The following is a 57,671-nucleotide window of genomic DNA, read 5'->3' on the forward strand; positions in this document are numbered from 1 at the left end:
ATATCCGGTGGCCCCCGGCAACGGATAGCTGTTGATGGTGTGGCCGTTGCGGGGATCGAAGGCCAGCAACGACATGCCAGGTGCGCCTGCTGCGCGCGGACTGCTGACCACCGTGTAGTCGACGCTGACGCCGGCCAGGCTCGACGTTGATAATGGGGTGAGGTCGTCACGGCGCCAGACCTGCTCGGCGTGGTCGCCGGCGTCCTTGAACGCCGCCAGGTGGGTATCGGGGCCGCCGCCGGACACGATCAGTCCCTGCGGGGTGACCGCGGGTGGCGTCTGTGCCAGAAATTCCAGTGGCACCGACCATTTAGGTTTTCCGTTGGTAGCGTGTAGTGCCCACAGGCGTTGGTCGCGGCCATTGACGTAGACAGTTGATCCGTCGGCGGATAACACCGGGCTGGCGAGTACACCGGCGCTAACGACGTCGCTAGTCCACTCACGAGCAAGCAGCGGCGTCTGCCCGGAGTGGTACTTAAGCCCGACCAGTCCCGCGGCTGGTGCGCCTGGCTGCCAGATGCCGAGCACCACCGTCTGGCTGGTTGCCGAATAGGCAGGGGCTGCCGCGACTGGGCAGCCCTGTTGGGCTAGTGCGCAATCGGCTAGCCCGCGTGTCGGATCGGTCGGGTTGATGCCGTCCACTAGGTCCAGCGGGCTACCCACCACCATGCCGCGATGTGCGTCGAAAATCAGCACCTGCCCCAGGTGTGTGGTGACGAGCAGTTGGCCGTTGCCGAGAAAGCGGGGAGTGGACGGCATCCCGATCACCGGCTGCCGCCAGCGTGTCCACTGCGTCACCGGGAACGAGAAGATCGTCCCGGGCTGGCCAACATACAGATTGTCGAAGCCGTCGAACAACGGACCGCCGAAGCCGCCACCTTGGACCAGCCGAACACACCAACGTTGCCGGCCGTTGTCGTTGTTTTCCCACTCCATCAGCGAACATCCGGTCTGAGTCTGTGCGTTCATCGCGAGGTATCCGTGTGCGCTGAACGCCGGACCAGCTGCCAAATTCCCTTTAACCGACCGTATCCACTGCAGCGCCAACTTGGTGGCGCCGCTGGTTGCCGTGTAGCTGCTGTTGGACGCATCGCCGTATTGCGCTGGCCAGCCTTGCGCAGCCGATGCGTCAACCCAGGAGTCGGTGTTGCCGCAACCACCGATTCCAACGACGAACATGGCCGTTAACATCACGGTAGGGCAACGCCGCAGTATACGGAGATGTCGGGTAAAGCACCTCAGTTTCTCAAATCCTTCCGCGGGACTTTAGTACGATCAGCGATCGAGTACAGGTGAGGGTAACCGTTGAGGCTCGCGCCTTCGTGTTTGGCTCCTCAGCTTGTCGCTTTGCGGCTGACGTATTTAGACGTAGTTAGCCATGGCCCGCCGTCCCAGCGTGCATTGTCGCCGAGCTAAGCTGTCCGGCCATGACGACGATGTGGGGTGCACCGCTTCATCGCCGCTGGCGTGGGTCACGGTTGCGAGATCCGCGCCAGGCCAAGTTCCTCACTGTGGCTTCGTTGAAGTGGGTGCTGGTCAACCGTGCCTATACCCCTTGGTACCTGGTGCGTTATTGGCGGCTGCTGAAGTTCAAGCTGGCTAATCCGCACATCATCACCCGCGGTATGGTGTTTTTGGGCAAGGGTGTGGAGGTCCACGCGACGCCCGAACTCGCGCAGCTTGAGATCGGGCGCTGGGTACACATCGGTGATAAGAACACGATCCGTGCGCACGAGGGCTCGTTGCGGTTCGGCGACAAAGTAGTGTTAGGCCGGGATAATGTCATCAACTGCTATCTCGACATCGAGCTTGGGGCTTCGGCCTTGATGGCCGACTGGTGTTATGTCTGCGACTTTGATCACCGCATGGACAACATCAACATTCCCATCAAGGGTCAGGGGATCGCCAAGTCCCCCGTCCGCATTGGGCCGGACACCTGGATGGCGGCAAAGGTGACGGTGTTGCGTGGCACGTCAGTCGGGAAGGGCTGTGTGCTGGGAGCGCATGCGGTGGTCCGCGGGGTAATCCCTGACTATTCGATCGCGGTTGGCGCACCGGCCAAGGTGGTCAAAAATCGGAAGCTATCCTGGGAGCAATCGGCCGCGCAGCGCGCCGAACTGGCTGTTGCATTGGCCGACATCGAACGAAAAAAGGCCAGCCGTTGACTGAGAACACTGACGGGCCAATATATTCTAGTGGCTTGGGGTGGTTATCGATCTTGAAATCGAAGCTGACGTTCCTGCAGTTGTCGGGGTAGATGACCGAATGTGCTTTGTCCGGCCTTTGATGATATCTTTCAGCGCTGCAGTCAGGCCTTCGGTGTTTTTCGACGGTTACGATAAGGGCCGAGTTGTCTCGCAATCCGATGACCCGAAAAGTCTGTGGCTCAAAGTCGATGCAGACACCGGCGTGTGCGTTAGTGCTAAAGGTCGGTCCGTCATCGGCGAGCGACAACCGGAGCCCACGGCGATCCACCGCTGGAAGGGGCCGGTGACATGGGGGTCACGAACAGTGGACAGCAGAGCCTCGGCACGACATGGTTTGTAGCGGGCGATGAATCGACCGTCGTCGGTTAGTATCAGCTCTGGTTGCCGGGCCACCGAAATGATAGCCGCGTTGAGGCGAGTAACGGATTCGTAGCGATGTAGGGAAGTACTGACTCCAATGCCGCGGCTCTATTGGCAGTACTCGTGATATCTCACGAACAGGCTATTTTTTAACGAAATCATTTTTACTGCAGCAGAATTCGATGTAATCCTGCCCGTCACCGTGACCCGTACACTGGTTTCTCCTAAAATTATTACACCGGCAGTGGAACCCCGAAGCATGGGATGGCCCAGACCACGAACACAATATGGGTGTGCGAGGTCGGCTCCTGAGCAGATTCGGACTGACTGCACAATATCAGCATTAAGTATACCATAGTCCATGTCAAACGAGATAGTGGACCTGATCGGATGAGGTTGCAAAAGCCGGCACCATGAACACCGCCGGGAACGTCACTCATCAGAGCCGCTGGCGTAACAGTTCGCAGAAACAGCTGAAGGGTGCGCCGGACATGCAGCTGATGGCCAGAACGGTCACCGTTAAGAGGGCAATTCTGAATGTTGTCGAAGCGAGCAGCCCGGCACCGATACCAGCGACGAATCTGGCTGTTTAGCTGAGTTTTTGCTAGGAGTTTATGATGATGTTCCGGAACATCCGGCCGTGGTAATCGATGTAAAGGCTTTGGCAGCTAAGAATTTGATCCCTGGAGAGCTGGACCGCTTATCGGCAAGTCAACGGCGTCGTACGGCACTATCGCACACAATTGAGACGAAATTCCGCAGCGCTTAAGTAATGCTACGACCACTGCGGCAGTCAGCCCGATAGAGACGGCGAGTAGCCTGCTAAGACGCTGGATGTTGATCGGATTGTTTGCCGCAAGAACCACAATGGCCAGTACCGTCCCCAGTGAGAACGACGGCGGGATCGCTTCGTGCGCGAGTGTCAAAACTGCAATGGTAAGGCCATAGGTCGCACTCGCAAACAAGATTGATCGGTCGTTCTTCGCCGAGGCAAGCGTCACGGTGAACCCGGCCAGCGCTGCCCCGGCGAAAAGATCAGGATGAGCGGAGAGCACTATGAACGCGAAGCCAAACGACAGAACAGCAATGAGCAGTGCCAGTGTTAGTGGGCGTTCGAAGCAGACCAATCCGAACACCTTCCACGCCACCACCAACAAGCCGACAATGAAAAACGTTGATGAAAGCCAAAATAATATATGGAGACCAGATGAAATAATACTCGGCAGGAAACAGGCTCAGCATTTCGCCGGCTAGTCTGCGTTGTGCAAAGCACTAGCGTGGGGTCGACTGGGTGGTACGAGAACCAGCACAGGTTGGGCTCGAACGCGATCGCGAGAACGATCAGATCAACCAATCACGGTACCATTATCAGTGCCATGATCGGGTAGCCGATATCGCGGCGACTAGTCGTTTGTGAGGCTAACACCGGTGGATACTAACTGAGCGCAGCACTGGATTCTTACGTTATGCGGCCGTTTCGGCTCTGGCACGGCATCGACTAGCGATCCGGTAATGCGTGTTCGACGATGGGCAGTCGGGGCTGTGGTTGTCGTTCGCGGCGCTTGGCCGCCAGGTACACTTGTGTGGTTTCCTGAGCTACCGTTTGCCAATCGAAGTCGGAGGTGAGGCGTTGCCGGGCCGCCCATGCGCGCCGCTGCGCGGCTTCTGGATCGTCGAGCACCGCGCACACCGCCGCGGCTAGCCTCGCGATGTCGCGAGGCGGGCACGAAACCCCAGTTTGCCCATTGATTACTGCCTCACCCAGGCCGCCAATGTTCGAGGTTACCAGCGGCGTTCCTGCTGCAGCGGCCTCTAGAGCGGCCAACCCGAACGGCTCATAGTGGCTGGGCAGCACCGCGACGTCGGCCCGATGCAGCGCCGCCAGTAGTTCGTGGTGGTCGAGGTGCCCGACGAACTGGGTTGCTTTGATTACCTTGTATTTACGGGCCTGGTCGACGAGCCAGTCCTGCTGGGTACCTTCTCCGGCGATGGTCAGTGTGGTGCCGGGATAGGAGCGTCTGATCCGCGGCAGCGCGGCGATGGCGTCGTGCACCCCTTTCTCATATTCCAGCCTCCCCACGTAGAGTAGTTCGGCTGGTCCGGTGTGCGCACGGCGTGCCGCGAACGGCCAGCGTGCTGCGTCAATACCGTTGCGTATCACCGCGGTCTCAGCCAGACCGGGACCAAATAATTCGGTGATTTCGTCGCTCATCGATGCTGAACATGTGATCAGCGAATCGGATTCACGCACCAGCCACGACTCGACAGCGTGCACTTGACGGCTGAGTGCTCCAGATATCCAGCCGGAATGCCGGCCGGCTTCTGTCGCATGAATGGTGGAAACCATTGGTACATCATAGAATTGGGCGAGAGCGATGGCTGGATGCGCCACCAGCCAGTCATGCGCGTGTACGATATCGGGACGCCAAGGGCAGTCGCTGCCATGTCTAGTCAGGGACAGGCCGGCGCGGATCATCGCATGACCCATGGCCAGAGTCCATGCCATCATGTCTTCGTTGAAGACAAACTCGTGCGGATCCTGTGCAGCTGCGATCACCCGTACACCCTCGCTGATCTTGTCGGAAGACGGATGTGTACAGGGATCGGTGCCCGAAGGGCAGCGAGACAGGACGACCACGTCGTGGCCGGCTGCGGCCAGCGCCGTCGACAGGTGATGGACGTGGCGGCCGAGTCCGCCGATCACCACCGGCGGATACTCCCAGGACACCGTCAGGATCTTCATGAGCGTTGTCCCCTACGTCGGCGCGAACGTCCCAAAAATGCTGGGTAGAAAGGCGTATCGCTATACCAACACGCGCACTCGCAGGGAAGACCGGTCTTCACCGGGGCAGTCTTCGGGCATCCAGTGCGCCGAACAGACCGTCGGCGCGGTTCCATCTGTCCGCCAGCCGTGCAGCGGTGTCACGCCGGCCCGACACCAGCGTCCCGGTAATCTCCCGCGTGGCGTGGGCATGGAGGTGGGCACGGTAGCGGGCATAGTCAGCGGCCGAGTCCTTGCTCACCATAAATGGCCAGTCACTTGACACAGTGAGCAGCGTCTCCCGCAGAATCTGGTCGGCGACGTGATCGCGAGGAAGAGGCCCGTCCAGTGGTGTCGTCTGCGCCAGCGCCTTATCGAGGGTAGTCAGCGCTGTGTCGACTACCTCGTTGTTGAGCTGCACCAGGTCGGCGACTTTGTCGCCGACCCACACCCGCCAATCCTTACCGGAACCCCACGAGCTGGGCGGCAACGTAACCGCGTTGCCGATGAACCCATCTGTCAGGGCGTCGCTGAGCGTGCCCACTCGCACCCCGGCGGCGGGCAAGGCGTGCAGCACCCGCTGCAGCCAGGTCGGCCCCTCATACCACCAATGGCCGAACAACTCGGTGTCGAAGGCGGCGACCACGTGAGCGGGTCGCCCGATGCGCTCGGATTCGGCAAAGAGCCGGTTGCGGACCACTTCGACAAAGTCGTAGACGTGGGTGTCGACGGTGCGATCGGCGAGTTCGGGATCGTAGGGAGCCTTGATCTCAGGTGACACGTTGCGGCCGGTGACTCTGGCCGGTTTGAGACCGGTGAGGTGGTCGTAGGTGTGGAAATCGCGGTAGGCGGCGTGTCCAGGGTAGCCAGATTTCGGCGACCACACCCGGTAGCTTACCTGCAAGTCACGCCCGAACGCGACCACATCAGTGTCGCCAACTGGTCGACCCAGCGCGGTGTCACCGTGCAGCGGAGGACCGTCGACCATAAAGTGAGTGACGCCCGCGGCCGCGTAGTCGTGTTCCATCCCCGGGGCGTAGGCACATTCCGGTGCCCAGATCCCGGTCGGCCGGTGCGCCAGTCGCAGCCACGCGTCGTCCAGGCCTTCGCGCAGCGCAAATTCGCGCAGCCGCGGCGCGAGCAGCGGTTGGAATGGGTGAGCCAACGGGCCGCCGAGCAACTCAACCGTCCCGGCGTCGATCAGACCGCGCAGTAGCGGGCTGCCGCCGTGACGCCACAGGGTAGCGAAGTCCTCAAGTGCCCGCTGCGCCTCGACATTCTCGCGAACCCCGAAAGCCCGCAACGCGTCCGGAATGCAGGATTGGTAGCCGACCGTCTTGGATTTGGGAGTAGAACGCATGCTGGCTGCTTCAGTCGCGCGCAGCTGCCAGTTTGCCAACCAGTGATGCATACCGTCGAGGCAATAGGGGTCGTCGAGTTGAGCGTTCACCACCGGCGTCACCCCGAGCGTGATCAGCCGGCGTTGATCCTTATCGGCGAGGGTGTGCAACACCCGTAGCAGCGGTAGATAAGCTGCGGCCCATGATTGGTAGAGCCATTCCTCACCGACTGGCCAGCGGCCGTGATGGGCTAGCCACGGCAGGTGGGTGTGCAGGACCAGGGTGAACAGGCCGGGCACCCGGTCTCCCGACATACTCACGGGCGTACCGCGATTGCGATGAGATCCAGGCTGTCGTCTATGTCGAGGCCGTCTTTGACGGCCTCGATGATGTCGAAGTCGTCGGTGGTCACCGCGGCGACGTCCACCGCTAGCTTGGATGGCCACGGCGCGTCGGCGACAGCGCGCGCGATCTGGGCATCGATGATGGAGCCGCCGTGGCGGGCATCTATCTCCCGCAGGTGTGGCCCATGAAACAACCCGTACATGGTCACCTCGGAAAAACCCGCGTCGACCAGTAGCTCTTTTAGTTCGCCGGCGTTCAGCTCACGGGTGTGAAACGGGTTGATCGGTGTGTCACGGCCCGGTGAAAAGGTGATTCGGTTCGGGGTGGACACCATCAGTAACCCCGCGGGACGCAACACTCGGGCGCACTCACTGACGAACTGGGCCTGATCCCACAGATGTTCTATGACTTGGAAGTTCACCACGACGTCCACCGAAGCATCGGTCAGTGGCAACTTGGCCAGGTTTGCCTGCATAACCTGCACCCTCGGGTAACGGTTACGGACATGGGCCACTGCGGCCGCGTCGTAGTCCACCGCAACGACCCGGCAGGCGACGGCGGCGATCAGATCGGCCCCGTAACCTTCGCCGCAGCCGGCCTCCAGCACCTCACAGCCGGTGCAGCGCGGCGCCAGCCGCTGGTAAACCACCTGATGGCGGCGGAACCAATAGTTCTCGATATCCAGATCAGGGATGGTGCGTTCACCTGTCAGCGCCAGCATGGCGTGGACCGCTGGGGAGTCCACCGACGAGGGGGCGTCGGGTATGCGGTTGGGGTTGGGAAGGTCGGAGACGAATGCGCTCATCGTTAAGGCAGGCTAACCCGAACTGCCCGATTCGCGAACCGCTAGAGTCGTCCGCGCTAACGGCGGTGCGGAGCAGCGGGCAATTGCGCAGATGCAACCCGCTATGGTGTGAAGGCATACCGTACGAAGTTATCGCACAGTAGCAGGGTTGTATGGTTGCGAAATTGTGTGACTGAGGTCCTGCAGTGGAGGACTGCAGGCCGCCTTCGAGGAGGACGAACCACACCCATGACGAAAATTGTGGTCCTGATTAAACAGGTCCCAGACACCTGGTCAGAGCGCAAGCTGACTGACGGCGATTTCACGCTGGACCGCGAGGCCACCGACGCGGTGCTAGACGAGATCAACGAGCGCGCCGTAGAAGAGGCGCTGCAGATTCGCGAGAAAGAGGCTGCCGACGGCATCGAGGGGTCAGTAACTGTGCTGACCGCGGGCCCAGAGCGCGCTACCGAGGCGATTCGCAAGGCCCTGTCGATGGGCGCTGACAAGGCTGTTCACCTTAAGGATGACGGCATGCGCGGCTCGGATGTCATCCAGACCGGGTGGGCGCTGGCACGCGCGCTGGGCACCATCGAAGGCGCCGAACTAGTCATCGCCGGCAATGAATCCACTGATGGTGTCGGTGGTGTGGTTCCGGCGATTATTGCCGAATACCTGGGCCTGCCACAGCTAACCCACCTGCGCAAAATCTCGGTTCAGGGCGGCAAAATCACTGGCGAACGCGAAACGGACGAGGGCGTGCTCACCCTCGAGGCTGCACTGCCTGCGGTGGTCAGCGTGAACGAGAAGATCAACGAGCCGCGTTTCCCTTCCTTCAAAGGTATCATGGCAGCTAAGAAAAAAGAAGTCACGGTGTTGACGTTGGCCGAGGTCGGTGTCGAAGTCGACGAGGTCGGGCTGGCCAACACTGGGTCGACGGTACTGGTGTCGACGCCGAAACCGGCCAAAACCGCGGGCGAGAAGGTAACCGATAAGGGTGACGGTGGCAACCAGATCGTGCAGTACCTGGTTGCTCAGAAAATCATCTAAGACGAGCGCTGCAGACTAATCCCAGAGACGAGAAGAGCGATATCACCCATGGCTGAAGTACTGGTGCTTGTCGAGCATGCTGAAGGTGTGCTGAAAAAGGTCAGCGCCGAATTGATTACCGCTGCACGCGAGCTGGGCGAGCCGGCTGCCGTTGTGGTCGGCACGCCGGGGACGACCGTGTCGCTGGTCGGCGGGTTGAAGGCGGCTGGCGCCACCAAAATCTACGTTGCCGAGTCCGACGCCGTTGACAAATACTTGATCACACCGGTGGTCGATGTGCTGGCCGCGTTGGCCGAATCATTGGCTCCAGCCGCTGTGTTGCTGGCCGCTACTGCCGATGGCAAGGAGATCGGTGGTCGGTTGGCAGCACGGATTGGATCCGGTCTGTTGGTCGACGTCGTGGACGTCCGAGAAGGGGCGGTGGGCGTCCATAGCATTTTCGGTGGTGCGTTCACCATCGAGGCGCGGGCCAACGGCGATGCCCCGGTGATCACGGTACGAGTAGGGGCTGTTGAGGCGAAGCCAGCTGAGGGGGCAGGCGAGCAGGTCAGCGTCGAAGTTCCGGCTCCCGCCGAGAACGCCACTAAGATCACCGCCCGCGAGCCTGCGGTTGCCGGTGACCGTCCGGAGCTGACCGAGGCCACTGTCGTGGTGTCTGGTGGTCGCGGCGTCGGCAGCGCGGAGAACTTCCGCGTGGTCGAAGCGCTGGCTGACTCCTTGGGTGCTGCGGTCGGAGCATCGCGTGCTGCGGTGGATTCCGGCTACTATCCGGGCCAGTTCCAGGTGGGTCAGACTGGTAAGACGGTGTCGCCCCAGCTCTACATTGCGTTGGGTATCTCCGGGGCAATCCAGCATCGCGCGGGTATGCAGACTTCGAAGACTATCGTCGCGGTCAACAAGGACGAGGAAGCACCGATCTTCGATATCGCAGACTTCGGTGTCGTTGGTGACTTGTTCAAAGTAGCGCCACAGCTGATCGATGGGATCAAGGCTCGTAAAGGCTAGGTTTTGTGCGGGCCCATGATGGTGTGCATCAGCCATATCCGCCACATACGCACCAAGGGGAGGCCACCGCACGAACCGTGAATGCGATATCGTATTCACAAAGTGGCCTATTGTTGTGGTGCAAGGCGATGTTTTTCACGACATTTCGGCATCGTTCCTGTGACAGTGCATCGGCACGTTACAGGATGGATGTTGATTAGCTTGTCGAATATCGAATACGTCACGTTGTTGGGATGAGCGTTGCTTCTGTCCTGGGACCCAGCGAGAAGCCGCATGGCACGGCGACAAGTTCGTTTCTCGGACCGCTTTATTCCCTGCTGATACCCTCGTGTGGCCACACAGTAGCTACACTGTACTGACAGTACTGTTTTCCCGCAGGAACATCGCGCTTTGCGGTATCGGTGGCGGGTAATGGTAGTGATGTTGGTCATTTTGATGAGTACTGCGGCCATCTGTTGGTCAGCGATGACAGCACCAGGGAGCTGATGGGTTGCTACTGGATGTTGCCGTCGACGAGTGTCATTGCGGCCGGAGATCTTTATACTGCAACAGAATTTGATATTCGCTCATTCGATCCGTTGCGGTTGTTGTTGACCGAGATAGACCGCGCCATGATGCGCGAAGACGACCGCAACGGTGGCGTAGTACTTTGTTATTAGGTGGCGTAGTACTTTTTATTATGAGAGAGATTACAGTCTATCTGGACCGCTCCGGCTATATTGGAGGCTGTGTGTCGGTGCCGATCGATACCAACGGTGAAGTTACCCGTTAGCCAGATTGGCGGTGTGCGTGACTTCACGCTGAGCCGTTACACGGTGCAGTACCGAGTGTATCCCTATCGGCCGGTGCGGATCGACGGCACGGGCTTGGGCGACATTGCCCCGCCGTCACACTAGACGATCCCACCACTAATGCGTGGCTAGAGAGTGTGGGTCTGCGGTGAGTTGACGCACGACCTGGACTTTGATTCGGGGGACTTCTGCGTGCTGCTGTACAAGCGGGACACTGCTATCTGCGGCGACCGTGACCGGTTTCGGTGGCCGTCGAAATTGCTGTTGACTCGCTGTTAATACCGGGGTCGCCACTGTCGGGCCGGACGTATGTGTAACGTACCTCTTGTTGGTTGATGCCGCACTGCTTAGGCTTCCGGATCACTTTGTCGTGTCGTCTGATTCGAGGCCTGAGCATAGTCCTAGTAGTCAGAGGCACATGTCGTGACTGGATGTTTTCGCTGTCGGCGCGGTGTCGTTCATCGCCTGTGCCGGTATGTTCACCGGGCCCACTGTTGGGATCGCGGCAAGCATCCTGAAGATCATCTCGATCGAGTGGTCCACTCTGCGATGGCTATCTACGATGGTCGGTAGTATAGCTGGTCGGCTGCGTGCCGGTCGGATCGTGGTGGCGTTTCCTGAAGGCACCGCTTGGTGCGGCCTCGCTGGGCCATCGCACCGAGGATGCGGATTATTCTATCCGGCAATGTTTAAATGCCGGTCGTCCAGTGCGACCACTTCGGCTAGTATATCGTCACATTGACAGGCACGTATCGACCGTGCCAGCTTACGTCAGTGATAACACCGTGGTGCAGATCTAATCTGCCGACTGCTCCCCGTGCACCACACGCTGGTGTGAGTGCATGTCGAATCTTTGCAGCTGGTCAGGCGCCGATCGGTGGGTCCTGGCCCCTCGCTGTCATTCCGCGGTGCGCCTGGGCGCTGGACAGCATTGCATAACCTCGACATAGTTGAGGTGTCGGGGCGGGAGCGAGTCGCGAGCGCTCCTGATCCAGCCGGCCTGGATCGTCGGTATCCTAAAGCGTGTCATGGTCTACCTGGATCACGCCGCTACTACCCCGATGCACCCCACGGCCATCGAGGCGATGACGACCGTGCTCGGCATCGTTGGCAATGCGTCGTCGCTGCATGCCAGTGGGCGAGTGGCGCGGCGGCGGATCGAGGAATCCCGCGAGCTTATCGCTGACAAACTTGCTGCGCGCCCGTCCGAGGTGATCTTCACCGCGGGCGGCACTGAGAGTGACAACCTAGCTGTCAAAGGTATTTATTGGGCGCGCCGTGACGCGCAGCCGCGCCATCGACGCATCATCACTACCGAGGTAGAACACCACGCCGTGCTGGATTCGGTGAACTGGCTGGTAGAACACGAGGGTGCGGAAGTGACGTGGTTGCCCACCGCTGCTGACGGTTCGGTATCGGTGGTCGAGCTGCGGGAGGCGTTACAGCGACACAACGACGTGGCGTTGGTGTCTGTGATGTGGGCCAATAACGAAGTTGGTACTGTTATGCCTGCCGTCGAACTCGCCGCCGTCGCCGCTGAGTTCGGTGTACCGATGCATAGTGATGCGATCCAGGCGGTAGGGCAGCTTCCGGTCGAGTTCGGCGCCAGTGGACTGTCGGCGATGAGTGTGGCCGCACACAAGTTTGGTGGCCCACCGGGTGTGGGTGCGTTGCTGCTGCGCCGGGATGTCAGCTGTGTGCCGTTGTTGCACGGCGGCGGGCAGGAGCGCGATATTCGTTCCGGCACGTCCGATGTCGTCAGCATTGTCGGGATGGCAGCGGCAGCGCAGATCGCGGTGGACGGAATGGAGTCCAACAGTACCCGGTTGCAGGTGTTGCGTGACCGCCTGATTCAGGGTGTGTTGGCCACGATCGACGATGTTGCGCTCAACGGCGCCCGCGGCCAGCTGCGGCTTCCAGGCAATGCACATTTCACCTTCCGTGGCTGCGAAGGCGATACGCTGTTGATGCTGTTGGACGCCAACGGAATCGAATGCTCGACCGGATCGGCCTGCACCGCCGGTGTTCCACGGCCATCGCACGTGCTGCTTGTGATGGGTACAGACCCGGCTAGCGCACGCGGATCGCTGCGTCTTTCGTTGGGCCACAACAGTGTTGATCATGACATCGACGAAGTGCTGCGAGTGCTTCCCGGGGCGGTGGCTCGTGCTCGTCGGACATCGCTGGCGGCAGCGGCGGCTGGGGGTGTTGGGAGGTGAAAGTTCTCGTGGCGATGAGCGGTGGCGTCGACTCGTCGGTCGCCGCCGCCCGGATGGTCGACGCCGGGCACGATGTGGTGGGTGTACACCTGGCATTGTCTAGTGCTCCCGGTACTCTGCGTACCGGGTCGCGGGATTGCTGCTCGAAAGAAGACGCGTCAGATGCTCGCCGTGTTGCCGATGTGCTCGGGATCCCTTTCTATGTCTGGGATTTCGCTGAGAAGTTTCAAGAATACGTGATCGATGGTTTTGTGTCATCGTATGCTCGCGGAGAGACCCCTAATCCGTGTGTGTGGTGCAATCAGCGAATCAAGTTTTCGGAGCTTTCTTTTAGAGCTTTAGCGTTGGGCTTCGATACGGTGGCCACCGGCCACTATGCGCGGCTGTCCGGTGGGCGGCTACGTCGTGCTGTCGACCGGGACAAGGATCAGTCCTACGTGCTGGCCGTATTGACTGCCCAGCAGTTGCGCTACGCCGCGTTCCCGATCGGTGATACTCCTAAACCGCAGGTTCGTGCGGAGGCCGCTCGCCGTGGCCTACTGGTTGCCGAGAAGCCCGATAGCCATGACATCTGCTTTATTCCGTCCGGGAACACCCGTGCCTTTCTGAGTGAGCGCATTGGGGTTCGCCGTGGCTGCGTGGTTGATGTGGATGGCGTGGTTCTTGCTGAGCATGATGGGGTGCACGGTTTCACTATCGGTCAACGTAAGGGTCTGGGCATCGCTAGGCCAGGTCCGGACGGCCGTCCGCGTTACGTGACGGCGATTGACGTCGACACCGCGACCGTGCATGTGGGCGACGCGACTGACCTCGATGTGCATGCACTGATCGGAAGGATGCCGGTTTTCACTGCGGGGGCTGCACCGTCAGGTCCTGTTGAGTGCGTGGTACAGATCCGTGCGCACGGTGAAACCGCCTGTGCGGTCGTTAAGTTGATTGGTGACGAGCTTTTTGTGCAGTTGCGCGAACCGTTGCGCGGTGTGGCGCGCGGCCAGACGTTGGTGCTGTACCGTCCGGATCCGGACGGAGATGAGGTGCTCGGCAGTGCTACTATTGCCGACACGCTGGTTCTATAGCTCGCAAAGCAACCGTGGTGTGAAGCCTTCAGTGCGGTAGTTGGATTGGTCTGCGACGCACTTTCCTGCGGTTCTGTGAACCATTGCAGCGCCACACGCTGGTGGCCGTACTGCTTGGCCTTTGATGAGCACGAGGTCGATGGATGGCGGGAGTGGAAAAGCTATACTATATCTAATAAGGTTATTGATTTTGACTGGATGAGAGAGCGAGTTGTGACGTTGCGGGTGATTCCGGAGGGTTTTGGCGTTGGCCAGTGGCCTTGCTGCCCTCCCCGCCATGCCGGCAGCTATAATTGCATAGTATCATTAGGATATTGTTTTCCTTTAGTGCGCTATTCGTTGTGATTGTTACATTTGCTCCGCGGTTTGTGTTAGTCGGCTCCGCGATCGCCGATGTTGTTGGCTAGCTGAGAGCCGAATGTGGTGGATGGAGAGGATTGACCTACATAGGTCGGCGGGGCCGACCACCGTCGCCCTGCGTGCGGCCGTATCGAATTCGACACAGAGGGGGTAGTCGATCTATTGTCGCGACTCCGTCGAAGATGAGAACCGTTTTGGACGGCGGTGTGATGGACCTCGTCGACAGTGGACTCGCAGCGCGGTCTGGACAGGGGGGTCGATTTCTATCAGGGACTTGACGTCCTTCGTAGAATGATCGTTAGATTCGCTTCTACGATCGCGCAGCTGTGACGGGCCCAGCGGGACCATATCGGTATCGGTGGTGATGTCGTTGGCGTTCTTGCAGTTAATGTTGTGTCGCACAACAGTAGCGGCCAGCGTCAGATCGGTCTAACTGACATGCCAATTGGCCGCTTCGTGAGTAGAGTGTAGTGCGGGCCGGGATGACTCCTGCACGGGAACAGACACCCTCGCGAGCGACGGGCTATGTGATGTCGAATACGGTTGTCGGGTGAATGTTTTCGCAACGGCTAGCGGTGTTGGATCGTGGCCGGGCTCGTCTCCGCGCCCTGCCGCTGAGGTTGTCGTCGGCGAGTTGGCGGGTGCGCTGGCCCATATCGTCGAGTTGCCCTGCAGGGGAGTGGGCGCCGACATGCTGGGACGGGCTGGCGCGCTGCTCGTCGACGTGGCTATCGACACGGTGTCGCGCGGCTACCGTATCGTTGCGCGGCCCGGTGCAGTGACACGTAAGGCCGTTAGCCTGCTTGATGAGGACATGGATGCTCTCGAAGAAGCTTGGGAGATGGCCGGTTTACGCGGTAGAGGGTGTGCAGTCAAGGTGCAGGTACCCGGGCCAATTACGCTCGCGGCCGGGCTAGAATTGGCCAATGGTCATCGGGCGATCACCGATTCCGGCGCCGTGCGTGACTTGGCGTCGTCGCTAGCCGAGGGTGTTGCTGCGCACCGTGCGAATCTGGCACGACGACTCGACACACCGGTGGTGGTACAGCTAGACGAGGTGTTGCTGCCAGCGGCATTGGGGGGATCGCTGACCGGGGTAACTATGTTTTCTCCGGTCGCCCCGCTCGATGAAACACTGGCAGCAACGCTGTTGGACAGCTGTGTCGCGACCGTGGGTGTCGATGTACTGTTGCACAGCTGTGCCGTCGAGTTACCGTGGAAATTTTTGCAACGCAGTGCTATTAGCGCGGTATCGGTAAATATCAACGTATTGCAGGCGGCGGATCTCGATGGCATCGCAGCATTCGTTGAGTCGGGTCGCACTGTCGTGTTGGGCGTAGTGCCCGCAACCGCACCGCAACGGCCGCTGTCGGTCGAGCAAGTAGCCACCGCCATCGTCGAGGTGACTGATCAGCTCGGCTTCGGCCGCTCAGCGCTGCGCGATCGCATCGGTGTCAGCCCGGCCTGTGGTCTGAAGGGTGCGACGCCGTACTGGTCGCGCACCGCGATCGAGCTTGCCCGTAAGGCCGCCGAAGCGTTCGCCCAAGATCCGGATGCCATCTAATTGCGCTGGCAGACCACCGGGGGTCCCGCTAAGGCCGTATAAAAGTATGTATACACGATAACCTCGGCAATCTCGGCGAACCAGCGGCCCAGTCGTTTGTCGGACTGCTCAGCTACTCTTCGATAGTGAGTTCGCCCAAAGCTGACCCCATCGGACCTGAGGTGTTGCGGCATTGGCGAGAGTTGGCCGAAGAGGTGCGCGAACACCAGTTTCGTTACTATGTACGTGACGCACCGACTATCTCCGACGCGGAATTCGATGGCCTGCTCAGCAGGCTTGCCGCACTGGAGGAACGGCATCCCAGGTTGCGAACACCAAATTCACCTACCCAGCTGGTTGGCGGTGCCGGCTTCGCGACTGATTTCGTACCGACCGAGCATCTCGAACAGATGCTCAGCCTCGACAACGCTTTCAGTGAAGATGAACTCGAGGCCTGGGTTACTCGCATCCGCGCCGAGATCGGTGATGACGTCCATTATCTGTGCGAGCTAAAGATCGATGGTGTCGCATTGTCGTTGGTCTACCGGGATGGATGTCTGACCCGTGCCGTAACACGGGGCGATGGCCGCACAGGCGAGGATGTCACGCTGAACGCGCGGACCATCGAAGACGTGCCGGAACAGCTGACCAGAAGCGATATTTACCCGTTGCCAGAGGTTCTTGAGGTTCGTGGCGAGGTGTTCTTCCGGGTGGCGGACTTCCAAGCACTTAACGCGAGCCTTGTTGAGGAGGGCAAGAGTCCGTTTGCTAACCCACGAAACAGCGCGGCGGGCTCGCTGCGCCAGAAAGATCCGGCGGTCACAGCTCGCCGGAAGTTGCGGATGATCTGCCATGGACTGGGGCACATCGAAGGTTTTCGTCCCGCCACCCAGCATCAGGCCTACTTGGCTTTACGAGCCTGGGGGTTGCCGGTTTCCGAGCATACGACGTTGGTGAACAACATCGCTGGCTTCCAGAGAGGTATCGCCTACTGGGCTGAGCGTCGCTACGAGGTGGACCATGAAATCGACGGGATAGTGGTAAAAGTCGACGAGGTGGCGTTGCAGCGCAGGCTGGGTTCCACCTCGCGAGCTCCGCGATGGGCCATCGCTTACAAGTACCCGCCCGAGGAAGCACAGACCAAGCTGCTCGACATCCGGGTGAACGTTGGTCGCACCGGGCGGGTCACGCCGTTCGCGTTCATGACGCCGGTGAAGGTTGCCGGGTCGATGGTCGGGCAGGCGACTTTGCATAACGCTTCTGAGGTCAAACGCAAAGGTGTGTTGATCGGGGACACCGTGGTGATCCGCAAGGCTGGTGACGTGATTCCCGAAGTTTTAGGACCGATGGTTGATCTACGCGATGGGTCCGAACGCGAATTTGTCATGCCCGCAACGTGTCCCGAGTGTGGTACCACGTTGGCTCCAGAAAAGGAAGGCGATGTCGACATCCGCTGCCCCAATGCCAGGAGCTGCCCAGGGCAACTGCGAGAGCGAGTGTTTCACGTTGCTAGCCGCAGTGCGCTGGACATTGAGGGACTGGGTTACGAGGCAGGTGTCGCTCTCCTGAAAGCACACGCGATCGCCAGTGAGGGCGACCTGTTCGCCCTCACTGAGGAGGATTTGTTGCGTACTGAACTGTTCCGGACCAAGGCTGGCGAGTTATCGGCAAACGGCAAACGGCTGCTGGCCAACCTCGACAAAGCCAAGGCTGTACCGCTATGGCGGGTGCTGGTGGCGCTGTCCATCCGCCATGTCGGGCCCACGGCTGCCCGTGCCCTGGTCACCGAGTTCGGCAGCCTCGAAGCCATCGTGGCGGCGTCGACCGAACGGTTGGCCGCCATCGAGGGTGTGGGAGCCACTATCGCGGCCGCGATCACAGAGTGGTTCACCATCGACTGGCATCGCGCGATTGTCGACAAGTGGCGGGCGGCCGGGGTGCGGATGGCCGATGAGCGTGACACTAGTGTGCCGCGAACCTTGGCTGGGCTAACGATCGTTGTTACTGGTTCATTAGTGGGTTTCTCCCGTGACGATGCCAAGGAGGCGATCGTGATGCGCGGAGGCAAGGTCGCTGGTTCGGTGTCAAAGAAAACTGCCTACGTGATTGCCGGTGACTCGCCGGGATCCAAATACGACAAGGCGGTTCAGCTTGGGGTACCGATCCTCGATGAAGATGGGTTTCGCCGTTTGCTTGAACAGGGGCCTCCGGTGGAGGAAGTTCCCGAATAAAGACGACCGACGATGGTTCGTGTTCAGCGCAGCATCGTGGCCACGATTCCGGCCAGATACCCCAGTCGAGCCACCTCTGACGGCCGAAACTCTGGGCCCGGACGGCCCAGTACCACCGCGGTGTGTGGGTCGCCTAACGGTGCGGCAACCATGGTGGTGTCCATATCGCGCCACAACTGCGGCACCCACTCGGCGGTGCCGTTGAGTGGCATGGCATGCTCGATCGGCAGCCACGGTGCCGAATCCGCTCGGGTCTCAGGTGCGCCAACACTAGCGCTGAGGCAGTGTAGCTCTCCCTGGCAACTTTGCAGCACTGTGCACCAGTTTACTCGCAGCACCTTGGGTGCCTCGTTGGCCAGCATGTGCAGCTTGGACGCGTTGTCGCCAGCCGCGGCGACCTTGTCGAGCAACTCCAGCTCGCGATGGGCTTCCAGCAGACCGCTAAGCGGTCGGACACTGTCCACTCGGACACCGGGAAGTGATTCAGCAGCGGTGATCAACTTGTCGGGCATCGTCCCGGGCGGCAGCTCAATCACCAGGTCGTCAATCGCGTAGCCACCGCTGTGCTCCACTACGTCGAGCGACAAGATGTCGGCGCCCACCGAACCGAGTGCCATAGCTAGTGAGCCCAGGCTGCCCGGGCGGTCGGCTAGCTCGATGCGCAGCAGATAAGAAGGCACGGTCCATACTGTCGCATAGCGGTGCCTATGCCGACGAGCGCGCGGCTAGTTTCACGTTAGGTAACACCTGTGCGGCCAGCTTCACGCTCGCGGCTAGGTAGGCTTTTTACTCGTGTCCCAGATCTCCCGCGATGAGGTTGCGCATTTGGCGCGGCTAGCCCGGTTGGCGTTGACCGATACCGAGTTGGACAGCTTCTCAAGTCAACTCGATGCCATCTTGGCCCACGTCAGCCAGATCCAGGCCGTCGACGTCACCGGCGTCGAACCCACCGGCAACCTGCTCAAAGACGTGAACGTCACGCGACCGGACAAGGCCATCCCGTGCCTTACCCAGCAGCAGGCGCTGGCCGGAGCACCCGAAGCTGTTGACGGCTGTTTTGCTGTCCCCCAGATAGTGGGGGACAGCAAGTGACGGACGTCATTCGATCCGACGCCGCTACGCTGGCCGCCAAGATTGCTGCCAAGGAACTGTCGTCGGTCGAGATCACCCAGGCCTGTCTGGACCAGATCGAGGCGACGGACGGCACTTACCGAGCCTTCCTGTACGTAGCGGCCGAGCAGGCACTGTCAGCGGCAGCAGCCGTCGACAAGGCGGTGGCCGCTGGCGAGCGGCTACCGTCAGCGTTGGCCGGGATTCCGCTGGCGCTTAAAGATGTGTTCACCACGATGGACATGCCGACCACTTGTGGATCCAAGATCCTGCAAGGCTGGTATTCTCCTTATGACGCTACTGTCACCATGCGGCTGCGCGCGGCCGGCATCTTGATCCTGGGTAAAACCAACATGGATGAGTTCGCGATGGGCAGCTCGACCGAGAATTCAGCCTACGGCCCGACTCGCAACCCGTGGAATGTCGACCGGGTGCCCGGTGGCTCGGGTGGTGGTAGCGCGGCTGCGCTGGCCGCGTTCCAAGTGCCATTGGCTATCGGATCTGACACAGGCGGTTCTATCCGTCAGCCAGCCGCGTTGACCGCGACCGTTGGTGTCAAACCCACTTACGGCACAGTGTCTCGTTATGGGCTGGTGGCCTGTGCGTCGTCGCTGGATCAGGGCGGGCCGTGCGCGCGCACTGTCTTAGACACCGCACTACTGCATGCGGTGATCGCTGGCCACGACGCCCGCGATTCCACCTCCGTGGAGGCGACAGTGCCCGATCTCGTGGGCGCTGCTAAGGCCGGCGCCACGGGGGACCTGTGCGGCGTGCGTGTCGGGGTGGTTCGGCAGTTGTGTGGTGCGGGTTACCAGCCGGGGGTGCTGGCGTCATTTCAAGCCGCTGTCAAGCAGTTGGCCGCACTGGGTGCCGAGGTTAGCGAAGTCGACTGTCCGCACTTTGACTATGCACTGGCAGCTTACTATCTTATCCTGCCATCGGAGGTGTCGAGCAACCTGGCGCGTTTCGACGGGATGCGCTATGGGCTGCGGGTTGGTGACGACGGCAGCCACAGCGTCGAAGAGGTGATGGCGCTGACCCGGGCTGCTGGTTTTGGTCCGGAGGTCAAGCGGCGCATCATGATTGGTGCCTACGCATTATCGGCCGGCTATTACGATGCCTGCTACAATCAGGCACAGAAGGTGCGCACGTTGATTGCACGTGATCTCGATGCGGCTTACCGATCCGTAGACGTGCTGGTGTCGCCGACGACGCCGACTACTGCGTTCCCGCTTGGTGAGAAGGTCGACGATCCCCTGGCCATGTACCTGTTCGATCTGTGCACGCTGCCGCTCAACCTGGCCGGCCATTGCGGCATGTCAGTGCCTTCTGGGCTGTCACCGGATGATGAGCTACCGGTGGGCCTGCAGATCATGGCGCCCGCCTTGGCCGACGATCGGCTCTATAGGGTGGGTGCGGCCTACGAGACTGCCCGTGGGCCATTGCCGTCCGCCATTTGAGCTTTCTCAGCCCGAGCACCTGCTAGCGGTGAGGAAGAATTGCGTATACTCGTGCGATCCAAGACGCCCCGCGCAAGATGAAGGAATGCGGGTCGGAATTCTTACCGGGGTAGCGACTGCTCTGATCTCAACGCCGCCATCTGAGTGATTGTGCGTACCTGCGACGCCCGATACGGTTCGTCGGTAGTCAGGTTTCAGGATGGCTGGCGCGGACTATTGGAGAACCGGGGCATGCAGCTATGCAATGACAACCGGAATGACTGTCTGCTCGCCGAACGGCGGAATCATGCCGAGCATCGCCCCGTGTGCGCCCCGACAGGCTATGGGCCAGGCTGAATCAGATCAAGCAGACCTTCGTCGACAATGGCATCGATGTGCCTATCCTGATCGGTGGCGAAGGCACGCTGATAGTGGCTATCGACGTCATCGACTGGTTGCATAGTAACGTCGATTCCCATCAACGCGTGATGCTTGTGGAGGTGATGGGTCGGCATGCCGGCTGGGTCGCGCTGAATTTCGGGCTGGCTTTCGGTGCGCTCATGATGCTGTTTCCTGAATAGCCTTTCGATGTTGAGGAAGTGTACCGCCTCGTAAAGCGTTTCTTTCAGCGCGGGGATTCGCATTTCGTTTACGTGGTAGCAAAGGGTGCAAAGATGCTTCCAGGCTCGATCATATGGCGCGAAAGAGTGGTTGACGATTTTGGTGATGAACATTTACTGGGGTGGCAGCGCAGTTGGGTGTTGAGGTCGGAAAGCGGATTAACAAGCACGTGCGAGCGACCATGCTGGGCCATGTCCAGCGCGGCTGTATACCGACGGCCTTCGATCGGGTTCTGGCCACTCGGTTCGAGGTTAATGCTGCCTACGCTGCGCACGTAGGTGAATACGGTCACATGGTGTCGTTGCATGGGCAAGACATCGGTAGCGTGTCGCTGGTGGATGCGGTGCGTCAGTTCAAGCTAGTGCCCGAAAGCCGTTACGACGACGCCACGACCCTCTTCCCTCTTCTGTTAAAACCGGAACAGTACTGCGAATGTTAAAACCGGAACAGTACTGCGAACATGCAGTAGCGTCGAGACTACCTGACTTTGATGCGGTATGCACCAAACGCTGGCAAGACAGGCACGTCGAACCCGACGGACTGGAAACTATGGCGGGCAAAGTAATGTAAACGATCGTCCGCCCAAGACGCTGCCACGGTGGTACGGCGTGACCTAAATATATGGCGGTCTCGCAGGTTGGGTGCCTAGGTGGTGACCCGCTTCGCCCGGCTAGGCCGGTCTCGCGACCGCTACTAGGATCGAGCTTATGACTGTTGCTGCCTGGGTGTCCAAGGCTTCAGGGACTAATTTGCTGGATTATGATGATGTTGTCGCGCGGTTTGATCCGGTGCTTGGGCTTGAGGTGCACGTTGAGCTGTCCACCGTGACCAAAATGTTCTGCGGCTGCGTTACAACGTTTGGTGCCGAACCCAACACGCAGGTGTGCCCGGTGTGTCTGGGCCTGCCGGGTTCGCTGCCGGTACTCAACCGGGCTGCGGTCGAGTTGGCGATTCAGATTGGGCTGGCGCTGAACTGTGAAATCGTGCCCTGGTGCCGCTTCGCGCGGAAGAACTACTTCTACCCGGACATGCCCAAAAATTACCAGATTTCGCAATACGACGAGCCAATCGCCATTGACGGATATCTTGATGTACCTCTGGAAGATGGCACCACCTGGCGGGTGGAGATCGAACGGGCACATATGGAGGAAGACACCGGCAAGCTGAACCACCAAGGTAGCGAGACTGGCCGCATCCACGGTGCGACGACGTCGTTGATCGACTACAACCGTGCCGGCGTGCCGTTGATCGAAATCGTCACTAAACCTATCGAGGGGGCCAGAGCTCGGGCACCGCAGATCGCTCGGGCATATGTGACAGCATTGCGAGATTTGTTGCGTGCGTTGGGCGTGTCCGATGTCCGAATGGACCAAGGCTCAATGCGTTGTGACGCCAACGTATCACTGAAGCGGATCGGGACAGCCGAATTAGGTACCAGGACCGAAGTCAAGAACGTCAATTCACTGAAAAGTGTCGAAGTGGCTGTGCGTTATGAGATGCAGCGCCAAGGCGCCATCCTGGTGTCCGGAGGCCGGATCACTCAGGAAACCAGGCATTTTCACGAGTACGGGTACACTAGTCCGGGCCGTGTCAAGGAGACTGCGCAGGACTACCGGTATTTCCCCGAGCCTGATCTGGAGCCTGTCGCGCCCAGTCGCGGGCTAGTCGAGCAATTGATCCAAACAATACCTGAGCTTCCATGGTTGAGCTACAAGAGAATTCAGCAGGAATGGGGTATTTCCGACGAAGTAATGCGAGATCTCGTCAATGCCGGAGCGGTCGAATTGGTCGCTGCGACCGTCAAGCATGGCGCATCCAGTGAACAAGCACGTGCTTGGTGGGGAAACTTCTTGGTGCAGAAGGCTAATGAGGCAAACACTACTTTGGATGAGCTGTCTATAACCCCTGCCCAAGTTGCTGCGGTAGTGGTATTGGTCGACGAGGGCAAGTTGTCCATCAAGCTGGCTCGCCAGGTCGTCGAGGGTGTGCTCGCTGGGGAAGGCGAACCCGACCAAGTCATGACCGCCCGCGGCTTGGCATTGGTGCGAGACGACTTTGTGATGCAAGCCGCTGTTGACGAGGCTCTGGCCGCTAATCCCGATGTGGCGGAAAAGATCTGCGGCGGCAAGGTCGCTGCAGCGGGTGTGATTGTCGGAGCGGTGATGAAGGCCACTCGGGGGCAGGCCGACGCTGTGCGTGTACGCGAACTCATCTTGACCGCCTGTGGGCAAGGCTAAGTAGTTCCGCTAAAGACGAACGCAGGCATATCAGAAGGCTGCTGCGACGCTGGAGAGATTATGCCTCACGACCGTCATGACGCCGATGCCTTGGACGCGTACTCCCAGAGCATCACCCCCGACAGCCATCTGCTGGCCAGTGTCACGTTGTCGCCGGTGCCCGCGTCTATGCCGAGGCGACGTTTGGGGTTAGCCGGCTGGGTGCGCCGTGTCTGGCAGCGTCGACGGCCAACATGTGGTCATCCATAGCCGCGATCCAGCTAGCTGAATAGCCCTAAACTGGCCTTTCGAGTCTGAATTCTTGGAGTCTAGTCGCACTTGACGCTGGGCTCTCACTCGGCTAGGTCTTGTCATCGTTGTTGCGCGGGAAGCCGCCGCCCTGTGGGAACAGCGGGAACACCACATCGTCGAGTTTTTCGGCGTCACCGGCAGTCTTGTTGACGGTTGCTCCCCAGACATTCCCGTCTGGCGACATCCGCAATGCCCACGCGTGTGCGTGGGTGTCTTTACGGACCACGTCGGGTTCACCGGTGACCACGCCCGTTGACGGCGCCAGCCGGACGGCCACCGTCAGCTTGAGGTTAACCAGGTTGACAAGCACGGTCCCGTCCATCGCTGCGCAGCCAGCCGCGCCGGGCTTGTCGGGCCAGGTCCACACCGTCGAGATTTCTGAACTCTTGGTGATGCGCTGCAATCGGTCTGCGGTGGGGGTACGGTCTGTGATATACAGCGAGCCATCGACAGGGTCGGTACACAAGCCGCCGCCCGAGCCGATGCCGGACAGCGCTGTTGTCGGCGGCGCCTGGTCGATGGTGGTCGGTTGCTCAATGCGCAATAGCTTGCCGGCCAACGATTTGGGATCGACGGCCACTGCCGGGTTGTCCGCATCGCCAGTGAGTACCACCAACGTGGTAGGGCTTGTGAAGATCAACGCTCCGGTGTTGCCGACAGCACCTTTAGGGATGCCGGTCAGGATGTTCTTTGGGATGTCGCCGTCGGCCACTCGGATCACCCGGTTATCGATAGACGTGCTGATATAAGCATATATCAGGCGGTCTTGCTGGTACGTGGGCGACAGCACGATATCCATCAAGCCACCATCCCCGGACGAGTCGACCGGGATGACCGCTTTTACCTTCGGTTCAGCGTTGACTGAAATCTCCTTGACTGCGCCGGTGGTGCGTTCGGCGACCAGTGCTGTTTTGCTATCGATGCCCATAATCAGGCCGCTAGTGCTCTCTAAGCAGCCCTGCATCACCCCGGGGGCCGGGCACTGTTTGGGGAACGGTGTCGGAGGCAGTGGCGGCGGGGGCGGCGTCGAGCTGGGCTGTGGCCGAAGTTTTGGGTTGGTCGTGAAGGGTTGTGATTGGGCATCGTTGAACCGTGCGCAGCCGCTCGATACCAGCATCGCCGCACACAGCGCAGCGAGGCAGGATCGAACCGACCGCTGTATTCGCATGACCGACAGGCTACGGACATTACCGGCCTCAATGCTACAAGCCGTCACATGCGTGCGGAAGTCAAAACTATAGAACTTATCTGTGCATGTGATTTAGTAACATTGTGGAGGTACACGGTCACCACTTTTGGGTCATTTTGAGCCCAATCTGCGCCGATTTGGCAAGCTAAGTGCTGATTGTTCGACGAAAGTGCCGTTCAAATCTCCAATTCAGACCCAAATGCCTTTACCCTGGCATGAGTGACCGGTCAATCGCATGACGAACATTGGCGGCGGCCGGGCGAATGCCCGGAGCCGATCCCGGGATGCCCCGCTTCGGCAAGCCTGGTTGATCCCGAAGATGACCTGATGCCAGTCGGGTACTCAGGCGATTTCGGGACTACCACCGTCATCCCGTACAGTGAGCCTGGTCATTTGAGTGGGCCCGGTGGGGTGGGGTACACTCTGCTCGACCAGCAGGAGTCGTTACCTTACGTCCGGCCACAGCCACTGGACCGACATGCAGTGGCCGAGCCCGCCGAGATCGATGCGGGCCAGGACAGCGAGCGGTTACACACCATCGGTCGGCGTGGTACCCAGCATCTTGGTCTGCTAGTTCTGCGGGCCGGACTGGGCGTAGTCTTGGCTGTCCTTGGGCTGCAGAAGCTGTTCGGCTGGTGGGGCGGCCAGGGGTTGACCGGATTCAAGAACTCGTTGGTCGAGGTTGGCTACCACCACGCCGACATTCTGGCTTATGTGAGTGTCGGCGGCGAGGTCGTTGTCGGCGTGTTTCTGGTCCTGGGATTGTTTACGCCGGTGGCCGCTGCGGGGGCGTTGGCGTTCCTAATAAACGGTTTGCTCACGTCAATCGCGGCGCAGCCGGATTCGCACCTGCTCCCGTTCCTTTTGTCCGACGGGAATGCATACCAGATCACCCTGATCGTGATGGCCGTCACTGCCATCCTGTGCGGTCCGGGTCAGTACGGTCTTGACGCCGGCCGGCGCTGGGCCTATCGACCGTTCATTGGATCGTTCATTGCGCTGCTTGCTGGCATCGCCACCAGCATTGTGGTGTGGGTGCTGCTTAATGGCGTGAATCCGCTTGGCTGAAACGGCTTGACACCGGTTAAAAGACCTATCGCGCTCTAATAGATTTAGTATTTAGTACAGGTTGGGGACTTGTTCCCAGCTAGCTTGGGCTTGGGTCAACAGCGGCGGGGTGACGAAAGTCACTGCGGGCAATTGCAGTCATACGCCGTCTTGGCGCTGGGCGCGTGTCCAGAAACTGCGGTTGAAAAGGCGTGCTACCGGCGATACCTTGATCACTATTGGAGAGCCAGCAGGTGTTTGGCCAGACGAACCAGTAGCTGCCCGAGTATCATTTTTACTTGTTACGCGGGCTGAGGTTTCCGCGACGTTCTACACGTGCAGCGCCGGATTTGACGGCTGAGCTCTGCGAAGGTTACCGTCGGATACTATGAATAATACCGGAAAGCCCGGGATGCCGATAGTATTTTGTCGGCGCGTTGCTGGCTGAATACCACTTCAGTATTTGAAGCGATCCAGAGCCAACGCGTAACCCTCGTGCAGCAGCTGAGCTGTCGGGGGTTTTTTGTTGCCCATCAACACGACTGTCAAAGCGACTAAGGACTAAAGAGGACACAGTGAGTGTACCTACCAGGCCACACGGCCAGCCGCAGGGGCCGGATAACGGCGTGCCTACCACGAAGTCTCCTTCAAAGCCGGCCGACACTAAATTGAAACATGTTGCACCGGAGCAACTTACCGGTGCGCAGTCGGTGATTCGGTCGTTGGAGGAACTCGATGTCGAGGTCATCTTCGGGATTCCTGGCGGCGCCGTCCTTCCAGTGTATGACCCGCTGTTCGACTCAAAAAAGCTACGTCACGTCCTGGTCCGCCACGAGCAGGGCGCCGGTCACGCGGCCAGCGGCTACGCGCATGTGACCGGCAAGGTGGGGGTGTGCATGGCGACTTCTGGTCCTGGCGCCACCAATCTAGTAACACCGTTGGCCGATGCTCAGATGGACTCGGTGCCGGTAGTCGCCATTACGGGGCAGGTCGGGCGCGGGCTGATCGGGACGGATGCTTTCCAAGAGGCGGACATCTCGGGCATCACGATGCCGATCACTAAGCACAATTTCCTGGTCCGTGCCGGCAACGATATTCCCCGGGTGCTGGCTGAGGCTTTCTACATCGCGTCGTCGGGACGGCCGGGTGCGGTGCTCGTCGATATCCCGAAGGATGTGTTGCAGGGCCAGTGCATGTTTAGTTGGCCACCGAAAATGGACCTACCCGGTTACAAACCGAACGTCAAGCCGCACAACCGGCAGATCCGTGAGGCCGCCAAGCTGATTGCGGCAGCGCGTAAGCCCGTGCTCTACATCGGCGGAGGTGTCATCCGCGGCGAGGCGACCGAACAGCTGCGGGATTTAGCAGAACTGACCGGCATCCCGGTGGTTACTACGTTGATGGCCCGTGGTGCGTTCCCGGACAGCCATCATCAGAACCTGGGCATGCCCGGCATGCATGGCACCGTTGCGGCGGTGGCAGCGTTGCAGCGTAGCGACTTGCTGATAGCGCTGGGGACCCGCTTCGACGACCGGGTAACCGGAAAGCTCGACTCCTTCGCGCCCGAAGCCAAGGTCGTCCATGCCGACATTGACCCAGCGGAGATCGGCAAGAACCGGTACGCAGATGTGCCGATCGTCGGTGACGTCAAAGCCGTAATCACCGAGCTCATCGCGATTTTGCGCCAGTACGAGACGCCCAACAACATCAACATGACCGATTGGTGGGTATATCTAGAGAGTATGCGCGCCACGTATCCGTTGAGCTACGGCCCGCAAAGCGATGGCAGCCTAAGTCCGGAGTACGTCATTGACAAACTGGGGAAGACTGCAGGCCCAGACGCCGTGTATGTTGCGGGTGTCGGTCAACATCAGATGTGGGCGGCGCAGTTCATCTCCTACGAAAAGCCGCGCACCTGGCTTAACTCTGGCGGGCTGGGCACTATGGGGTTCGCTATTCCGGCGGCCATGAGCGCCAAGATCGCTCGTCCGGAGGCAGAGGTGTGGGCGATCGACGGCGATGGCTGTTTCCAGATGACCAACCAAGAGTTGGCTACCTGCGCGATTGAGGGTGCGCCGATCAAAGTGGCTTTGATCAACAACGGAAATCTGGGCATGGTACGGCAATGGCAAACTCTCTTCTATCAGAAGCGCTACTCGCAGACCGACCTGGCCACCCACTCACACCGCATCCCGGACTTCGTGAAGCTGGCCGAAGCGTTGGGGTGCGTTGGATTGCGTTGCGAGCATGAGGAAGATGTGGCGGACGTTATTTCTCAGGCGCGAGCGATAAACGACCGCCCGGTGGTAATCGACTTCATCGTCGGCGCCGATGCGCAGGTGTGGCCGATGGTCGCTGCCGGGACTAGCAACGACGAGATCCAAGCCGCCCGTGGTCTCCGCCCGCTCTTTGATGACGAAAGCGAAGGACACACGTGATGCGCTCCGTCGACGATTTGGCGCAGCGACCAAAGCAGCGAGGAGGAGCGGCGCATACAATCGGATCGCCAACCACGCACACCTTGTCAGTGCTGGTCGAGGACACTCCCGGCGTGCTTGCGCGGGTAGCGGCGCTGTTCTCTCGACGCGGTTTTAACATCGAGTCACTGGCGGTCGGTGTCACCGAGTCCAAGAATGTGTCGCGAATGACCATCGTCGTCTCCGCTGAGGAGACCCCGCTCGAGCAGGTCACCAAGCAGCTGCACAAGTTGATTAATGTCATCAAGGTCGTCGAGCAGGACGCTGGCAATTCGCTGTCTCGGGAGCTGGCGTTGATCAAAGTGCGGGCCGAGGCTGGCACTCGCAGCCAGGTCATCGAAGTGGTAAACTTGTTCCGCGCCAGGGTCATTGACGTATCGCCTAAGTCGTTGACTGTTGAGGCCACTGGTGACCGCGGTAAGATTGAGGCGTTGCTGCGTGTGCTGGAGCCTTTCGGCGTATGCGAAATCGTCCAATCGGGAGTGGTGTCGTTATCTCGCGGTCCGCGCAGTATCGGCGCCGTTAAGTAACACACAAGGAGAAAATCAACCGTGGCATTAAAGATGTTCTACGACGACGACGCAGATCTGTCGATCATCCAGGGCTGCAAAGTCGGCGTGGTCGGATACGGCAGTCAGGGGCACGCGCACTCGCTGAGCCTGCGCGACTCCGGCGTCCAGGTACGTGTCGGCCTGAAGGAGGGTTCGAAGTCCTGGCCCAAGGTCTGCGAGCAGGGCTTGGATGTCGACACCCCTGCCGAGGTTGCTAAATGGGCCGACGTCATCATGCTGTTGGTGCCCGACACCGCGCAGGCGGACATCTTCAAAAACGACATCGATCCGAACCTCAAGCCCGGCGACGCTTTGTTTTTCGGTCACGGACTCAATATTCACTTCGAACTGATCAAGCCGTCGGGCGAAGTGACCGTCGCGATGGTCGCCCCGAAGGGGCCCGGCCACCTGGTGCGTCGCCAATTCGCTGATGGTAAAGGCGTGCCCTGCCTAATCGCCGTAGACCAAGACCCGACCGGCACTGGCGAGGCGTTGGCCCTATCCTACGCGAAAGCCATTGGCGGCACCCGTGCTGGCGTCATCAAGACTACATTCAAAGACGAGGTAGAAACCGACCTATTCGGCGAGCAGGCTGTATTATGCGGTGGCACAGAGGAATTGGTGAAAGCCGGTTTCGATGTCATGGTCGAGGCCGGATACCCACCGGAGATGGCGTACTTCGAGGTGTTACACGAACTCAAACTAATCGTCGACCTTATGTACGAGGGCGGCATTACGCGGGTTAACTACTCAGTGTCTGACACCGCCGAGTTTGGCGGGTACTTGTCGGGTCCGCGTGTCATCGATGCCGATACTAAGGATCGGATGCGTGGCATTCTGCGCGATATCCAGGACGGCAGTTTCGTCAAGAAGCTGGTCGCCAACGTCGAGGGCGGAAACAAGCAACTTGAAGCGCTTCGTAAGGAAAACGTCGAACATCCCATCGAGGTCACCGGCAAGAAGCTGCGTAATCTAATGAGTTGGGTGGACCGTCCCATCACTGAAACCGCGTAGCGGATTGTATCCAAACTGTAAGCTACCACTGACGGTCTCGGTATGTCATCGCGCTAACTACAGTGTTGCTATAACCGCTCGGCCGTTGATATCATTGGTATATCCCCGCTGTACGATTGTGCTGCAGAAATGGTCAGCTTTGGCATGGCGTGCAGTTGGATTAAGGCCCCAGAACAGGCATACTGATTGCGTCGGATTCGCGGCGTAGCAAGATGTACGCTGCTGCCATATATATATATATATATATGGCGTGTGCCACAGCCTGAGACTCGGTGCGAAGCTAACAATCAAACGGTACAGGGAATTGCTTCCTAATCGCAATATCGTCGCCGACGTAGTTGGTGTTATTATGGTTCATTATTCGTGCGCTGGGCACCACACGCGCAGTTATCACGATGTTTCGGGAGCCCGATGCAAACCGCTTGACAACTACGGTCACGTTTTCGGGCACCTCGATGATGTAGTTTCGACAGCACGTGGGTGTAGGTCCAGATAAAGACGGCGGCTGTTGGCATCAACGCGTCCCGGGTCGGCGATGTGCGGTGAGGTGGTCAGTGCCGTTGGCTACTTACTATGTGTGGTGACCAGCCGCGATGTCTGCTTCGGTGCCCGCCGCAGCTGCGGATCCGACCACGGAATGACAGCACTCAGCACAAAGTCGACTGTGGCAATGCCTGGTCTAAATCGATAACGGCGCAACACTTTAGTGTACCGAGGCAGAAGTGCGTCACCGTATGCTTGCAGCGACGCGGTTAGCGTCATGTCAAACATGATGACACCAGTTTGGTGATTTCAGTGATTTCCAGGCTGGCCGCCAGCCCTCCTCAGTGCTTGCGTAGGTCGGCGATCGTCTGGGGACTACCCATCGGGATCGGCCAGCTTACCGCATGGTTGAAGGTGGCCAGCATCAACCCGGCGCCTGCCTATACCGACTACAGTATCCGTATACTTATGTGGGCGGTGATGCCGGTGAACAAGGCTCGGGCGTACCGCCGCCTAAGTGATAACTACGCCGGGGCCCTGTATCAACACTCGTACGCTCAGGCGCAGGACAGATAATAGCGAATAGGGCATCAAACGATTGTTGCCGAACAGCAATCCGATCACCGCATCGGCGTCTGCCGTTAATGGCCCGAGAAATCGCGGTCAAGACGCACCACCAGCTAACTCAGTGCAGGTGCGTTCGATATCACGGTAGGCGATGGCCGCGGGCCGACTTGGCAATGGGTTGGCATAGGCGATCTCTGCTACCGCCAGTGTGGCGCCGCGGGTGTACAGTTTGCACTCCGCGAAAAACGGCGACGTCGGCGCCAGGGGGTGAATTGCCGAGCAGATGTCATGTTGGACTCCGGAAAATTCTGGGTCGGCCGCGATACGGGCGCTGCCACCTACAACCTAAGGTGGGTTGAGTTTCGACGACCTGCATTTTGAATTCTGCGCCGGCGCAGATCACGGCAACAGAGAGCCCGTTGGGTTCGCTGTCTACGACGGTGACGTCCACCGGTCAATTACAGCCGATACGCTGGCAACGTGAGCCTGCCTGTTGTGTTAATCGCCGACAAACTCGCCCTATCAACCGTTGCCGCCTTAGGCGACCAAGTCGAGGTACGTTGGGTGGATGGTCCCGACCGGGCTAAGTTGCTGGCCGCGGTACCCGAGGCCGATGCGCTGTTGGTGCGGTCTGCCACCATTGTCGACGCTGAGGTGCTGGCAGCTGCCCCAAAGCTGAAGATCGTCGCTCGTGCGGGTGTAGGACTAGATAACGTCGACGTCGACACCGCTACCGCGCGCGGTGTCCTGGTGGTGAATGCCCCAACGTCGAACATTCACAGCGCCGCCGAGCATGCGTTGGCACTGCTGTTGGCGGCCTCTCGGCAGATTGCGGAGGCCGACGCCTCGCTGCGTGCGCACACCTGGAAGCGTTCGTTGTTTTCCGGCACCGAGATTTTCTGCAAGACCGTTGGCGTGGTAGGGCTGGGTCGGATCGGGCAGTTGGTTGCCGTACGGATTGCGGCGTTTGGGGCCCGCGTTATCGCTTACGACCCGTATGTGGCGCCGACCCGTGCTGCACAGCTCGGCATCGAATTGATGTCCCTGGACGAGCTACTAGCCCAGGCCGACTTCATCTCGGTGCATCTGCCCAAGACACCCGAGACGGCGGGCTTGATCGGCAAGGAGGCACTGGCCAAGACCAAGCCCGGCGTCATCATCGTCAATGCCGCGCGCGGCGGCCTGGTGGATGAAGCGGCGCTCGCCGATGCGGTGCGCAGCGGACATGTGCGAGCAGCCGGTCTCGATGTGTTTGTCACCGAACCGTGCACCGATAGTCCGCTGTTCGAGCTACCGCAAGTGGTGGTGACACCGCATCTGGGGGCGTCCACTGCTGAAGCCCAGGATCGGGCCGGTACCGACGTGGCTAAAAGCGTGCGGCTGGCGCTGGCGGGGGAGTTCGTGCCCGACGCAGTCAACGTGGGCGGGGGAGTGATCAACGAAGAGATAGCGCCCTGGCTGGACTTGGTACACAAGCTTGGGGTGCTGGCCGCTGCGTTGTCCGATGAACTGCCGGCGTCGTTGTTGGTGCAGGTGCGTGGTGAGCTCGCTACCGAAGATGTTGAGGTGCTGCAACTTTCGGCCTTGCGCGGGTTGTTCTCGGCGGTGATTGAGGATGCGGTGACGTTCGTCAACACGCCGGCGTTGGCTGCTGAACGTGGCGTTTCTGCTGAGCTCACCACGGCTTCGGAGAGCCCTAATCACCGTAGCGTGGTCGATGTGCGGGCGGTCGCTTCCGATGGCTCGGTGGTCAACGTCGCCGGTACGTTGTCCGGGCCGCAACTAGTGCAAAAGATTGTGCAGATCAATGGTCGCAACTTTGATTTACGTGCTCAGGGCACGAACTTGGTGATCAGTTATGCCGACCAGCCAGGTGCCCTGGGAAAAATTGGCACTTTGCTGGGCACGGCCGGGGTGAATATCCAAGCCGCCCAGTTGTCTGAAGACGTCGAGGGGCCGAGTGCGACGATTCTGTTGCGGCTTGACCAAGATGTGCCGGGCGATGTGCGGTCAGCGATCAGGGCGGCGGTGGGTGCCAGCAAGCTTGAGGTGGTCGACCTGTCATGATCCGCGCTGGTGACGATACAAGGAAATTGGCGATCATCGGGGGCGACGGAATCGGTCCGGAAGTGGTGGCGCAGGCAGTCAAAATTCTTGACGCGGTGCTGCCGGGCGTGCAGAAGACCACTTACGATCTGGGTGCCCGGCGTTATCACAACACCGGTGAGACATTGCCGGAGTCGGTGCTCGCCGAACTGCGGGAGCACGACGCTATCCTGTTAGGAGCAGTCGGTGACCCCTCAGTTCCCAGTGGTGTGCTGGAGCGCGGTTTGCTGTTGAGGTTGCGCTTCGAGCTAGACTATCATATAAACCTGCGACCGGCCCGATTGTATCCAGGCGTTAGCAGTCCGCTTGCGGGAAAGCCCGAGATCGACTTCGTGGTGGTTCGCGAGGGTACCGAAGGTCCCTATGCTGGTACCGGCGGCGCGATCCGTGTCGGAACACCCAACGAGGTGGCCACTGAGGTGAGTGTGAATACCGCCTTTGGTGTACGCCGGGTGGTGCAGGATGCGTTTGAGCGGGCACGACAGCGCCGCAAGCATCTGACGCTAGTGCACAAGAGCAATGTGCTGACCTACGCCGGGGCCTTGTGGTGGCGGACCGTGCAGGAGATTGGTGAAAAGTACCTCGACGTCGAGATCGCTTATCAACACGTCGATGCAGCCACTATCTACTTGGTCACCGACCCCGGTCGCTTTGACGTCATTGTCACCGACAACCTATTCGGCGACATCATCACCGACTTGGCTGCTGCGGTGTGCGGTGGCATTGGCTTGGCCGCCAGCGGAAATATCGATGCCACCCGGGCCAATCCATCGATGTTCGAACCGGTGCATGGCAGCGCTCCAGATATTGCCGGTCAGGGAATCGCCGATCCGACCGCGGCGATTATGTCGGTGGCGCTGCTACTTGCCCATCTCGGCGAGGATGAGTTGGCTGCCAGGGTAGACCAGGCGGTCGCGAGTTATTTGGCGACTCGTGGGAACAAGCAATTTTCCACCGGCGAAATTGGCGAACGGATAGCTGCCGAGCTCTAGATTCTAAGCTGGGTGGGATTCACCGGACCGACACCAACGGTGCCGCCACGAGCGGGAAGAGTCCGTGCAACGCCTAGTCCGGCGGATAAGCTAGTGGTTGGTGGCGATCAGCGCACCGAAAAGTGGGGGTGCGGCAGCTGCCATGAGCCGCTGGGAGGTGTGCTGAATGCCCAGTGTGCGTTCGCTTCAGAACGGCCTGGCAAATTCAGTGATCGCGGTTGCCTTCAATCTGTTGTCGAGTACTCCGATCACCGATATGGCGATCATGAGCAGCAAGTCGTACCGTGCGCTTTGGTCATCAACAAAGGCCAGCAGAAGTAGAGTCGAGGCAGCAGTCGGGGTGATGATGCGAACAGGTTGCATGCATGAGCCTACGCGGTTGGGCTAGCAGCCGGCCAAGATGCGCACCAGCGCACCGAGTAGCTGCGTGAAGATCATCAACCCACTCACCGTGGCGACCGACCAGCCATGGTGCTTTACCAGCCAGGACTAGTATGAACGTCACCGTTACTGCCTGCGGCATCATCAGCAGCGCTGAGATTGCATGAATTCGTCACAACGTGAAGGACCTGCGATACGGGTTAGCCAGTTTCTTGTTGTTGGCCGCTGTCCGGGTTTTCCGCGGCGAGTCAACTACGCCGATCGCGTTGACCACCGCGGATATCGTGCATATCAGTGCCGGAAACATCAGGCCTGCATTCGTATTGCGCACGGCGAGCTCGGGTATCGCCAAGGTGTTGATGACGATTCCCAACGGTTGTGTGGTCTGATGGATGTCCATCGCGACGCCGTGTTTGTTTGGGGAAACTAACCAGAGATCAGGACGTCGAGGAATACGAATGCACCCATTGCCACAAACGAGTGGACCGATGCCGCAGTATAGGTAGCGGCTGCGGTTAAATGCCGAGAGTTTACAGTCATCACGATCCACTCGCCCAGTCGGTCGGTTAAGTAGCCCCAGAAAACCAGCGTTACTACCCAGCCCCAGCTGGGTATCGGAACCAACAGTCCGGCCTCGGCCAGCGGGGTTCCACGCGCGGTGACAAACACGGGAATCATGAAGGCAATGCCGTTGATGAACAGGAAGGAGCTAGATGTCACGCCCACCGAGATTGGAGTGTTATCGACCCAGTGTGCGCCGAGGCGCAATTGATCTGGTGAGGTCGGGTACTAGGGCGGCGGATCATGCTTGCACATGCACCGCCACTCCGCGGCGTGCATCCGTCGCCACGCTAGGCTCAGGCAAATGCGCCTTGGTCGAATCGTCCGTTCAGAAGGCGTCGTGTTCGTCAGGATCGAAGGTGAGCCTGACGATCCCGACAGGATGTCTTCTCGTGAGGTTGTTGCGCACCTGTTTGGTACACTAATTTTTATCGGTCGCTCGTGGCAATTAACCGATGTCCAGCTGCTGGCTCCGATGTTGGCCAGTAAGGTGGTCTGCATCGGTAAGAACTATGCCGATCACATCGCTGAGAGGGGCAGCCAAGCGGTCCTAGTGTTGTCAGATCCAGTGATATTTTTCAAGCTCAACACCTCGATCATCGGGATAAAACTTCCGATTCGATTGCACGCCAACGCATCACCTGCGCATTTTGAGGACGAGTTGGCGCTATTGGTGGGCCGACAGTGGAAGGTAATCCCAGCTGCTCAGGCTACCGACTACATCCTCCGCTACACCATCGGCAATGATGTGTCGGGCCGCGATCAACAGCGCGCCGACGGCCAATGGGCTCATGCAAAAGGATACGTTACCTTCTGCTCGGTAGGGTCGTGGATCGTCACCGACCTAGGTCCCCTAGACCCGGCCGACATCGAACTTCACACTGAAGTCAACGGTGACGTTAGACAACATCGCTGCACCTCAATGATGATTCACAACGCCGGTGCCATCCTGGAACGGATCTCGGCGGTAATGGCACTGCTGCCTGGCGATCTTATCCTCACAGGAACACCAGCAGGTGTTGGTTCCATCGAAGATGGGGACACCGTTTCTATCACTGTCGAAGGCATCGGCACCCTCACCAATCCCTCAGTAAGCAAAGGAAAGTCGTGACTACAGCAACCTCGGACGGTACTTCGCAAGCAGCAAAAGTCCGGGTCCGATTTTGTCCATCGCCCACTGGTATTCCCCACGTCGGGATGGCCCGTACCGCCCTGTTCAACTGGGCTTACGCTCGACATACCGGCGGTACTTTCGTCTTCCGCATCGAGGACACCGACGCCGATCGTGACAGTGAAGAAAGCTATTGGGCGCTGCTCGATGCGCTGCGCTGGTTGCACCTGGACTGGGACGAGGGGCCGGAGGTCGGTGGACCTTACGGCCCGTACCGGCAGTCGCAGCGGACCGACATCTACCGTGAGGTGGTGGCAAAGCTGCTTGCGGAAGGAGAGGCCTATTACGCTTTTTCGACGCCAGAGGAAGTCGAGGCCCGCCATCTTGCTGCCGGACGCAATCCCAAGCTAGGCTACGACAATTTTGACCGAGATCTCACCGACGCGCAGCGCTCTGTGTATCTGCAGGAAGGCCGTAAGCCGGTAGTTCGGCTGCGGATGCCCGACGAGGACCTCAGTTGGGATGACCTGGTACGTGGGAACACTACCTTCGTGGCGGGAACTGTTCCCGATTACGTGTTGACCCGAGCAAGCGGAGATCCGTTGTACACCTTGGTCAACCCGTGCGACGACGCGCTGATGAAGATCACGCATGTGCTGCGGGGCGAGGACCTACTGTCGTCGACACCGCGACAGGTGGCGCTATATCAGGCGCTGATCCGAATTGGGTTGGCCGAACGTATTCCCGAATTCGGGCATCTTCCATCGGTATTGGGGGAGGGAACCAAGAAACTCTCAAAACGCGACCCGCGATCGAATCTGTTCACTCACCGTGCCCGAGGCTTCATCCCCGAAGGTCTGCTGAACTACCTAGCGTTGCTAGGTTGGGCGATTGCCGATGACCGTGACCTGTTCGGTCTCGACGAGATGGTAGCTGCATTCGATGTGGTCGACGTCAATTCCAATCCGGCGCGATTCGATCAGAATAAGGCCGAGGCGGTTAATGCCGAGCACATCCGGATGCTCAACTCTGAGGATTTTGCTGGCAGGCTGCGCGACTACTTCACCGCACACGGCTACCACATCGCTGTGGATCCTGCTAATTACGAAGCGGGCTTCGCCGCCGCGGCCCAGCTGGTGCAGACCCGCATCGTTGTGCTTGGTGACGCCTGGGACCTGTTGAAGTTCTTCAACGACGACGAGTATACCATCGACCCCAAAGCCGCCGCCAAAGAGTTAGGTTCTGATGCCGGACCTGTGCTTGAAGCTGCCTGTGCCGCGCTGGACAGTCTGGTGGATTGGACCACGGCGAACATTGAGGATGCCCTCAAGGCCGCACTCATCGAAGGTCTTGGGCTTAAACCGCGCAAGGCGTTCGGCCCGATCCGGGTCGCTGCCACAGGAGCATCGATCAGTCCGCCGCTGTTCGAATCGTTGGAGCTACTTGGTCGTGATCGTAGCCTGCAGCGGCTGGACGCTGCGCGAGCACGAATTGCCCCGGCCTAGCGCAGGCTAGGCCTGATTGCGAGTTCCCTAACTTGTGCTGTTTCCGGTGCTCGCCGTCACTGCGCTAGAAAAGAGGTAAGACAAAGCGTGCGGGTTTGCGCGGTAAATTTTTGGTAAGCTGCACGCCGGCCGGCAGTGGCTGGGCAGAGGTAGTCCATGGACCTATTCAAACGCAGGTAGGCATTCACTATAGTTCACAGGATGTGATCTCAAACAGCGATTTTAGTAGTAAATGGGGTATGGTGTAATTGGCAACACAGCTGATTCTGGTTCAGCTATTCTAGGTTCGAGTCCTGGTACCCCAGCAAAGTCAGCCAGATTCCCAGCGATGCCCTAAGCAATTCGGTGGGCCTAGTGGTATGAGCTATGCTAACAGCTCGGATTAGTTCTGGCCCCGTCGTCTAGCGGCCTAGGACGCCGCCCTCTCACGGCGGTAGCGTGGGTTCGAATCCCATCGGGGCTACAAACCAACCACTGGCCTGTCCCTGGTGAGGTCGACCTGCCCTCCGGCAGGTGCCGGTACGCCGAGCTTGCGGTGATCCCACGAACGGATACGGCGGGTGACAATGCGGACGCCGACTCGTTTGTTTATTATCCGGTCGATTATGGGTTTTGCGTAGTCGGTGTAAGGGCCAGTATAGCGTTCCCACATGCTGATTCCTACCCGAAAAAGGAAATCAGGATCGTCGACGATCTCCGCAGTGCCTTCAAAAGACGCCCCGCGTAATGTGTCATACGTGCTGCCTTCCTCGATTAGAAAGCTGACTCGCGGGTCCCGTTTGAGGTTGACCGCTTTTTGTGATTTGGTCTTGGTTGCCAGCCAAATTTGACTGTCGATGACGGTATACCACATCGCGGTCAAATGTGGCTGACCGTTCGGACCGATGGTGGCTAGCGTACCGGTGCGGCTGTTGACGACGAAGTCAGTGATTTCAGCCTCGGACATGACGATGTTTGCGCGCTGATTGGTTCCCATTGGATCAGTCTGTCAGGCGATCATCAGCATCGAGCCAATAGCTTAAGAAAAGCACGACTGTGAATTCTGCGACCAGGCTACGCTGTCCCGAGAGTGCATTGTGTGGTTCGCAGTCGATACGCAGAGTTTTCTACAGGCGGCGAATCAGTGCTCAGCCTCCGATAATAAGTCAGCGGCCGAGCGTGCACCGAGGTGTTGCCCCATCCGGTCGATGGGTTCAGACACCGATATGGCAGCGACAACGATCGTTATTGGCAGCAAAGCCCCGATCGGAACCGTATCGCGAAGGCCCGCAGGAAGTTCCAGTGCAGCAACGCAGACCCATGAGGTGCTTTCGCGGCGATACAGCTGCACGTTTTCGCCGGTGGTCTTACACAACACAGATAGCACCGCCGCGTCAGCAGCTAGCAATGGATCGTTAACATGGATCGCGAGTTCCCAGATCGTGAGATCAAGCCGCTGCCGGCCCTCGTCGTCGCGCGCCACCAGACGATGAACCTCCAGTGTGGCCGTCAGACGGTAGGTGGTGGCCCTGGGTAAGCCAGTTTGATCGCACAGTTTGGCCAATCCGCACGGAGATTCCGCGATCGTGTATAGCAGTGCAACGGCTTTGTCGAGTACGCCGATAGCGCTGTTCTTTCTAACACAAAGATATAGAATTTTATTCCGAGGTATCAATACAAGTTGACCGGTGAGTCGCTAATGAGGCGAATCGAGGCGCTTAAGTATGGACAACGATAAGAAACAAACAGGCAATGACTACAAGCCTCGCACATTGGCCGAAAAAGTTTGGGACGACCACGTTGTGGTAGCCGGTCAGGGCTCTTACCAACATCGCGACCCTGATTTGATTTACGTTGATCTGCATTTGGTGCACGAGGTTACCAGCCCGCAAGCTTTTGACGGCCTGCGTTTAGCTGGCCGGCCGATGCGCAGGCCCGATCTGACCCTGGCCACCGAGGATCACAACGTGCCTACCATCGACATCCACAAGCCGATCGCTGACCCGGTGTCGCGCACTCAAGTGGAGACATTGCGGCGCAACTGTGCCGAATTCGGTGTTCGGCTATACCCGATGGGTGATATCGAACAGGGCATCGTTCATGTTGTCGGGCCGCAGTTAGGCCTGACTCAACCGGGCATGACGATAGTCTGCGGCGACAGCCACACTTCTACCCATGGCGCTTTCGGTGCACTCGCGATAGGCATCGGCACCTCGGAGGTTGAGCATGTACTCGCCACCCAAACGTTGCCGTTACGCCCGTTCAAGACAATGGCAGTCAACGTCGATGGGCGGTTGCCTGCTGACGTCACGGCCAAGGACATCATTCTTGCGTTGATCGCCAAGATTGGCACCGGTGGCGGGCAGGGCTACGTCATCGAATACCGAGGCAGCGTCATCGAATCGATGTCCATGGAGGGCCGGATGACGATTTGCAACATGAGCATCGAGGCTGGTGCCCGAGCAGGAATGGTAGCTCCCGACGAGATCACTTACGAGTTCTTACGTAGCCGCCCACACGCCCCGAACGGTGCGCAATGGGATGCCGCAGTAGCCTACTGGCGGCAGTTGCGCACCGATGCCGACGCTGTGTTCGACACAGAGGTCTATCTTGATGTGACCTCGTTGAGTCCGTTTGTCACATGGGGGACAAACCCCAGCCAAGGAGTGCCGTTGGCCGCGACGGTGCCTGACCCTGAACTGATGACCGACGACGCCGCTCGACAGGCCGCCGAGAAAGCGTTGGTGTACATGGACCTTCGCCCAGGAACACCGATACGTCATATCGCGGTCGATGCAGTGTTCGTCGGGTCGTGTACCAATGGCCGCATTGAAGATCTGCGGGTGGTGGCCGATGTGTTGCATGGCCGCAAGGTGGCCGACGGTGTGCGGATGCTGATTGTCCCTGGTTCGATGCGGGTACGTGCGCAGGCTGAAGCCGAAGGGCTCGGTGAGATTTTTATCACTGCGGGCGCGCAGTGGCGGCAGGCGGGCTGTTCGATGTGTTTGGGCATGAACCCCGATCAGCTTGCGCCTGGGGAGCGGTGTGCCGCGACGTCTAACCGAAATTTCGAAGGACGGCAAGGTACGGGTGGCCGTACACATTTGGTATCCCCGGCCGTCGCCGCCGCCACCGCGGTTCGCGGCACTTTATCTGCTCCAGCCGATTTGAACTAGCTCGTCCGGCCTGAATTGAGTAAGGGAGTATGGGGTACACATGGAAGCCTTCCACACCTACACCGGCATTGGCATGCCGCTGCGGCGGTCCAATGTTGATACCGATCAGATTATTCCGGCGGCCTTTTTGAAGCGTGTCACCCGAACCGGTTTCGGGGACGGCTTGTTTGCGACGTGGCGGGCTGATCCTTCATTTGTGCTCAATCTCAGCCCGTTCGATCGGGGTTCCATCCTGGTCGCCGGGCCCGATTTCGGGATCGGGTCGTCGCGTGAGCATGCGGTGTGGGCGCTCATGGACTATGGATTCCGGGTGGTTATTTCGTCTCGATTTGGTGATATTTTTCACGGTAATGCAGGCAAGGCGGGGCTGCTAGCGGCTCAAGTAGCCCAAGATGATGTCGAACTTCTGTGGAAACTCATCGAACAGAGCCCAGGGTTGGAAATCACTGTCAATCTTCAACATCGAAACGTCACGGCGGGAACGGTGGTGTTGCCGTTCAAGATTGACGACTACACTGCTTGGCGACTGCTTGAAGGACTCGACGATATAGCACTTACGCTGCAGAAATTCGACGAGATCGAGACATTTGAGTTGGCTCGTCCGGAGTGGAAACCGCGGACAGTATCCACCTCCTGAAGGGTCGAACTGGCCGGGTTTTCCGCTCGTTAACCAACGCTGCCGGGTGTATTTTTCTCCTCCCGCTACCAGTTAAGGGCAGCAACCAGATTGCGATAATTTCCGACGTTGTTTCAGTGAAATTGCGCGTGGCTCTTGGAAATCAGCGGGCTGAGGGTTTACCGTGTCCACTAGTCGGTTCGAAAACGAGGACCACTGACTTCGGAGGATTTGGATGAACAAAGCAGAGCTCATTGACGTGCTGACACAGAAATTGGGCTCGGACCGTCGGCAGGTGACCGCCGCCGTCGAGAATGTCGTTGATACGATTGTGCGCGCGGTACATAAGGGCGACAGTGTCACCATTACCGGGTTCGGTGTGTTCGAGCAGCGTCGCCGAGCTGCACGTGTGGCCCGCAACCCCCGCACTGGCGAAACGGTGAAGGTGAAGCCGACGTCCGTCCCGGCATTCCGCCCGGGTGCGCAATTTAAAGCGGTTGTGGCTGGCGCACAGCGTCTCCCAGCGGAAGGACCAGCGGTCAAGCGTGGTGTAGCGACCAGCGCAGCCAAGAGGGCAGCGGTTAAAAAGGCTCCAGCCAAGAAGGCCGTAGCTAAGGCTCCGGCCAAGAAGGCCGTAGCTAAGGCTCCGGCCAAGAAGGCTGCGACCAAGAGGACGCCCGCCAAAAAAGCGACCAAAGCGGTGAAGAAGGTCGCCGCCAAGACTCCGGTGCGCAAGGCAGCGACCAAGGCTCCGGTGCGCAAGGCAGCGACCAAGGCTCCGGCCAAGAAAGCTCTAGCCAAGAAGGCTACCGCCGCCAAGCGGGGTCGTAAGTAAGGAAGTAACTAGTCCTAACGCAGATACCCTTTGGGTGGCAGCAACGCCGCTCAAAGGGTATCTGCGTATTAGGCCCGTACGTTGGTTGCAAGCGCGCTGCCGACGTGGTCGGCTGCCGCTAGTCGGCCGGCCGACAGTGACAGCACCCATGTGCTGCCCTTGCGATTGCGTGATTTGTCGGGGCGTACTTCGTCGCGTTCGCACCACCACGCGATCAGGTCTGGAATCACTTTGCCCTGCGAACAGATCACTGGCGTTCCTGGCTGTGCCGCGATTCGCAGCACTCGCTGTCGGCCATGTGTGGGGTTCTTGGCGTAGGCCTCCTCGGTTAAGCTGGGCTCATTGTGGATCGGTACACCCAATTCTGTGGCGACCGGTTCTACCGTTTGATGACAGCGCAACCGATCGGCCGCATACACATCGGTGGCACCAAAGGCAAGCAGCTGTCCGATCAATGCTTCCGCCTGTGCGCGGCCCTGTTTGTCCAAAGGTCGCTTGGTGTCATCCTGGGAGAAGCGTGACTTCCTGCCGGCGTTCCCGTGCCGGACGATCAGCACGGTTCGCGTGTTAGCTGGCTGTTTAGCGAACCGGCGCAATACTTTTCGATCCTGCGCGTAATCCAGTCTTTTCATTGCGTCGGTAATTGGTAGCCAGAGCAGTTCGTCGACCTCGCCGTTAGGGACGAATTGTCCCCTGGTGCTGCGCGCTGCCCAGTAGTGCACCTTCTTGACGCGTTGATCGATCGGGTAATTCACCGCAATGAGCCGTGCGCCAAGTGTCGCGTGGTGACCTGTCTCCTCGAACACCTCTCGTACGGCCGTTACCGGAGCAGTCTCGCCAGGGTCCACTTTACCTTTGGGCAGCGACCAGTCGTCGTAACGAGGACGGTGGATTACGGCAATCTCGATGGCCGGGTCGGAATTTCCCGGTCGCCATAACACCGCCCCCGCGGCGTAGACGATCTGACCATCGGAGCGCCGACGGGATGAGTTCTGGATCGACACCTCAACTCCTGCAGGTTAATTGGGTTAGGACCATTCACAGTCGTGGATGTGGCCACAAGATCACCAAACAGCATTAGCGGCTTCGGTGCCGCTCCATCAACGATTCTTGGTGGTCGCGTACTCGTTGGCCTTCCTGCGGCGACGCAGTCCACTGTCCGTCTGGCCGCAGTTCCCAGCACCGGGTAGACGGGTCCAGTGCGGACTCGAACAACTCATCCAGCTGCGCGGTCAGCCTCGGGTCTTTAACTTGAGCCAGCACCTCGACACGTCGGTCCAGGTTGCGGTGCATCATATCGGCGCTGCCGATCCAGAACTCATCGACGGCGCGGAAGTGGATGATACGCGAATGTTCGAGGAAACGGCCGAGAATCGATCGGACGAAGACGTTTTCAGAGAAACCTTCGGTTCCTGGACGTAGTGCACATATGCCACGCACCACCACCTCGACCCGTACGCCAGCCTGCGACGCGCGATACAGCGCATCAATGACTTGTTCGTCGACCAGAGCGTTCATCTTGAGTCGGATCCGGCCCTTACCGGCTTGGGGGCCGGCTTCATGATGGGCGGCCACCTCGCGCTCGACACGCTCGATAATGCCCCGGCGAATTCCCTGCGGGGCTACCAGAAGGTTGCGGTAAGTCAGTTTACGCGAATACCCGGTAAGCGAATTGAACAAATCAGTCAGGTCGGCGCCGATATCGGGTGCCGCGGTCAGCAGACCGACATCTTCGTACAGCCGAGCGGTCTTGCTGTTGTAGTTGCCGGTTCCGATATGACAGTACCGCCGGATCGTCGAGCCCTCACGACGCACTACAAGGCAGGTCTTGCAGTGTGTCTTGAGTCCAACGAGCCCGTACACCACATGCACGCCTGCGTGTTCCAGCGCGCGTGCCCACCGGATGTTGGCCTGCTCGTCAAAGCGTGCCTTAATTTCGACCAGTGCCACTACTTGCTTTCCTGCCTCGGCGGCTTCGATGAGCGCCAGCACGATCGGTGAACCGCCCGAGGTACGATACAGCGTCTGTTTGATTGCCAGTACATCGGGGTCGGCGGCGGCCTGTTCGATGAATCTTTGCACGCTGGTGGAAAACGAATGATAGGGATGATGCACTAGTACGTCGCCTTCGCGCAGCGTTGCGAAGATGCTCTCGGGAGTTTCCCGCTCGGCGAAAGCGGGATGAGTGTCGGGAATAAATGCACGGTCTTTAAGCGCGGGTCGATCCAGTCTGTAGATTTGCCACAACGACGACAGGTCCAGCAGCCCGGGCACTTCGATGACGTCGCTGGGATGCACGCCGAGCTCCCGCAACAGCAATTCTAGCATGCTTTCGGTCATGTCGTCGGCGATCTCGAGTCGCACCGGCGAACCGAATCGCCGCCGTGCCAATTCTCGTTCCAGCGCCTGTAGTAGGTCTTCGTCGCGATCCTCTTCAACCTCGAAGTCAGCGTTGCGGGTAATGCGGAACGCATGATGCTCGAGGATTTCCATACCGGGGAAGAGAACTGGAAGAAACGCTGCGATCAGCTCTTCCATCGGCAGGAATCGGTGAATGAGCTGACCTTCGTCTCCGGTAGCGGTATCTCTGACTGCCTTGCGTTCAGAGAGTTCAACGAACCGATCGACGTTGTCGGGCACCTTGACCCGGGCGAAATGCTGAGCGCCGGCGCCAGGTTGTTTGACGGTGACCGCCAGGTTCAAGCTTAACCCGCTGACAAACGGAAACGGGTGGGCGGGATCGACAGCCAATGGTGTCAAGACGGGGAAGACCTGCTCGTTGAAATAGGTAGATAATTGGTCGCGTTCGGACTGATCTAAATCGGCCCATGTGACAATATAGATGCCTTCTTCACCGAGTGCGGGTAACACCGAATCGAGGAACGCCCGTGCATGCCGGCTGGCGATTCGTTGGGTCTGTTCGCCGATTCGGCTCAGTTGCTCACGTGGGGTGAGACCGTCAGCGGAGCGTGCCGACAAGCCCATCTCGTCGCGGCGTTTGAGGCCGGCGACCCGAACCATATAGAACTCGTCGAGATTGGACGCGAAGATCGCCAGAAACTTGGCTCGCTCCAACAACGGCAACGAATTATCGGCGGCCAGTGCGAGCACGCGCGCGTTGAAATCCAGCCAGCTTGATTCTCGGTTGAGGTAGCGGTCGTCAGGCAGCTGGTCTTGGCTCGCAGAGATGGTCGCCGCGGGCGGTGCTGTGAGCGCCGAGTCGTCTGAATGCCATATATTCTCTTCAGGCCGGGCTTCAGCTTCGATTTCTGTCACTACAAGATCATTGCTCATCATCCGGTGATGCGGCTAGCACACTGTGGACATCCGTTCCGCATTGATGCGCCGTTCACCCTGGGTGATGCGTTAGCTGGTCGAGCTATAGATGTGCGACCACCCGAGCGGTGGCGGCCCCGATGCCCAGACGGCAGGCAGCCGCCAGATCGGCAGGCGTGTCGACGTCGCATCGTAGGCCAGGCCAGGGTCCCGTCAGTTCGATCGCACCCGAACGGCGATGTTGCGCGGACGAATCCGGTCCGAACTGCGGGTCGAGCGCGGTTCCGAATGCGCAGAGCGCCGAGGTTCCGCTGCCGAGTCGGTCAGCGACGAAGCTGCGCTGATGGTGTCGTGCGGCAATGATTGCCTCGGACAATTCCTGTGTCTGCAATGCAGGCAAATCTCCTTGCAGTACAATGATATTGGAGAGTAACCCGGTTACCATGTGTTCCGCGGTGGCAATAGCGTTATTCAGTGGATCGTCATGCTCCTCAGGTGTCGGGTCAGCCAGCACGTTGGCGCCAAGTTCGGCTGCCGCCGCCGCGGCGGCTTCGTCAGGTGTGATAACAGTGATCGAACTCAGTGCTGAAACGTGTGTCGCTACAGTTAGGGTGTCTATCAGCATGGCCAACACCACATTTTCTCGTGTTCGCGCCGAGAAAACTGAGCTTAGCCTGGTCTTGGCGGCGGCCAACCGCTTAACGGCGATGATCAAGCCGACATCACCTGTGCCGCCGGCCTGTGTGCAACTCATGCACCTATCCTGCCAGCGCTGGTCGCTGTCTTCTTTGCAAGTTAGGGGCACTGCCTGCTTGCGAGGGAGACGCGCGAACGCGCTTGTGAGAGGCGATTGGCACGCTATAGAGTTGTGTTGGAGTATAACTAGCAATTTTCTAGTCTGCCTGGGAATCGGCACTGCAACCCCGGTGACTAGCCAAGCTGGGCTGATCATATGTCTGGAGCGATGGTCGAATCTTCCAGATCGATGTTAGAGTACGGTTGGAATAGTAAAGCGCCGCAATGACTTCCGCGCTGACCGACAGGAACTGCGCGCCAGTAGTGGTGGGGAGCGACAACGACCAAAGGGTGACTTTACCAGCGAAGTTTTAGTTCCACGTATTTGCTGCAGTGCACTTAAGATCTGATCGTCGGACGTGGGGGTCGGTATCGGCCATGCTGTTCAGTCCACGTATCGGTTGCCGAGATGATGCACCGCTAGAATAACGGCCGCAGCCCAGCGCCACGCTAGCGTGATCGTAACTGGCGTGACAGTAGCTCGTCGCTGGTCTGGGCCGTGTTGGCTGCAGATGTGGCTTTAACAATTACGGGGGTGGTGGATGGTCGACGCAGTGGCCAGTTCGGAAGATGCTGTAGCTGTGATGGGCGCCGGTGCATGGGGCACCGCGCTGGCCAAGGTGCTTGTTGATGCCGGCGGGCTGGAGGGAGGGGTCGTATTGTGGGCTCGGCGACCTGACGTTGCTGAACAGATCAACACCACTCGATACAACCGCGCCTACTTACCGGGAATACTGCTGCCGTCAGGTATACGCGCTGTCTCCGATCCTGCAGAGGCGCTACGCGGTGCGTCGACGGTGCTCCTAGGGGTGCCGGCGCAGCGGATGCGGGCCAACCTCGAGCGGTGGGGTGGTTTGGTGGCCGACGGTGCAACCCTGGTGAGTTTGGCCAAGGGCATCGAGCTAGGCACTCTGATGCGGATGAGTCAGGTCATCGTTTCGGTAACCGGCGTGGACCCGGCGCAGGTCGCGGTAATTTCGGGACCCAACCTGGCTAGCGAGATCGCTCAATGTCAGCCTGCAGCCACCGTCATCGCATGCACCGACTCGGGCCGATCTGTCGCTTTACAGCGCATACTTAGCAATGGCTACTTCCGACCGTACACTAACAGCGATGTTGTCGGCACCGAAATTGGCGGGGCATGCAAGAACATCATCGCGCTGGCGTGCGGGATGGCGGTGGGCGTTGGTTTCGGCGAAAACACCGCGGCGGCGATCATTACCCGAGGCCTGGCGGAGATCATCCGGCTGGGGGTGGCGCTAGGCGCTAAGAGCACGACGTTGGCTGGCCTGGCGGGGGTAGGTGATTTGGTGGCCACCTGCACATCGCCACATTCGCGGAACCGGTCGCTGGGCGAACGCCTGGGACGGGGCGCGACCATGCAGTCGACCTTGCACGGTACGGATGGCCCCGGTGGTGGGGATGGCTATGTCGTTGAGGGTGTGACGTCATGCGCGTCGGTGCTCACGCTGGCGTCCAGGCATGACGTCGAAATGCCGCTCACCGACGCCGTATATCGAGTCTGTCACGAAGGACTCTCGGTAGAGAAGGCGATAGCCTTGTTGTTGGGCTGCAGTACTAGGCCGGAGTAAAACACTCCGCCCAAAATAAGACAACCCCCGCCCAGTCGGCTTCGTGAGTAGCTGGAAACCCCCAGTCCAGAGCTCCTATGCCGCTCTTGGAGCTGCTTGACCGGTAGCCTTTCTAGGTTGTGAATGCCTACCAGCGGCTCCTGACATCACGGCTGTCACCGAGTGGCCGCGTGCGCGTTGCCGTCGTATTTGGTGGGCGCAGCAACGAACATGCCATCTCCTGTGTGTCTGCCGGCAGCATACTGCGCAATCTGGATCCACAGCGGTTCGACGTGGTCGCGGTCGGCATCACTCCGGAGGGGTCGTGGGTGCTCACCGATCCCAACCCTGATTCACTGGCGATCGTCAATCAGCAGCTTCCCGCGGTGAGCTGTGAATCGGGAACCGAGTTGACACTGCTGGCCGATCCGCGGCGAAGCGGCCAACTGGTGTCACTTTCGCACGGTGCAGACCTCAATGCTGGAGAGATATTGGCGTCGGTTGATGTGGTATTCCCGGTGTTGCACGGTCCCTACGGCGAGGACGGTACTATTCAGGGGCTGCTGGAACTTGCTGGTGTGCCCTATGTCGGCGCTGGTGTGTTGGCCAGTGCTGTCGGCATGGACAAGGAATTCACCAAGAAGCTGTTCGCCGCGGAGGGACTTCCGCTGGGCGCGCACGTGGTGTTGCACCCGTCACGGCCAACGTTGCATCGATGGGAGTGCAGAAGGCTGGGTTTGCCGGTATTTGTTAAACCTGCGCGAGGTGGCTCGTCGATCGGTATCAGCCGGGTGTCGAGCTGGAGTCAGTTGTCCACCGCGATTGCCGACGCTCGCCGGCACGATCCGAAGGTGATAGTCGAGGCGGTGGTTAACGGCCGCGAGCTGGAGTGCGGTGTGCTCGAGATGCCGGATGGCACTGTGGCGGCCAGCACGGTGGGGGAGATCCGGGTGGCCGGGGTGCGAGGACGCGAGGACGCGTTCTACGATTTCACGACCAAATATCTTGACGACGCAGCCGAGTTAGACGTACCCGCCAAGGTGGATGAAGATGTTGCCGACGAGGTGCGTCAGCTGGCGATCCGGGTATTTCGGGCCATCGACTGCCAGGGCCTGGCCCGAGTGGACTTCTTCCTCACCGCCGACGGGCTGGTGATCAACGAAATCAACACGATGCCGGGATTTACCACAATCTCGATGTACCCGCGGCTGTGGGCGGCCAGCGGCGTGGACTACTCGACTTTGCTAGCGACCATGGTGGACACGGCGTTGGCTCGGGGCGTGGGTCTGCGTTAAATGAGCCAGCTAGTGAGGCCGAGCTGGGTTGATTGGGACGGTCGTCAAAGTGCGGTCGATTACCTCGGAGAGTTCTTGGATGGGTGTCGGACCCGATCCTGATGGCAGTGTTAATGCAACATAGACTGGCCTATCCACCGTGTACCAGGTGGATCGGCTGGCATCACGGGCGGATTGTGGTTCGGTGGCCACCTCAAACCACTGCACGTGGTCGACGGTCTGGATCGGGGAACCCACTACGAAGTCGGCCGGGTGGTCGAGTCCGCAACGCAGCACCACCGGCTCGATGTCTGGCCCGGTTCGCCAGGCGGCCACACCGTCGGGTGCCGGTTGCGCGATGGGCGCGCGCTGATAGTCGCCGAGCCGCTGCGGCAATGCTTGCGCCAGCGATCGGCATGCGGCTGTGGTGGCCTGCGGGGCTGGGACGGCAGCAACGGCAACTGGCCGCGGCAGCGCGTGGCGGGTTGCCGCGAGGACCAGGATTACGCCGATCGTTGCCGCTGCCAGCACCACCGCGGCGATTGTCATGGCGTGCGGTGGCCTGCCAGCGTCGGGGTCATTCGTCACCTGCCCAGCCACCTCCTGACCGAATTCCTTACCTGCCGTGCTGTTTGTCGGGCCATATGCTGTACACATCGGCACCGGGCTTTACACTGGCGGCTGTCCGCTTGCGCGGGCCGGCAGGGACTTAACTTACCGCAGGTTGGGTGATCGTTTGGGTACTCTCAGATGTCCGGGACGCGCCAAAGGAGGTGGCGTGCTTAACCATGAGTTTGGGGCGTCAGGGGAGTCGGTAACGCTTGAACAGCTCGGTGAGTTTGCGATAATCGACCGGCTGGTGCAGGGGCGCAGACAGCCTGCTGTGGTCGCGCTCGGACCCGGTGATGACGCGGCGGTGGTGACTTCCGGCGACGGTCGCACCGTGGTATCAACTGATGTCCTGGTGCAGGATCGCCACTTTCGACTGGACTGGTCAGCACCGCACGATGTCGGCCGCAAGGCGATCGCGCAGAACGCTGCCGACATTGAGGCGATGGGGGCGCGGGCCACCGCATTCGTGGTGGGTTTGGGAGCGCCTGGTGATACGCCGATGACGCAGGTGAACGCGTTAGTGGACGGGCTGTGGGACGAGGCTGGGCGCATTGGTGCCGGCATCGTCGGCGGCGATCTCGTTAGCTGCCCGCAATGGGTGCTCTCTGTTACGGTGCTGGGTGATCTTGACGGTCGCGCTCCGGTACTGCGGTCTGGGGCTAAAGTCGGCTCCATGGTAGCTGTTGCTGGTGTTCTGGGCTGCTCGACTGCTGGTTACGCCCTGTGGCACAAAGGAATTGATGGATTCGATGAGCTGCGACGTCGGCATGTGGTGCCTGAGCCGCCATATGGCGGAGGGGCCGCGGCCGCAGCGTGCGGGGCCCAGGCAATGATCGACGTCTCCGATGGTTTGATCGCCGACCTGCGCCACGTTGCACGGGCATCCGGGGTGTCGATTGACCTATCCACTGCGGCGCTTGCCGTAGACCACGCTGCGTTGACCGCGGCCGCGACCGCAGTGGGCGGTGATCCGTGGCCGTGGGTGCTGTGCGGCGGTGAAGATCACGCCCTGGTGGCCTGTTTCGCTGGCCCGACACCGGCTGGGTGGCGCATCATCGGACGGGTGTTTGATGGGCCGGCTCGGGTGCTTGTCGATGGGCATGAGTGTCGGGGATATGCGGGTTGGCAATCCTTTGGAGGTTAGGGTTTCACGGTGACCGTCTACCCGATCGCCCTGCTGAAGTACACCGACCGACAAGCACCTGAGTACTGGGAAATCTTGGTGCAGGGGTTGGGATGACCGCGCGTCCGTTGAGTCAGCTCGTCGAGCAAGGGTGGGCGACGGCGTTAGAGCCGGTTGCTGACCAGGTAGCCGAGATGGGTCGATTTCTGCGGGCCGAAATATCGGCAGGGCGAAGGTACCTACCTGCTGGGCGGAATGTTTTGCGCGCCTTTACGTATCCTTTCGACACTGTGCGGGTCTTGATCGTTGGGCAAGATCCGTACCCGACGCCGGGTCATGCTGTTGGTCTGAGCTTCTCGGTGGCTCCCGATGTGCGTCCGTTGCCCCGCAGTCTGGCTAACATCTTCGAGGAGTATAGTGCAGACCTGGGCTATCCGTTGCCCGCGTGTGGGGATCTGACCCCCTGGGCGCAGCGCGGTGTGCTGCTGTTGAACAGGGTGCTGACGGTACGCCCTAGTAACCCGGCATCTCACCGGGGCAAGGGCTGGGAAGTGGTCACGGAGTGCGCGATCCGCGCGCTGGCTGTGCGCTCAGAGCCGATGGTGGCGATTTTGTGGGGTCGCGATGCTGCTACGCTGAAGCCGATGCTGCTGGCGGGTAACTGTGTGGTGATTGAGTCGCCACACCCCTCGCCGTTGTCGGCGTCTCGTGGGTTCTTCGGCTCGCGTCCGTTCAGCCGGGCCAATGAGATACTCGCTGGGCTGGGTGCTGAGCCCATCGATTGGCGCTTACCCTGACCGCCTTGGCGTGCAGTGCGCAAGAAGTCAGCCGCGGGTAACCTTGCCGGCTCTAATGCAGGAGGTGCAGACGTTGAGCCGCTGCTTGTTGCCGCCGGGACGCGTCACCATATGCACGGTTTGCACGTTGGGGTCCCACCGGCGGTTAGTGCGGCGGTGGGAGTGTGACACTGACTTGCCGAAGCCAGGGCCTTTCCCGCAGATATCGCACACAGCGGCCATTCTGCAAGCTCCTCAAATCTCCTGCTGGGGTACGGCAACCAGCCGCATATAGAGGCTGGGACAGCCAAGCTGACCCAGGCGCTAACTTAGCGTAGTGACTGCTGCGGGCAACCACCAAAACGGTCAACAGCTGTCGGACGGTCACGGCCAGTATGGTCCACTTCCGTTGGCTAATCTCAATGGACCGGTTCGCCCCGCCGACGTGTGGGGTTTCACAGGCAATCACCTCGCGTGCGGCGTCAAGTTACGCTGGCGCACACTGGGGTGCGGCGGAAGGAGGTGGGTCACACTGGGCACTTGTCGTAGTTTGCAGGAACGTCTGCTGGACGCGTCGATATTGTGGGATTCGGCGTACGTTGCTGTCAGCGAACCCATCATTCACATTGACGAGATTAACCGGCGTAATGTGTTCCCGGTTGTCGATTCCGATACTGGCCGCTGACGTGCTCTTCGCCATGCGTTCTGCGCTAGTTGAGACGAATGCGAGAGCCAACGCGCAGAGCTAATCAGGCGACGTTGCTCGGGTCATGGCAGCCCTGTCGGAAGGTGCGCTAAACGACGCCCGTGGCAAGCCCGGCGTGATCGTCTCCCAGATCTTGCGTGGCATCGCCGGCGTAACCGTAAGTGCGACTGCCGAGTCCGGCAGCGAACTACCCGATGTTGGTGTCGCGCTGCTTGGGGCTAGGTTGCAGCGCGATGTCGAACTGACCATTATTTCGAGGGGCGACGAAAAGATCCCAGAGACCATCGTTTCGGTGTTGCTAGCCACCGCAGTTGTCGTCGAGCAGTGCGTCAATGGCAGGGAGGGGCTGGTTCCGGTGGTTATCACCCGCCGGTGACGCGGTCGTTGTGGCGCTAGCGATGATCTTTGAACAGTTTGGTTTGTTCGCTGACGCCGGCGCGGTGTACGCCGGTGGACGGAGCCTGCTGGTCCGCTTGAACGCGCTGCGCTCGACATTCACCGCGGCGGCAGCTTGTACATCGTGCGCGGTGCTGTGCGACCAAAAGTGATGAAGTAATCAGACACCGAGCACCGCGATTCGAGGCGATGTACCTACTAGATCGGTGCGATCTGGATGGGTGCGATGCTGACGCGGCGGACACGATGCGGGATCGGCTCGAGAAATTGGGTGAATCGGTCGCCATTGTGGTCGCGCCTGTGGTGAATCAACGCAGTTACTTGGTGCATAATCCACACTGACGATGCCGGCATAGTCATCGAAGCAGGATTGGTAGCAGGACAATTCAGCCGAATTGTGGTTGTGGCGCTGAATTCCGCCACCACCGGACTGCCGGTGGGTAGATGGACGGTGCTAGCCGCCGTCGACGGTGACGATGTCGCCGAATCGTTCGCCAGAGAAGGAGCCTACATGCTGCAGCTGGCGCCAGGCGCCGTCAATCTAGCCGCGGGTATTAGCGTCCACCAGCTGATGCAGGCCGTGGTGGATACCGGTGCTGCCCATGTGAGAGGGATGCTCAACGGTGATACAGCAGTTGACGTCGCAGCGGTGAGTGACATCCTGCAACAGCACGTGCACGACAACCATCTGGGGACTGAATTGGTTGTTTACTGCAGCGGGCATCACAGTGACGCGCTGCTGATCGGAGTCGAGTAGTTGTGGTGTCACTATCCGATCGGCTCGACTACATTGTGGGCGCCAAGGCCGCTGATTCCCTCGACGAAGTGTTCGGTATCCGAACCGTCGACGACCTGCTACGCCACTACCCACGCAGTTACACTGAGGGCGCGACCGTGCGGGGCGCCCAAGACGAGCGGCCAGAAGCAGGTGAGCACACCACCATCGTCGACGTCATCACGGAGGCGGTGACGTTACCGATGAAGAAGGACCCGAAGAAGAAATATCTCCGTCTCACCGTTGGCTCTGGACGTAACAAGGTTACCGCAACGTTTTTCAACGCGGGCTACATTAGCAAGGGGCTCACCAAAGACACGAAGGTGATGCTCTCCGGGGAGGTTGGGTTTTTTCGGGGTGCTATGCAGCTGACGCATCCCGCGTTTCTCATTCTCGACTCGCCGGACGGACGCAACCGGGGCAGCAGTTCGCTGCGCAGCATTGCCGATGCTTCGCAGGCTGTCAGCGGCGAAGTTCTGATATCGGCGTTCCAACGTCGCTTCTTTCCGATCTATCCGGCAAGTACCAAACTGCAGAGCTGGGATATCTACGCCTGTGTGCGTCAGGTGCTGGACGTCCTTGATCCGGTGCCCGATCCGCTGCCCGTAGAACTGCGCACCATGCATGGTCTGATATCCGAAGATGAGGCGCTGCGCGCTATCCATCTCGCCGAGAGCGAGCCGGAACGTCGGCGTGCGCGGGAGCGATTAATCTTCGATGAAGCTGTCGGCTTGCAGTGGGCGTTGGTCACACGCAGGCACGGTGAGTTGTCGGAATCGGGTCCGCCGGCACCGCCGCGGTCTGACGGCCTGGTGGCGGAACTGATGCTCCGGTTGCCGTTCGAGCTGACGGCGGGACAGCGCGAGGTGCGCGATGTGCTGTCTGATGAACTTGCGACGACCCGCCCGTTGAAGCGTCTACTGCAGGGTGAGGTTGGGTCGGGCAAGACCATCGTCGCGGTACTAGCAATGTTGCAGATGGTCGACGCCGGTTACCAGTGTGCTTTGCTGGCGCCTACGGAAGTTCTTGCCGCACAACATCTGCTGTCGATCCGCGATGTCCTTGGCCCGTTAGGGATGGGGGGTCAGCTGGGTGGGATTGAAAACGCCACCCGGGTGGCGCTGCTTACCGGCTCGATGATAGCGGCGCAGAAGAATCAGGTTCGTGCCGACATTGTCAGCGGCCAGGCTGGCATCGTCATCGGCACGCACGCGCTGCTGCAGGACGCGATCGAATTCCACAACTTGGGCATGGTGGTGGTCGACGAACAACATCGCTTCGGTGTCGAGCAACGAGATCGATTGCGCGCCAAGGCTCGTGACGGCATAACGCCGCACTTATTGGTGATGACGGCGACGCCAATCCCGCGTACTGTCGCGCTTACCGTCTATGGCGACTTGGAAACGTCGACGCTACGTGAATTGCCGCGCGGACGTCAGCCGATCACCAGCAACGTCATCTTTGTCAAGGACAAGCCTTGGTGGCTGGACCGGGCCTGGCAACGCATCCTCGAGGAGGTCGCCGCAGGCCGCCAAGCGTATGTGGTGGCGCCTCGGATCGACGAGACCGACGGTCCGCAAAGAGGCGAGCAGAACAGCAGGCCATCGGCAACCGCGGAGGGACTCTATACCCGATTGCGTTCCGATGAGCTCGCGAACGTGCGGTTGGCGCTCATGCACGGACGGTTGTCTACTGACGAGAAGGATGCCACGATGACGGCTTTCCGCGCAGGAGAAATCGATGTGCTGGTATGCACCACCGTTATTGAGGTGGGCGTAGACATCCCCAACGCCACTGTTATGCTGGTGATGGATGCCGACCGGTTTGGAATCAGCCAGTTGCATCAGTTACGCGGTCGCATCGGTCGTGGTGCGTATCCGAGCCTGTGTCTGTTGGCCAGCTGGGTCTCGCCGGGATCCCCGGCCGGGCGCAGGCTATGTGCTGTCGCCGAGACCATGGACGGGTTCGCGCTTGCCGATCTCGACCTCAAGGAGCGTCGGGAAGGAGATGTGCTGGGCCGCAGACAATCCGGTAAGGCGATTACCTTGCGGTTGCTGTCATTGGCCGAGCACCAGGTGATAATTGAGGCTGCGCGTGACTTCTGCATGCGTTCCTACCATGATCCGCATCCCGGATTAGCAGGGTTGGCAGCACGATTCACCGACACCGACCGCATCAAATACTTGGATAAGTCATGAGTCGCAAAGTTGTACTGTGGTTGTCGACTGTTGCGGTATTCGCGCTGGTGGTCGCCTATCAGACGTTGGGATTATCGTCAGCCGGGCGTGCTGGCGAATTCGCTGTACACGCTGGCATGCCGAGGGTACACCCGGGCACCGATGTGCTGGTGAATGTTGTTGTGCTGCCGCAGCGCCTACATCGCTATGACTACCACCGGTTGGCGTTCGGCGACCCGTGGGATGACAACAACGATGCCCCGCTCGGGAACAACGGGTGTGACACTCGCGAGGACATCCTCACCCGCGATCTCGTGGACAAGACGTTCGTGTCGATCAAGCGGTGTCCAAATGCGGTGGCCACCGGCACGCTGCATGATCCGTATACCAAAAAGACCGTCGCTTTCCAACGCGGCGCAAAGGTCGGCGAATCAGTGCAGATCGACCACATCGTCCCGCTCGCCTACGCCTGGGATATGGGGGCCTACGGCTGGCCCCAACGGCAGCGGCTGCGGTTTGCTAACGATCCTGCCAACTTACTAGCCGTCGACGGTCAGGCCAATCATGACAAGAGCGATTCGCCGCCGGCTCGGTGGATGCCGCCAAACGCCGCGTTCACGTGCCAATATACTATGCAGTTTATCGCTGTGCTGCGCGGTTACCAGCTACCGCTAGATGAGCCGTCGACGGGTGTACTGCGTCAGGCCGCAACGACCTGTCCGACCGGGTAGTGGTCAGAGGGCGAGATATCAGCTGTCAGCGTAGGTTTCTGGATCCGGGCGAAGCCGGGTGCCGTCATGTAGGCTATTCATTGCGTCCATGTGCTCGATGGCCAATTCGAAATCGAAGATGTCGAAGTTGCTGGCAATGTGTTCGACTTTGGTGGATCGGAAGATCACCGCATTACCTAGCTGCAAGTTCCACCGAAGTAGTACTTGTGCGGGTGTCTTGCCATATTCGGCGGCGATCGAAGTCAAGGTCGGGTTGCCCATCAACAGGCCGAGAACCAGTGGGGTGTAGGACTGGGTGACAACGTTGTGCTGAGCATTTGATTTGCGCATCTCGTATTGGTTGAGCAGTGGGTGTAGCTCGATTTGGTTGACCGTCGGCGTGACCAAGGTGAGATCGATAACCGCTGACAAATGCTCATCGGTGAAGTTGCATACGCCGATTGAGTGTGCATGCCCTTCGCCGCGGGATTGGATCATGCCCCCCCAGGCGTCCACATACTGGCCCACTGGAGGGGCTGGCCAATGAATCAGGTAGAGGTCGACGTAGTCCATGCTGAGTCGGTCCAAGCTGGCCTTGCAAGCATCTTGAGACTTGATGAAACCCTGATCGGGGGTAGCCAACTTGGTGGTGACGAACAACTCGCCGCGGGGAATCCCGGAGGTGGCAATCGCCCGGCCGACCGCGGCTTCATTGCCATAGGCCGCAGCGGTGTCGATGAGCCGGCAGCCGATTTCCAGTGCCGTCAAAACCGCGTGTTCGGTCTCGTTCTCCGACAGTTCTGCGACACCAAGACCGAGCACGGGCATCGTGTTTTCGTCGTTAAGAGCTATTGAGGGGATAGAGGGGCTGGGGGCACCCGGCATCATTTCACCTGCCTGTGAAATCGAAGGTGTGTAGGTTGCGTCCAAGCCGGGCTCCGTCATCGAGCAGGGAGATCGACGCCATTTCCTCGGCTCTGAGTTCGGAATCGAACACGTTGCAGTTGCTCGCAATCCGTGAGGGTTTACCGACTTGGAAATCACGATATTACCGAGCTTGATATGCCACCTCACCAGAAGTCTGTGCCGAGGTCCGGCTTCAGCCTTCGGTCACAATGGT

The 57,671-nt window shown here is 59.7% G+C and carries 50 protein-coding genes, 2 tRNA genes and 4 pseudogenes (1 of these 56 running past the window's edge); 37 read left to right on the forward strand and 19 right to left on the reverse strand.

Going from position 1 to position 57,671, the window contains the following annotated elements:
- The coding region (locus MUBE_RS09090) for an outer membrane protein assembly factor BamB family protein (protein ID WP_116540430.1) at positions 1 to 1,191 on the reverse strand (1,191 nt) is incomplete at its 3' end.
- A gap of 236 nt (positions 1,192 to 1,427) precedes the next feature.
- Between MUBE_RS09090 and MUBE_RS09095 the strand changes: the two genes are divergently transcribed.
- Positions 1,428 to 2,165: an acyltransferase gene (locus MUBE_RS09095; protein ID WP_116540279.1), complete on the forward strand. Its 738-nt coding sequence runs from the start codon at positions 1,428 to 1,430 to the stop codon at positions 2,163 to 2,165.
- Positions 2,166 to 3,235: 1,070 nt separating this feature from the next.
- Here MUBE_RS09095 and MUBE_RS09110 read toward each other — a convergent pair.
- The 4 genes from MUBE_RS09110 to MUBE_RS09125 all read right to left on the reverse strand — a co-directional run bounded on the left by MUBE_RS09110 (position 3,236) and on the right by MUBE_RS09125 (position 7,818).
- Positions 3,236 to 3,718: a hypothetical protein gene (locus MUBE_RS09110; protein ID WP_133297093.1), complete on the reverse strand. Its 483-nt coding sequence runs from the start codon at positions 3,716 to 3,718 to the stop codon at positions 3,236 to 3,238.
- A gap of 347 nt (positions 3,719 to 4,065) precedes the next feature.
- Positions 4,066 to 5,310, reverse strand: coding sequence for a glycosyltransferase family 4 protein (locus MUBE_RS09115; RefSeq protein WP_116540282.1), 1,245 nt, complete (start codon positions 5,308 to 5,310; stop codon positions 4,066 to 4,068).
- Positions 5,311 to 5,407: 97 nt separating this feature from the next.
- Complete coding sequence (locus MUBE_RS09120; RefSeq protein ID WP_116540283.1) at positions 5,408 to 6,982, reverse strand: 1,4-alpha-glucan branching protein domain-containing protein; 1,575 nt, start codon at positions 6,980 to 6,982, stop codon at positions 5,408 to 5,410.
- Between the two features lie 2 nt (positions 6,983 to 6,984).
- Positions 6,985 to 7,818, reverse strand: coding sequence for a class I SAM-dependent methyltransferase (locus MUBE_RS09125; RefSeq protein ID WP_116540284.1), 834 nt, complete (start codon positions 7,816 to 7,818; stop codon positions 6,985 to 6,987).
- 228 nt (positions 7,819 to 8,046) lie between these two features.
- Here MUBE_RS09125 and MUBE_RS09130 point away from each other — a divergent pair, with 228 nt between their 5' ends.
- The 9 genes from MUBE_RS09130 to ligA all read left to right on the forward strand — a co-directional run bounded on the left by MUBE_RS09130 (position 8,047) and on the right by ligA (position 18,072).
- Positions 8,047 to 8,847 carry an electron transfer flavoprotein subunit beta/FixA family protein gene (locus MUBE_RS09130; RefSeq protein ID WP_116540285.1) on the forward strand — a complete coding sequence of 267 codons (801 nt, stop codon included), beginning with the start codon at positions 8,047 to 8,049 and terminating at the stop codon, positions 8,845 to 8,847.
- Positions 8,848 to 8,895: 48 nt separating this feature from the next.
- Complete coding sequence (locus tag MUBE_RS09135; protein WP_116540286.1) at positions 8,896 to 9,852, forward strand: electron transfer flavoprotein subunit alpha/FixB family protein; 957 nt, start codon at positions 8,896 to 8,898, stop codon at positions 9,850 to 9,852.
- Positions 9,853 to 10,253: 401 nt separating this feature from the next.
- On the forward strand, positions 10,254 to 10,511 hold the full coding sequence (locus MUBE_RS20275) for a GNAT family N-acetyltransferase (RefSeq protein WP_424399068.1): 258 nt from the start codon (positions 10,254 to 10,256) through the stop codon (positions 10,509 to 10,511).
- A 96-nt stretch (positions 10,512 to 10,607) separates the two neighbouring features.
- On the forward strand, positions 10,608 to 10,748 hold the full coding sequence (locus MUBE_RS20280; protein ID WP_424399069.1) for a hypothetical protein: 141 nt from the start codon (positions 10,608 to 10,610) through the stop codon (positions 10,746 to 10,748).
- A 370-nt stretch (positions 10,749 to 11,118) separates the two neighbouring features.
- Positions 11,119 to 11,385 (forward strand): hypothetical protein, encoded by a 267-nt coding sequence (locus MUBE_RS17930; RefSeq protein WP_243632985.1) that lies wholly within the window; start codon positions 11,119 to 11,121, stop codon positions 11,383 to 11,385.
- Positions 11,386 to 11,671: 286 nt separating this feature from the next.
- Positions 11,672 to 12,862, forward strand: coding sequence for a cysteine desulfurase family protein (locus MUBE_RS09150; RefSeq protein ID WP_116540287.1), 1,191 nt, complete (start codon positions 11,672 to 11,674; stop codon positions 12,860 to 12,862).
- A complete protein-coding gene (gene mnmA, locus MUBE_RS09155) occupies positions 12,859 to 13,938 on the forward strand; it encodes a tRNA 2-thiouridine(34) synthase MnmA (RefSeq protein ID WP_116540288.1) in 1,080 nt (359 codons plus the stop codon). Before MUBE_RS09150 ends, mnmA begins: the two co-directional genes overlap by 4 nt.
- Before the next feature lie 910 nt (positions 13,939 to 14,848).
- Positions 14,849 to 15,862, forward strand: coding sequence for a uroporphyrinogen decarboxylase/cobalamine-independent methonine synthase family protein (locus MUBE_RS09160; RefSeq protein WP_116540289.1), 1,014 nt, complete (start codon positions 14,849 to 14,851; stop codon positions 15,860 to 15,862).
- 125 nt (positions 15,863 to 15,987) lie between these two features.
- Positions 15,988 to 18,072, forward strand: coding sequence for an NAD-dependent DNA ligase LigA (gene ligA, locus MUBE_RS09165; RefSeq protein WP_116540290.1), 2,085 nt, complete (start codon positions 15,988 to 15,990; stop codon positions 18,070 to 18,072).
- A 23-nt stretch (positions 18,073 to 18,095) separates the two neighbouring features.
- Here the strand turns inward: ligA and MUBE_RS09170 are convergent, their stop codons facing one another.
- The gene (locus tag MUBE_RS09170; protein ID WP_116540291.1) at positions 18,096 to 18,752 is read right to left on the reverse strand and encodes an ACT domain-containing protein; all 657 of its coding nucleotides are present in this window, start codon (positions 18,750 to 18,752) and stop codon (positions 18,096 to 18,098) included.
- A gap of 112 nt (positions 18,753 to 18,864) precedes the next feature.
- Between MUBE_RS09170 and gatC the strand changes: the two genes are divergently transcribed.
- From gatC to MUBE_RS15175, 5 genes and pseudogenes are all read left to right on the forward strand, one after another.
- A complete protein-coding gene (gene gatC, locus MUBE_RS09175; protein WP_116540292.1) occupies positions 18,865 to 19,164 on the forward strand; it encodes an Asp-tRNA(Asn)/Glu-tRNA(Gln) amidotransferase subunit GatC in 300 nt (99 codons plus the stop codon).
- Positions 19,161 to 20,642, forward strand: a complete 1,482-nt coding sequence (gene gatA, locus MUBE_RS09180; RefSeq protein WP_116540293.1) for an Asp-tRNA(Asn)/Glu-tRNA(Gln) amidotransferase subunit GatA — start codon at positions 19,161 to 19,163, stop codon at positions 20,640 to 20,642. Before gatC ends, gatA begins: the two co-directional genes overlap by 4 nt.
- Positions 20,643 to 20,727: 85 nt before the next feature.
- Positions 20,728 to 21,681, forward strand: a pseudogene (locus MUBE_RS09185) (6-phosphofructokinase).
- Between the two features lie 268 nt (positions 21,682 to 21,949).
- Positions 21,950 to 23,479: an Asp-tRNA(Asn)/Glu-tRNA(Gln) amidotransferase subunit GatB gene (gene gatB, locus MUBE_RS09190; protein WP_116540294.1), complete on the forward strand. Its 1,530-nt coding sequence runs from the start codon at positions 21,950 to 21,952 to the stop codon at positions 23,477 to 23,479.
- 60 nt (positions 23,480 to 23,539) lie between these two features.
- Positions 23,540 to 23,728: a hypothetical protein gene (locus MUBE_RS15175; RefSeq protein ID WP_133297094.1), complete on the forward strand. Its 189-nt coding sequence runs from the start codon at positions 23,540 to 23,542 to the stop codon at positions 23,726 to 23,728.
- A gap of 91 nt (positions 23,729 to 23,819) precedes the next feature.
- Here the strand turns inward: MUBE_RS15175 and MUBE_RS09195 are convergent, their stop codons facing one another.
- Entirely contained in the window at positions 23,820 to 24,938 is a 1,119-nt protein-coding gene (locus MUBE_RS09195; RefSeq protein WP_116540295.1) for a PQQ-dependent sugar dehydrogenase, read from the reverse strand.
- Positions 24,939 to 25,178: 240 nt separating this feature from the next.
- On the opposite strand from MUBE_RS09195, the gene MUBE_RS09200 reads away from it, so the two are divergent.
- The 4 genes from MUBE_RS09200 (at position 25,179) to ilvC (ending at position 30,048) form a co-directional block, all read left to right on the forward strand.
- Complete coding sequence (locus MUBE_RS09200) at positions 25,179 to 26,027, forward strand: DoxX family protein (protein WP_116540296.1); 849 nt, start codon at positions 25,179 to 25,181, stop codon at positions 26,025 to 26,027.
- 554 nt (positions 26,028 to 26,581) lie between these two features.
- A complete protein-coding gene (locus MUBE_RS09205; RefSeq protein ID WP_116540297.1) occupies positions 26,582 to 28,444 on the forward strand; it encodes an acetolactate synthase large subunit in 1,863 nt (620 codons plus the stop codon).
- A complete protein-coding gene (gene ilvN / locus MUBE_RS09210) occupies positions 28,444 to 29,013 on the forward strand; it encodes an acetolactate synthase small subunit (protein ID WP_116540298.1) in 570 nt (189 codons plus the stop codon). The genes MUBE_RS09205 and ilvN overlap by 1 nt, the downstream gene beginning before the upstream one ends.
- Positions 29,014 to 29,046: 33 nt before the next feature.
- A complete protein-coding gene (ilvC, locus tag MUBE_RS09215; protein WP_116540431.1) occupies positions 29,047 to 30,048 on the forward strand; it encodes a ketol-acid reductoisomerase in 1,002 nt (333 codons plus the stop codon).
- A gap of 564 nt (positions 30,049 to 30,612) precedes the next feature.
- On the opposite strand, the gene MUBE_RS09220 is transcribed toward ilvC, so the two are convergent.
- Positions 30,613 to 30,810: a hypothetical protein gene (locus MUBE_RS09220; protein WP_165849792.1), complete on the reverse strand. Its 198-nt coding sequence runs from the start codon at positions 30,808 to 30,810 to the stop codon at positions 30,613 to 30,615.
- Between the two features lie 24 nt (positions 30,811 to 30,834).
- On the opposite strand from MUBE_RS09220, the gene MUBE_RS09225 reads away from it, so the two are divergent.
- The 3 genes from MUBE_RS09225 to MUBE_RS09235 all read left to right on the forward strand — a co-directional run bounded on the left by MUBE_RS09225 (position 30,835) and on the right by MUBE_RS09235 (position 34,196).
- Positions 30,835 to 31,107, forward strand: coding sequence for a hypothetical protein (locus tag MUBE_RS09225; protein ID WP_116540300.1), 273 nt, complete (start codon positions 30,835 to 30,837; stop codon positions 31,105 to 31,107).
- Between the two features lie 471 nt (positions 31,108 to 31,578).
- A complete protein-coding gene (gene serA, locus MUBE_RS09230) occupies positions 31,579 to 33,165 on the forward strand; it encodes a phosphoglycerate dehydrogenase (protein WP_116540301.1) in 1,587 nt (528 codons plus the stop codon).
- A complete protein-coding gene (locus tag MUBE_RS09235) occupies positions 33,162 to 34,196 on the forward strand; it encodes a 3-isopropylmalate dehydrogenase (protein ID WP_116540302.1) in 1,035 nt (344 codons plus the stop codon). Before serA ends, MUBE_RS09235 begins: the two co-directional genes overlap by 4 nt.
- A 186-nt stretch (positions 34,197 to 34,382) precedes the next feature.
- On the opposite strand, the gene MUBE_RS20285 is transcribed toward MUBE_RS09235, so the two are convergent.
- Positions 34,383 to 34,559, reverse strand: coding sequence for a hypothetical protein (locus MUBE_RS20285; protein WP_243632966.1), 177 nt, complete (start codon positions 34,557 to 34,559; stop codon positions 34,383 to 34,385).
- Positions 34,560 to 34,756: 197 nt separating this feature from the next.
- Here MUBE_RS20285 and MUBE_RS20290 point away from each other — a divergent pair, with 197 nt between their 5' ends.
- Complete coding sequence (locus MUBE_RS20290; protein WP_243632967.1) at positions 34,757 to 34,966, forward strand: hypothetical protein; 210 nt, start codon at positions 34,757 to 34,759, stop codon at positions 34,964 to 34,966.
- A gap of 37 nt (positions 34,967 to 35,003) precedes the next feature.
- On the opposite strand, the gene MUBE_RS20295 is transcribed toward MUBE_RS20290, so the two are convergent.
- Positions 35,004 to 35,297: an MFS transporter gene (locus MUBE_RS20295; RefSeq protein WP_243632968.1), complete on the reverse strand. Its 294-nt coding sequence runs from the start codon at positions 35,295 to 35,297 to the stop codon at positions 35,004 to 35,006.
- Between the two features lie 145 nt (positions 35,298 to 35,442).
- Here MUBE_RS20295 and MUBE_RS09245 point away from each other — a divergent pair, with 145 nt between their 5' ends.
- The 4 genes from MUBE_RS09245 to MUBE_RS09260 all read left to right on the forward strand — a co-directional run bounded on the left by MUBE_RS09245 (position 35,443) and on the right by MUBE_RS09260 (position 38,217).
- A complete protein-coding gene (locus MUBE_RS09245) occupies positions 35,443 to 36,249 on the forward strand; it encodes a fumarylacetoacetate hydrolase family protein (RefSeq protein WP_116540303.1) in 807 nt (268 codons plus the stop codon).
- The gene (gene gltX, locus MUBE_RS09250; protein ID WP_116540304.1) at positions 36,246 to 37,754 is read left to right on the forward strand and encodes a glutamate--tRNA ligase; all 1,509 of its coding nucleotides are present in this window, start codon (positions 36,246 to 36,248) and stop codon (positions 37,752 to 37,754) included. The genes MUBE_RS09245 and gltX overlap by 4 nt, the downstream gene beginning before the upstream one ends.
- Before the next feature lie 233 nt (positions 37,755 to 37,987).
- A tRNA-Gln gene (locus MUBE_RS09255) sits at positions 37,988 to 38,059 on the forward strand.
- Positions 38,060 to 38,144: 85 nt separating this feature from the next.
- Positions 38,145 to 38,217 (forward strand) — tRNA-Glu (locus MUBE_RS09260).
- A gap of 23 nt (positions 38,218 to 38,240) precedes the next feature.
- On the opposite strand, the pseudogene MUBE_RS09265 reads toward MUBE_RS09260, so the two are convergent.
- Positions 38,241 to 38,730: pseudogene (locus tag MUBE_RS09265) on the reverse strand (PPOX class F420-dependent oxidoreductase); the annotation flags it as partial.
- Positions 38,731 to 38,874: 144 nt separating this feature from the next.
- Positions 38,875 to 39,390: a helix-turn-helix domain-containing protein gene (locus MUBE_RS09270; protein WP_116540432.1), complete on the reverse strand. Its 516-nt coding sequence runs from the start codon at positions 39,388 to 39,390 to the stop codon at positions 38,875 to 38,877.
- 67 nt (positions 39,391 to 39,457) lie between these two features.
- Between MUBE_RS09270 and leuC the strand changes: the two genes are divergently transcribed.
- The 3 genes from leuC (at position 39,458) to MUBE_RS09285 (ending at position 42,360) form a co-directional block, all read left to right on the forward strand.
- On the forward strand, positions 39,458 to 40,909 hold the full coding sequence (leuC, locus tag MUBE_RS09275; RefSeq protein ID WP_116540306.1) for a 3-isopropylmalate dehydratase large subunit: 1,452 nt from the start codon (positions 39,458 to 39,460) through the stop codon (positions 40,907 to 40,909).
- Positions 40,910 to 40,949: 40 nt separating this feature from the next.
- Positions 40,950 to 41,546 carry a 3-isopropylmalate dehydratase small subunit gene (gene leuD / locus MUBE_RS09280; RefSeq protein ID WP_116540307.1) on the forward strand — a complete coding sequence of 199 codons (597 nt, stop codon included), beginning with the start codon at positions 40,950 to 40,952 and terminating at the stop codon, positions 41,544 to 41,546.
- A 214-nt stretch (positions 41,547 to 41,760) separates the two neighbouring features.
- Positions 41,761 to 42,360, forward strand: a complete 600-nt coding sequence (locus MUBE_RS09285) for an HU family DNA-binding protein (protein WP_116540308.1) — start codon at positions 41,761 to 41,763, stop codon at positions 42,358 to 42,360.
- Positions 42,361 to 42,428: 68 nt separating this feature from the next.
- On the opposite strand, the gene mutT1 is transcribed toward MUBE_RS09285, so the two are convergent.
- The 3 genes from mutT1 to cofC all read right to left on the reverse strand — a co-directional run bounded on the left by mutT1 (position 42,429) and on the right by cofC (position 46,390).
- Entirely contained in the window at positions 42,429 to 43,364 is a 936-nt protein-coding gene (mutT1, locus tag MUBE_RS09290; protein ID WP_116540309.1) for an 8-oxo-(d)GTP phosphatase MutT1, read from the reverse strand.
- Positions 43,365 to 43,437: 73 nt separating this feature from the next.
- Entirely contained in the window at positions 43,438 to 45,657 is a 2,220-nt protein-coding gene (locus MUBE_RS09295) for an RNA degradosome polyphosphate kinase (protein WP_116540310.1), read from the reverse strand.
- Positions 45,658 to 45,739: 82 nt separating this feature from the next.
- Positions 45,740 to 46,390, reverse strand: coding sequence for a 2-phospho-L-lactate guanylyltransferase (gene cofC / locus MUBE_RS09300; protein ID WP_116540311.1), 651 nt, complete (start codon positions 46,388 to 46,390; stop codon positions 45,740 to 45,742).
- Positions 46,391 to 46,973: 583 nt separating this feature from the next.
- Between cofC and MUBE_RS09305 the strand changes: the two genes are divergently transcribed.
- Together MUBE_RS09305 and MUBE_RS09310 are read left to right on the forward strand one after the other, a co-directional pair.
- Positions 46,974 to 48,023: an NAD(P)H-dependent glycerol-3-phosphate dehydrogenase gene (locus MUBE_RS09305; RefSeq protein ID WP_116540312.1), complete on the forward strand. Its 1,050-nt coding sequence runs from the start codon at positions 46,974 to 46,976 to the stop codon at positions 48,021 to 48,023.
- A gap of 119 nt (positions 48,024 to 48,142) precedes the next feature.
- The gene (locus tag MUBE_RS09310) at positions 48,143 to 49,297 is read left to right on the forward strand and encodes a D-alanine--D-alanine ligase family protein (protein ID WP_424399070.1); all 1,155 of its coding nucleotides are present in this window, start codon (positions 48,143 to 48,145) and stop codon (positions 49,295 to 49,297) included.
- A 9-nt stretch (positions 49,298 to 49,306) separates the two neighbouring features.
- Here MUBE_RS09310 and MUBE_RS09315 read toward each other — a convergent pair whose 3' ends face one another.
- Positions 49,307 to 49,825 (reverse strand): DUF3515 domain-containing protein, encoded by a 519-nt coding sequence (locus MUBE_RS09315; RefSeq protein WP_116540434.1) that lies wholly within the window; start codon positions 49,823 to 49,825, stop codon positions 49,307 to 49,309.
- Between the two features lie 229 nt (positions 49,826 to 50,054).
- On the opposite strand from MUBE_RS09315, the gene MUBE_RS09320 reads away from it, so the two are divergent.
- Positions 50,055 to 51,032, forward strand: coding sequence for a thiamine-phosphate kinase (locus tag MUBE_RS09320; protein ID WP_116540313.1), 978 nt, complete (start codon positions 50,055 to 50,057; stop codon positions 51,030 to 51,032).
- Between the two features lie 92 nt (positions 51,033 to 51,124).
- The gene (locus MUBE_RS09325) at positions 51,125 to 51,808 is read left to right on the forward strand and encodes a uracil-DNA glycosylase (protein ID WP_116540314.1); all 684 of its coding nucleotides are present in this window, start codon (positions 51,125 to 51,127) and stop codon (positions 51,806 to 51,808) included.
- A gap of 27 nt (positions 51,809 to 51,835) precedes the next feature.
- Here MUBE_RS09325 and rpmB read toward each other — a convergent pair whose 3' ends face one another.
- A complete protein-coding gene (gene rpmB / locus MUBE_RS09330) occupies positions 51,836 to 52,030 on the reverse strand; it encodes a 50S ribosomal protein L28 (protein ID WP_116540315.1) in 195 nt (64 codons plus the stop codon).
- A gap of 322 nt (positions 52,031 to 52,352) precedes the next feature.
- Here rpmB and MUBE_RS20300 point away from each other — a divergent pair.
- From MUBE_RS20300 to MUBE_RS09345, 3 genes and pseudogenes are all read left to right on the forward strand, one after another.
- Positions 52,353 to 53,646, forward strand: a pseudogene (locus tag MUBE_RS20300) (DAK2 domain-containing protein).
- Positions 53,647 to 53,648: 2 nt separating this feature from the next.
- Positions 53,649 to 55,862 (forward strand): ATP-dependent DNA helicase RecG, encoded by a 2,214-nt coding sequence (gene recG, locus MUBE_RS09340; protein WP_116540316.1) that lies wholly within the window; start codon positions 53,649 to 53,651, stop codon positions 55,860 to 55,862.
- On the forward strand, positions 55,859 to 56,572 hold the full coding sequence (locus MUBE_RS09345) for an HNH endonuclease family protein (protein WP_116540317.1): 714 nt from the start codon (positions 55,859 to 55,861) through the stop codon (positions 56,570 to 56,572). The genes recG and MUBE_RS09345 overlap by 4 nt, the downstream gene beginning before the upstream one ends.
- Positions 56,573 to 56,590: 18 nt before the next feature.
- On the opposite strand, the gene MUBE_RS09350 is transcribed toward MUBE_RS09345, so the two are convergent.
- On the reverse strand, positions 56,591 to 57,439 hold the full coding sequence (locus MUBE_RS09350; RefSeq protein ID WP_116540318.1) for an aldo/keto reductase: 849 nt from the start codon (positions 57,437 to 57,439) through the stop codon (positions 56,591 to 56,593).
- Between the two features lies 1 nt (position 57,440).
- Positions 57,441 to 57,671: pseudogene (locus MUBE_RS09355) on the reverse strand (aldo/keto reductase) (it continues 563 nt past the right edge of the window).

It is taken from the genome of Mycobacterium uberis, from assembly GCF_003408705.1.
Taxonomy (GTDB): domain Bacteria; phylum Actinomycetota; class Actinomycetes; order Mycobacteriales; family Mycobacteriaceae; genus Mycobacterium; species Mycobacterium uberis.

What these genes read in the sequence shown, in the direction of transcription:
- MUBE_RS09095 (WP_116540279.1), top strand. Translation starts at nt 1,428, where the DNA reads ATGACGACGATGTGGGGTGCACCGCTTCATCGCCGCTGGCGTGGGTCA.
- MUBE_RS09115 (WP_116540282.1), bottom strand. Translation starts at nt 5,310, where the DNA reads ATGAAGATCCTGACGGTGTCCTGGGAGTATCCGCCGGTGGTGATCGGC.
- MUBE_RS09120 (WP_116540283.1), bottom strand. Translation starts at nt 6,982, where the DNA reads ATGTCGGGAGACCGGGTGCCCGGCCTGTTCACCCTGGTCCTGCACACC.
- MUBE_RS09125 (WP_116540284.1), bottom strand. Translation starts at nt 7,818, where the DNA reads ATGAGCGCATTCGTCTCCGACCTTCCCAACCCCAACCGCATACCCGAC.
- MUBE_RS09130 (WP_116540285.1), top strand. Translation starts at nt 8,047, where the DNA reads ATGACGAAAATTGTGGTCCTGATTAAACAGGTCCCAGACACCTGGTCA.
- MUBE_RS09135 (WP_116540286.1), top strand. Translation starts at nt 8,896, where the DNA reads ATGGCTGAAGTACTGGTGCTTGTCGAGCATGCTGAAGGTGTGCTGAAA.
- MUBE_RS17930 (WP_243632985.1), top strand. Translation starts at nt 11,119, where the DNA reads ATGTTCACCGGGCCCACTGTTGGGATCGCGGCAAGCATCCTGAAGATC.
- MUBE_RS09150 (WP_116540287.1), top strand. Translation starts at nt 11,672, where the DNA reads ATGGTCTACCTGGATCACGCCGCTACTACCCCGATGCACCCCACGGCC.
- gatB (WP_116540294.1), top strand. Translation starts at nt 21,950, where the DNA reads ATGACTGTTGCTGCCTGGGTGTCCAAGGCTTCAGGGACTAATTTGCTG.
- MUBE_RS15175 (WP_133297094.1), top strand. Translation starts at nt 23,540, where the DNA reads ATGCCTCACGACCGTCATGACGCCGATGCCTTGGACGCGTACTCCCAG.
- MUBE_RS09195 (WP_116540295.1), bottom strand. Translation starts at nt 24,938, where the DNA reads ATGCGAATACAGCGGTCGGTTCGATCCTGCCTCGCTGCGCTGTGTGCG.
- ilvN (WP_116540298.1), top strand. Translation starts at nt 28,444, where the DNA reads ATGCGCTCCGTCGACGATTTGGCGCAGCGACCAAAGCAGCGAGGAGGA.
- ilvC (WP_116540431.1), top strand. Translation starts at nt 29,047, where the DNA reads ATGTTCTACGACGACGACGCAGATCTGTCGATCATCCAGGGCTGCAAA.
- MUBE_RS09220 (WP_165849792.1), bottom strand. Translation starts at nt 30,810, where the DNA reads ATGACGCTAACCGCGTCGCTGCAAGCATACGGTGACGCACTTCTGCCT.
- MUBE_RS09235 (WP_116540302.1), top strand. Translation starts at nt 33,162, where the DNA reads ATGATCCGCGCTGGTGACGATACAAGGAAATTGGCGATCATCGGGGGC.
- MUBE_RS20285 (WP_243632966.1), bottom strand. Translation starts at nt 34,559, where the DNA reads ATGCAACCTGTTCGCATCATCACCCCGACTGCTGCCTCGACTCTACTT.
- MUBE_RS09245 (WP_116540303.1), top strand. Translation starts at nt 35,443, where the DNA reads ATGCGCCTTGGTCGAATCGTCCGTTCAGAAGGCGTCGTGTTCGTCAGG.
- leuC (WP_116540306.1), top strand. Translation starts at nt 39,458, where the DNA reads ATGGACAACGATAAGAAACAAACAGGCAATGACTACAAGCCTCGCACA.
- leuD (WP_116540307.1), top strand. Translation starts at nt 40,950, where the DNA reads ATGGAAGCCTTCCACACCTACACCGGCATTGGCATGCCGCTGCGGCGG.
- MUBE_RS09285 (WP_116540308.1), top strand. Translation starts at nt 41,761, where the DNA reads ATGAACAAAGCAGAGCTCATTGACGTGCTGACACAGAAATTGGGCTCG.
- MUBE_RS09295 (WP_116540310.1), bottom strand. Translation starts at nt 45,657, where the DNA reads ATGATGAGCAATGATCTTGTAGTGACAGAAATCGAAGCTGAAGCCCGG.
- cofC (WP_116540311.1), bottom strand. Translation starts at nt 46,390, where the DNA reads ATGAGTTGCACACAGGCCGGCGGCACAGGTGATGTCGGCTTGATCATC.
- MUBE_RS09305 (WP_116540312.1), top strand. Translation starts at nt 46,974, where the DNA reads ATGGTCGACGCAGTGGCCAGTTCGGAAGATGCTGTAGCTGTGATGGGC.
- MUBE_RS09315 (WP_116540434.1), bottom strand. Translation starts at nt 49,825, where the DNA reads ATGACAATCGCCGCGGTGGTGCTGGCAGCGGCAACGATCGGCGTAATC.
- MUBE_RS09325 (WP_116540314.1), top strand. Translation starts at nt 51,125, where the DNA reads ATGACCGCGCGTCCGTTGAGTCAGCTCGTCGAGCAAGGGTGGGCGACG.
- rpmB (WP_116540315.1), bottom strand. Translation starts at nt 52,030, where the DNA reads ATGGCCGCTGTGTGCGATATCTGCGGGAAAGGCCCTGGCTTCGGCAAG.
- MUBE_RS09345 (WP_116540317.1), top strand. Translation starts at nt 55,859, where the DNA reads ATGAGTCGCAAAGTTGTACTGTGGTTGTCGACTGTTGCGGTATTCGCG.
- MUBE_RS09350 (WP_116540318.1), bottom strand. Translation starts at nt 57,439, where the DNA reads ATGATGCCGGGTGCCCCCAGCCCCTCTATCCCCTCAATAGCTCTTAAC.